Annotated in this window: 46 protein-coding genes, 4 tRNA genes, 3 pseudogenes and 1 riboswitch; of the genes and pseudogenes, 31 read left to right on the top strand and 22 right to left on the bottom strand. The window is 57.4% G+C overall.

Features of this window, described 5'->3' with window-relative positions; translation table 11 throughout:
- Positions 1 to 112: 112 nt before the first annotated feature.
- A complete protein-coding gene (locus K5D32_RS22370; protein WP_221576801.1) occupies positions 113 to 1021 on the bottom strand; it encodes a LysR family transcriptional regulator in 909 nt (302 codons plus the stop codon).
- Positions 1022 to 1199: 178 nt separating this feature from the next.
- Between K5D32_RS22370 and arfB the strand changes: the two genes are divergently transcribed.
- Complete coding sequence (gene arfB, locus K5D32_RS22365; protein WP_117164668.1) at positions 1200 to 1613, top strand: alternative ribosome rescue aminoacyl-tRNA hydrolase ArfB; 414 nt, start codon at positions 1200 to 1202, stop codon at positions 1611 to 1613.
- Here arfB and K5D32_RS22360 read toward each other — a convergent pair.
- The 4 genes from K5D32_RS22360 to phhA all read right to left on the bottom strand — a co-directional run bounded on the left by K5D32_RS22360 (position 1610) and on the right by phhA (position 4706).
- The gene (locus tag K5D32_RS22360; protein ID WP_221594441.1) at positions 1610 to 2821 is read right to left on the bottom strand and encodes an MFS transporter; all 1212 of its coding nucleotides are present in this window, start codon (positions 2819 to 2821) and stop codon (positions 1610 to 1612) included. The two genes, arfB and K5D32_RS22360, sit on opposite strands and share 4 nt — an antisense overlap.
- Before the next feature lie 140 nt (positions 2822 to 2961).
- Positions 2962 to 3141: a hypothetical protein gene (locus K5D32_RS22355; RefSeq protein ID WP_025259024.1), complete on the bottom strand. Its 180-nt coding sequence runs from the start codon at positions 3139 to 3141 to the stop codon at positions 2962 to 2964.
- A 396-nt stretch (positions 3142 to 3537) separates the two neighbouring features.
- The gene (locus K5D32_RS22350) at positions 3538 to 3894 is read right to left on the bottom strand and encodes a 4a-hydroxytetrahydrobiopterin dehydratase (protein WP_025259025.1); all 357 of its coding nucleotides are present in this window, start codon (positions 3892 to 3894) and stop codon (positions 3538 to 3540) included.
- 14 nt (positions 3895 to 3908) lie between these two features.
- The gene (gene phhA, locus K5D32_RS22345; protein WP_221601853.1) at positions 3909 to 4706 is read right to left on the bottom strand and encodes a phenylalanine 4-monooxygenase; all 798 of its coding nucleotides are present in this window, start codon (positions 4704 to 4706) and stop codon (positions 3909 to 3911) included.
- Positions 4707 to 4918: 212 nt separating this feature from the next.
- Here phhA and acs point away from each other — a divergent pair, with 212 nt between their 5' ends.
- The 14 genes and pseudogenes from acs (at position 4919) to astE (ending at position 20670) form a co-directional block, all read left to right on the top strand.
- Positions 4919 to 6874 (top strand): acetate--CoA ligase, encoded by a 1956-nt coding sequence (gene acs / locus K5D32_RS22340; protein WP_221576806.1) that lies wholly within the window; start codon positions 4919 to 4921, stop codon positions 6872 to 6874.
- A gap of 558 nt (positions 6875 to 7432) precedes the next feature.
- Entirely contained in the window at positions 7433 to 8209 is a 777-nt protein-coding gene (locus tag K5D32_RS22335; RefSeq protein WP_025259028.1) for an ABC transporter substrate-binding protein, read from the top strand.
- 84 nt (positions 8210 to 8293) lie between these two features.
- Entirely contained in the window at positions 8294 to 8983 is a 690-nt protein-coding gene (locus K5D32_RS22330; RefSeq protein WP_025259029.1) for an ABC transporter permease, read from the top strand.
- Complete coding sequence (locus K5D32_RS22325; protein ID WP_221576807.1) at positions 8980 to 9678, top strand: ABC transporter permease; 699 nt, start codon at positions 8980 to 8982, stop codon at positions 9676 to 9678. Before K5D32_RS22330 ends, K5D32_RS22325 begins: the two co-directional genes overlap by 4 nt.
- A gap of 1 nt (position 9679) precedes the next feature.
- Positions 9680 to 10792 carry a succinylglutamate desuccinylase/aspartoacylase family protein gene (locus K5D32_RS22320; protein WP_221601852.1) on the top strand — a complete coding sequence of 371 codons (1113 nt, stop codon included), beginning with the start codon at positions 9680 to 9682 and terminating at the stop codon, positions 10790 to 10792.
- A 22-nt stretch (positions 10793 to 10814) separates the two neighbouring features.
- Entirely contained in the window at positions 10815 to 11579 is a 765-nt protein-coding gene (locus K5D32_RS22315) for an ABC transporter ATP-binding protein (RefSeq protein ID WP_025259032.1), read from the top strand.
- A 132-nt stretch (positions 11580 to 11711) separates the two neighbouring features.
- Positions 11712 to 12701, top strand: a pseudogene (locus K5D32_RS22310) (GlxA family transcriptional regulator); the annotation flags it as partial.
- Positions 12702 to 12935: 234 nt separating this feature from the next.
- Positions 12936 to 14153, top strand: a complete 1218-nt coding sequence (locus K5D32_RS22305; RefSeq protein WP_221601851.1) for an aspartate aminotransferase family protein — start codon at positions 12936 to 12938, stop codon at positions 14151 to 14153.
- 135 nt (positions 14154 to 14288) lie between these two features.
- A complete protein-coding gene (gene aruF / locus K5D32_RS22300; protein ID WP_025259035.1) occupies positions 14289 to 15320 on the top strand; it encodes an arginine/ornithine succinyltransferase subunit alpha in 1032 nt (343 codons plus the stop codon).
- A gap of 70 nt (positions 15321 to 15390) precedes the next feature.
- On the top strand, positions 15391 to 16416 hold the full coding sequence (astA, locus tag K5D32_RS22295) for an arginine N-succinyltransferase (protein ID WP_221601849.1): 1026 nt from the start codon (positions 15391 to 15393) through the stop codon (positions 16414 to 16416).
- Positions 16413 to 17882: a succinylglutamate-semialdehyde dehydrogenase gene (gene astD, locus K5D32_RS22290; RefSeq protein WP_221601848.1), complete on the top strand. Its 1470-nt coding sequence runs from the start codon at positions 16413 to 16415 to the stop codon at positions 17880 to 17882. The genes astA and astD overlap by 4 nt, the downstream gene beginning before the upstream one ends.
- A 46-nt stretch (positions 17883 to 17928) precedes the next feature.
- Positions 17929 to 19275, top strand: a complete 1347-nt coding sequence (astB, locus tag K5D32_RS22285; RefSeq protein ID WP_221601847.1) for an N-succinylarginine dihydrolase — start codon at positions 17929 to 17931, stop codon at positions 19273 to 19275.
- A gap of 63 nt (positions 19276 to 19338) precedes the next feature.
- Entirely contained in the window at positions 19339 to 19629 is a 291-nt protein-coding gene (locus K5D32_RS22280) for a topoisomerase II (protein ID WP_221594448.1), read from the top strand.
- Between the two features lie 18 nt (positions 19630 to 19647).
- The gene (astE, locus tag K5D32_RS22275) at positions 19648 to 20670 is read left to right on the top strand and encodes a succinylglutamate desuccinylase (RefSeq protein WP_221601846.1); all 1023 of its coding nucleotides are present in this window, start codon (positions 19648 to 19650) and stop codon (positions 20668 to 20670) included.
- Positions 20671 to 20691: 21 nt separating this feature from the next.
- On the opposite strand, the gene K5D32_RS22270 is transcribed toward astE, so the two are convergent.
- Positions 20692 to 21204 (bottom strand): 6,7-dimethyl-8-ribityllumazine synthase, encoded by a 513-nt coding sequence (locus K5D32_RS22270; protein ID WP_221576815.1) that lies wholly within the window; start codon positions 21202 to 21204, stop codon positions 20692 to 20694.
- A 125-nt stretch (positions 21205 to 21329) separates the two neighbouring features.
- Positions 21330 to 21498: riboswitch (FMN riboswitch) on the bottom strand.
- A gap of 211 nt (positions 21499 to 21709) precedes the next feature.
- On the opposite strand from K5D32_RS22270, the gene ltaE reads away from it, so the two are divergent.
- From ltaE to K5D32_RS22235, 7 genes are all read left to right on the top strand, one after another.
- Positions 21710 to 22714 (top strand): low-specificity L-threonine aldolase, encoded by a 1005-nt coding sequence (gene ltaE, locus K5D32_RS22265; protein WP_221576816.1) that lies wholly within the window; start codon positions 21710 to 21712, stop codon positions 22712 to 22714.
- Positions 22715 to 22858: 144 nt separating this feature from the next.
- The gene (gene alaS, locus K5D32_RS22260; RefSeq protein ID WP_221576817.1) at positions 22859 to 25483 is read left to right on the top strand and encodes an alanine--tRNA ligase; all 2625 of its coding nucleotides are present in this window, start codon (positions 22859 to 22861) and stop codon (positions 25481 to 25483) included.
- Between the two features lie 93 nt (positions 25484 to 25576).
- Positions 25577 to 26809: an aspartate kinase gene (locus K5D32_RS22255; protein ID WP_025259044.1), complete on the top strand. Its 1233-nt coding sequence runs from the start codon at positions 25577 to 25579 to the stop codon at positions 26807 to 26809.
- A gap of 172 nt (positions 26810 to 26981) precedes the next feature.
- The gene (gene csrA / locus K5D32_RS22250; protein WP_002554426.1) at positions 26982 to 27170 is read left to right on the top strand and encodes a carbon storage regulator CsrA; all 189 of its coding nucleotides are present in this window, start codon (positions 26982 to 26984) and stop codon (positions 27168 to 27170) included.
- A 62-nt stretch (positions 27171 to 27232) separates the two neighbouring features.
- Positions 27233 to 27323: transfer RNA gene (locus tag K5D32_RS22245), tRNA-Ser, on the top strand.
- A 109-nt stretch (positions 27324 to 27432) separates the two neighbouring features.
- A tRNA-Arg gene (locus tag K5D32_RS22240) sits at positions 27433 to 27509 on the top strand.
- Positions 27510 to 27596: 87 nt separating this feature from the next.
- Positions 27597 to 27673: transfer RNA gene (locus tag K5D32_RS22235), tRNA-Arg, on the top strand.
- A 43-nt stretch (positions 27674 to 27716) separates the two neighbouring features.
- Here K5D32_RS22235 and bamE read toward each other — a convergent pair.
- On the bottom strand, positions 27717 to 28196 hold the full coding sequence (gene bamE / locus K5D32_RS22230) for an outer membrane protein assembly factor BamE (RefSeq protein ID WP_221576818.1): 480 nt from the start codon (positions 28194 to 28196) through the stop codon (positions 27717 to 27719).
- A 322-nt stretch (positions 28197 to 28518) separates the two neighbouring features.
- Here bamE and mgtE point away from each other — a divergent pair, with 322 nt between their 5' ends.
- Positions 28519 to 29961, top strand: a complete 1443-nt coding sequence (mgtE, locus tag K5D32_RS22225; protein WP_221576819.1) for a magnesium transporter — start codon at positions 28519 to 28521, stop codon at positions 29959 to 29961.
- Positions 29962 to 30022: 61 nt separating this feature from the next.
- Here the strand turns inward: mgtE and K5D32_RS22220 are convergent, their stop codons facing one another.
- The 4 genes from K5D32_RS22220 to K5D32_RS22205 all read right to left on the bottom strand — a co-directional run bounded on the left by K5D32_RS22220 (position 30023) and on the right by K5D32_RS22205 (position 32505).
- Positions 30023 to 31102, bottom strand: coding sequence for a polyamine ABC transporter substrate-binding protein (locus K5D32_RS22220; protein WP_221601845.1), 1080 nt, complete (start codon positions 31100 to 31102; stop codon positions 30023 to 30025).
- Positions 31103 to 31273: 171 nt separating this feature from the next.
- Positions 31274 to 31600, bottom strand: coding sequence for an Arc family DNA-binding protein (locus K5D32_RS22215; protein WP_025259048.1), 327 nt, complete (start codon positions 31598 to 31600; stop codon positions 31274 to 31276).
- A gap of 443 nt (positions 31601 to 32043) precedes the next feature.
- The gene (locus K5D32_RS22210; protein WP_025259049.1) at positions 32044 to 32229 is read right to left on the bottom strand and encodes a PA3371 family protein; all 186 of its coding nucleotides are present in this window, start codon (positions 32227 to 32229) and stop codon (positions 32044 to 32046) included.
- Positions 32230 to 32265: 36 nt separating this feature from the next.
- Positions 32266 to 32505: a hypothetical protein gene (locus tag K5D32_RS22205; protein WP_221576821.1), complete on the bottom strand. Its 240-nt coding sequence runs from the start codon at positions 32503 to 32505 to the stop codon at positions 32266 to 32268.
- A gap of 302 nt (positions 32506 to 32807) precedes the next feature.
- On the opposite strand from K5D32_RS22205, the gene K5D32_RS22200 reads away from it, so the two are divergent.
- Positions 32808 to 32884: transfer RNA gene (locus tag K5D32_RS22200), tRNA-Arg, on the top strand.
- Between the two features lie 102 nt (positions 32885 to 32986).
- Here the strand turns inward: K5D32_RS22200 and K5D32_RS22195 are convergent.
- Positions 32987 to 34072 carry an L-dopachrome tautomerase-related protein gene (locus tag K5D32_RS22195; protein WP_221601844.1) on the bottom strand — a complete coding sequence of 362 codons (1086 nt, stop codon included), beginning with the start codon at positions 34070 to 34072 and terminating at the stop codon, positions 32987 to 32989.
- A gap of 87 nt (positions 34073 to 34159) precedes the next feature.
- On the opposite strand from K5D32_RS22195, the gene K5D32_RS22190 reads away from it, so the two are divergent.
- Positions 34160 to 35068: a LysR family transcriptional regulator gene (locus K5D32_RS22190; protein WP_025259070.1), complete on the top strand. Its 909-nt coding sequence runs from the start codon at positions 34160 to 34162 to the stop codon at positions 35066 to 35068.
- Between the two features lie 184 nt (positions 35069 to 35252).
- Here K5D32_RS22190 and K5D32_RS22185 read toward each other — a convergent pair whose 3' ends face one another.
- The 4 genes from K5D32_RS22185 to K5D32_RS22170 form a co-directional block, all read right to left on the bottom strand.
- On the bottom strand, positions 35253 to 36422 hold the full coding sequence (locus K5D32_RS22185) for an L-dopachrome tautomerase-related protein (protein WP_221601843.1): 1170 nt from the start codon (positions 36420 to 36422) through the stop codon (positions 35253 to 35255).
- A 29-nt stretch (positions 36423 to 36451) separates the two neighbouring features.
- Complete coding sequence (locus K5D32_RS22180) at positions 36452 to 37459, bottom strand: zinc-binding alcohol dehydrogenase family protein (protein WP_221601842.1); 1008 nt, start codon at positions 37457 to 37459, stop codon at positions 36452 to 36454.
- A gap of 358 nt (positions 37460 to 37817) precedes the next feature.
- Positions 37818 to 38906 (bottom strand): dimethylsulfone monooxygenase SfnG, encoded by a 1089-nt coding sequence (gene sfnG / locus K5D32_RS22175; RefSeq protein ID WP_221601840.1) that lies wholly within the window; start codon positions 38904 to 38906, stop codon positions 37818 to 37820.
- A 171-nt stretch (positions 38907 to 39077) separates the two neighbouring features.
- Positions 39078 to 39980 carry a LysR family transcriptional regulator gene (locus tag K5D32_RS22170; RefSeq protein ID WP_095068681.1) on the bottom strand — a complete coding sequence of 301 codons (903 nt, stop codon included), beginning with the start codon at positions 39978 to 39980 and terminating at the stop codon, positions 39078 to 39080.
- Between the two features lie 113 nt (positions 39981 to 40093).
- Between K5D32_RS22170 and K5D32_RS22165 the strand changes: the two genes are divergently transcribed.
- Together K5D32_RS22165 and K5D32_RS22160 are read left to right on the top strand one after the other, a co-directional pair.
- Positions 40094 to 40522, top strand: a complete 429-nt coding sequence (locus K5D32_RS22165; RefSeq protein WP_221576830.1) for a VOC family protein — start codon at positions 40094 to 40096, stop codon at positions 40520 to 40522.
- Positions 40519 to 41106, top strand: a complete 588-nt coding sequence (locus K5D32_RS22160) for a glutathione S-transferase family protein (RefSeq protein WP_221594457.1) — start codon at positions 40519 to 40521, stop codon at positions 41104 to 41106. Before K5D32_RS22165 ends, K5D32_RS22160 begins: the two co-directional genes overlap by 4 nt.
- On the opposite strand, the gene K5D32_RS22155 is transcribed toward K5D32_RS22160, so the two are convergent.
- Positions 41088 to 42020 (bottom strand): LysR family transcriptional regulator, encoded by a 933-nt coding sequence (locus K5D32_RS22155; protein ID WP_221601838.1) that lies wholly within the window; start codon positions 42018 to 42020, stop codon positions 41088 to 41090. The genes K5D32_RS22160 and K5D32_RS22155 overlap by 19 nt on opposite strands.
- Before the next feature lie 128 nt (positions 42021 to 42148).
- Between K5D32_RS22155 and K5D32_RS22150 the strand changes: the two genes are divergently transcribed.
- Together K5D32_RS22150 and K5D32_RS22145 are read left to right on the top strand one after the other, a co-directional pair.
- A complete protein-coding gene (locus K5D32_RS22150; protein WP_221601836.1) occupies positions 42149 to 42412 on the top strand; it encodes a DUF2798 domain-containing protein in 264 nt (87 codons plus the stop codon).
- 178 nt (positions 42413 to 42590) lie between these two features.
- Entirely contained in the window at positions 42591 to 43121 is a 531-nt protein-coding gene (locus tag K5D32_RS22145; RefSeq protein WP_221601834.1) for a glyoxalase superfamily protein, read from the top strand.
- A 71-nt stretch (positions 43122 to 43192) separates the two neighbouring features.
- Here K5D32_RS22145 and K5D32_RS22140 read toward each other — a convergent pair whose 3' ends face one another.
- Both K5D32_RS22140 and K5D32_RS22135 read right to left on the bottom strand, forming a co-directional pair.
- Positions 43193 to 43870, bottom strand: coding sequence for a type 1 glutamine amidotransferase domain-containing protein (locus K5D32_RS22140; protein ID WP_221601833.1), 678 nt, complete (start codon positions 43868 to 43870; stop codon positions 43193 to 43195).
- An 87-nt stretch (positions 43871 to 43957) separates the two neighbouring features.
- On the bottom strand, positions 43958 to 45376 hold the full coding sequence (locus K5D32_RS22135) for a coniferyl aldehyde dehydrogenase (RefSeq protein WP_221601832.1): 1419 nt from the start codon (positions 45374 to 45376) through the stop codon (positions 43958 to 43960).
- 228 nt (positions 45377 to 45604) lie between these two features.
- Between K5D32_RS22135 and K5D32_RS22130 the strand changes: the two genes are divergently transcribed.
- Positions 45605 to 46513, top strand: coding sequence for a LysR family transcriptional regulator (locus tag K5D32_RS22130; RefSeq protein ID WP_221576837.1), 909 nt, complete (start codon positions 45605 to 45607; stop codon positions 46511 to 46513).
- 54 nt (positions 46514 to 46567) lie between these two features.
- Here the strand turns inward: K5D32_RS22130 and K5D32_RS26365 are convergent.
- A pseudogene (locus K5D32_RS26365) lies at positions 46568 to 47164 on the bottom strand (methyl-accepting chemotaxis protein); the annotation flags it as partial.
- Between the two features lie 306 nt (positions 47165 to 47470).
- Positions 47471 to 48199, bottom strand: a pseudogene (locus K5D32_RS26360) (MCP four helix bundle domain-containing protein); the annotation flags it as partial.
- Between the two features lie 188 nt (positions 48200 to 48387).
- Here K5D32_RS26360 and K5D32_RS22120 point away from each other — a divergent pair.
- Positions 48388 to 50097, top strand: a complete 1710-nt coding sequence (locus tag K5D32_RS22120) for a J domain-containing protein (protein ID WP_221601831.1) — start codon at positions 48388 to 48390, stop codon at positions 50095 to 50097.
- Positions 50098 to 50137: 40 nt separating this feature from the next.
- On the opposite strand, the gene K5D32_RS22115 is transcribed toward K5D32_RS22120, so the two are convergent.
- Positions 50138 to 50321, bottom strand: a 184-nt coding sequence (locus tag K5D32_RS22115; RefSeq protein ID WP_221601830.1) for a hypothetical protein, incomplete at its 5' end; no start/stop codon positions are given.

The raw sequence follows: 50321 nt of genomic DNA, 5'->3' as shown, positions 1-50321 counted from the left end.
GCTACAAGCTACAAGCTACAAGCTACAAGCTACAAGCTACAAGCTACAAGCTACAAGCTACAAGCTACAAGTCAAAAGCTTGAAGCTTGAAGCTTACAACTTGCAGCTGCTCTCATTCCTCATGCCTCAAGGCGGCGATCAGCAGGGACATTGCTCCTGAAGGCTGTCTGCGGCTCGGGTAGTACAGGTGAAACCCCGACCACAGCGGGCACCATTCTTCCAGGCACTGGATGAAATGCCCGGAGCGGATATAGGGGCTGGCCATGTCTTCGGCGATATAGGCCAAGCCCAGACCGGCAATCGCAGCGTCCAGGACTTCATACATGCTGTTGTAGACAAGCTGACCTTCGACACGCACGTTGAGTATGTTGCCATCGCGTTCGAGTTCCCAGGGCCACAGACCGCCATGGGTGGCGAGCCTGAGGTTGATGCAGTTCTGGGCAACCAGATCGTCGGGAGTCTTGGGGATCGGGTACCGCTCGAAGTAAGCCTTGGTGCCCACCACTGCAAAGCGGATATCGGGACTGATACGGACTGCAATCATGTCCTGATCAAGAAACTCGCCGAGCCGCACGCCTGCGTCGTAGCGTTGTGCCGCGATGTCCACTATCTGGTTTTCTGAGCAAAGCTCGACCTTGATGGCAGGATATCGGGGCAGAAATTTCTTCAGTTTTGCAGACAGCACGCTGCGGATGGCATGGTCGGAGGCCGTGATGCGGATCGTGCCGGTCGGTGTATCCTGCAGTTCCTGAAGCGCGGCCAGTTCCGCGTCGATCTCCTCGAACTGCGGGGCAATACTTCGCAGCAACCGCTCACCGGCCTCGGTGGGGATCACGGTGCGGGTATTGCGCGCCAGCAGGCGTACGCCAAGAGAGGTTTCCAGCCCTCGCACTGCATGGCTGACCGCCGATTGCGAAAGGCCCAGTTGTGCGGCACCACGTGTGAAACTGCGCTCGCGGGCCACGGCAATGAATGCCAGCAGGCCGCTGAAATAGTCGCGCAGTGCGAAATCCCTGATCATCGATGGCTCTCTTGTGTGCTTCCGGGCTCCTCCCGGCCCGGCAGCATACCCCGATTGCTCATGAGCCTGAAAAGCCTGCGCGATTGCATAAGGTCATGAGTCAGATTGATCAATGGAAAGGGTTAAGTGATTTTTTGAACGCGAGTAAGATGCTCTCTGCAATTGCCATGAGAACCCAATGCTAATCATCTCCAACAATGTTCACCTGCCGGACGCCGAAATCGAGTGGACAGCCATTCGTGCGCAAGGCGCGGGTGGGCAGAACGTCAACAAGGTATCGAGTGCGGTGCATTTGCGTTTCGACATCAACGCTTCGTCGCTGCCGCCGTTCTACAAGGAGCGCTTGCTGGCCCTGCGCGACAGTCGCATCACCGGTGACGGGGTGATCGTGATCAAGGCGCAGCAGTACCGCACCCAGGAACAGAACCGGGCTGATGCGTTGCTGCGTTTGAGCGAGTTGATCGTCAGCGCCACCAAGGTTGAAAAGAAGCGCCGCCCGACCAGGCCGACGCTGGGTTCCAAGACCCGGCGCCTGGATTCCAAGAGCAAGCGAGGCTCCATCAAGGCCGGGCGCGGCAAGGTGGATTTTTAAGAGGCGTTGAGGTTTTTCTGTTCGCGCAGCACTTGCGCCTGTTTATACAGATAGATGCTCAGAACCAGTCCACTCAGGGATGCCAGCGCAGCAAACAGGAAGATCGAGACAAAGCCGAATCCGGCTGCAATGGCGCCGGCCAGCGGGCCGGTAATCCCCAGTGACAGATCAACGAACAACGAATAGGCGCCGACTGCCGCGCCACGACTGGAGGCCGGGACCAGATTCACGGCTTCGACCCCCAGCGCCGGAAATACCAGTGAGAACCCGAAACCGCTCAAGGCGGCGCCCGCCAGCGCAAGGCTTGGGGTGGGCGCGATCCAGAGCAGCAACAGGCCCAGGCTTTCCACCGACAGGCAGGCAATGGCGACGCGAAAGCCGCCCAGGCGATTAATGAGATTGCCGAACAGCAGGCGCGCGATGATGAAGCAGGCTCCGAACAGACTCAGGCACAGGACCGCATCTGGCCAGTTATTGCTGGCGTAATACAGGGTGATGAAGGTCGCGATGGTGCCGAAACCGATAGCACCCAGCGCCAGACCCATTCCGTGAGGGAAAACCAGCTTCAGTACGTGGGTAAACGCCAGGCGTTCGCCCTGCACGATAGGCGCTGCCTGTTTTTTCAGGGTCAGCAACAGCCCGAACGAAGACAGGGCAATGATGCTGGCGCCCATGGTCCAAAGGCCCAGGGATTTGACCAGCCATACACCCAGCGGGGCGCCAATCGCCAAGGCGCCATAGCTGGCGATGCCGTTCCAGGAAATGACCTTGGCGGTGTTGTGTGCGCCAACCCGGCCGATGCCCCAGCCAATGGAGCCTGAACCCACAAGGCTTTCCGCGCTGCCCAGCAGAATACGGCCGACAAACAGGCTGATCAGGCTCGCAACAGGCCAGTTGGGCATGGCGATGGGTAGCAGCATGAAGACGCCGCTGAGTCCGCATCCTGCCAGCCCGTATTGCACGGCTTTCTTGCAGCCCAGGTTATCGATGATGCGCCCCGCCCAGGGCCTGCTGACCAGTGTCGCCAGATACTGCACGCTGATCACCAGCCCGGCGGTTATCGCGCCGAAGCCCAGATCGGTGTGGACATAGCCCGGCAGCACCGCGAGAGGGATGCCGATATTCAGATAACCAATGAAGGTGAACAGTACGATGGAGACGACCTGCAGCGTCACCATCAGGCGTGGTGTGTCTTGTATCTGGGACATGAGAGTAGCGGACCCTTCTGGCGGCGGGTTGGCGAAAGGCGCAGGTAAAACCCTTAGCAAGCTTTCGAAGTTGCCATGATAACGATCCAGCGCGGGATGCAGGGGATATAAAGAGAAATTTAAAGTGCAGGCGCAGGCGTTCAGCCTTTGCTGGAGCCTACAAGCTGGGTGGTGATCAAGGCCGCCAGTGCGTTTTCCTGGGTACCGAAACGTGCGAGCAGGGCGCTCTGTTTTTCCGGGCTGAGGCGTTCCCAGATATCGATCATCTTTTCGGCTGCGCCAATGAGGGCTTTGGCCTGGTGTTCGGTGAAGTCGGTCATGAATCCGCTTTCTTGTGTTGGTTTTTCAGGCGTATCGAAACCTGGTCAGACCGGTTTCCATACGCCTGAAAACAGTTGCCTTCAGTCTTTGCGTCGGGCTTTTTGGCTGGTTTGAGCCAGCGATGCTGCTTTCATTGCGGCAGTTTGACCAAGCTCCTGTTGAGCCAGGGGAGACTGCTTTGGTTCCTGTTGACTTGGGAAGGGGAAGTTTGGAATTTCATGCATCGTCGTCGCCTCACAAGGGTTTGCAGATTGAACCGTGCTTTAAAAAGCTTCTGCAGGATACAACACTGAAAATGACAAACCGGATATTTTTTTCACTCCGTTCGTCCATTGGTGAAACAAAAAACGATTTTCAGTGTCCTGCCCAAGGTACTTCAATGCTGGCAAAACCCCTTACTTGCGGCCTTCGGCGTCCTGCGCCACCTGATCAGTGCGGGCTGCCATGATGAAGTCGTTGCGATGCAGTCCCTTGATCGAATGGCTCCACCAGGTCACGGTCACCTTGCCCCATTCGGTCAGCAGTCCCGGGTGATGACCTTCGGCTTCGGCAATGGCGCCCACCGCATTGGTGAAGGCCAGGGCGAATCTGAAATTCTTGAAGAGATAGACCTTCTCCAGTTGCATCACGCTGTCGCGTACTTCTATGTTCCAGTCGGGGATCTGTTTGATCAGCTCGGCCAGTTCGGCTTCGCTGACCTGCGGAGCATCAGCGCGGCAGGCTTCGCAATGGGCTTGGTTGAGAGATGACATGCCAGGACTCCTGTTCAGGCCGCATGGTTTCTGGGCCGTGGTTCGAATTTGGGTGAATGCAGGCCCAACTGCGTGGCCTGATGAACCAGTCCCATGATGTCTTCATGGGCAAGTTCGAACAGGCGCTTGAGTTCGGGCAATACGAAATAAACGGGTTGCAGGATATCGATGCGATAAGGCGTACGCATCGCTTCCAGTGGATCGAAAGCCTGGTGTTCCGGCACCGTGGATAAACTGTAAACCGCCTCTTTGGGCGAAGAGAGAATGCCACCGCCATAGATCCTGCGACCCTGGGCGGTATCCACCAGACCGAACTCGATGGTCATCCAGTACAGTCGCGCCAGATAGACGCGCTGTTCCTTGCTCGCGCTCAGGCCAAGCTTGCCGTAGGTATGGGTGAATTCGGCAAACCAGGGATTGGTCAGCAGCGGGCAGTGGCCGAATATCTCGTGGAAGATGTCGGGTTCCTGCAGGTAGTCGAGTTCTTCCGGGGTGCGGATGAAGGTGGCCACCGGAAAGCGTTTGCTGGCCAGCAGCTCGAAGAAGGTCTGGAAGGGAATCAATGCCGGAACCCGCTCGACCTGCCAGCCGGTGGTGGCGCCCAGCACCTTGTTGATCTCGCTCAGTTGCGGAATGCGATCGTGGGGCAGGTTCAACTGTGCGATACCGTCCAGGTATTCCTGGCAGGCACGGTTTTCGATCACCTTCATCTGACGGGTGATCAGGGTGTTCCAGACCGCGTGTTCGGCAGGTGGATAATCGATGAAGCCTTTGTCGTCGGGTTCACGGGCCACGTATTGCGTCTGGCTCATGCTGACCTCCCAAGGGAGTTATTGTTTTTTTACAGGGTAGCCTGATTGCCTTGGGAGCGACACTGGGTTCTCGGCCTTTTCTTTGGCGTGTCCCCCTTGCGTATGGGAGTGTTGAAGAGTAAGGCGGTAAGACCATCGTCGAATGGCCCCACAGGATATGGCGGGATACAACAGAGTCATAAAACAACAACTATTCCACCGAGGTATCCAAGATGAGTGCAGCTTCTCTGTACCCCGTGCGCCCAGAAGTCGCAGCGAACACGCTGACCGACGAGGCGACCTACAAGGCCATGTACCAGCAGTCCGTGGTCAACCCGGATGGTTTCTGGCGCGAGCAGGCCGAGCGCCTCGATTGGATCAAACCCTTCACCCACGTCAAGCAGACCTCCTTCGACGATCACCGTGTCGATATCAAATGGTTTGCCGACGGCACACTGAACGTCGCTTACAACTGTCTGGATCGCCATCTCGAAGAGCGTGGCGACAGCATCGCAATCATCTGGGAAGGTGATGATCCTTCCGAACACCGCAACATCACCTACCGCGAACTGCATGAGGAAGTCTGCAAGTTCGCCAACGCCTTGCGCGGTCAGGATGTGCATCGTGGTGATGTCGTCACCATTTATATGCCCATGATCCCCGAAGCTGTGGTCGCCATGCTGGCCTGTGCCCGTATCGGTGCGATTCACTCGGTGGTGTTCGGCGGCTTCTCGCCAGAGGCGCTGGCCGGCCGGATCATCGACTGCCATTCCAAGGTCGTCATCACCGCCGACGAAGGTCTGCGTGGCGGCAAGAAAACCCCGCTCAAGGCCAACGTCGACCGGGCGCTGACCAACCCTGAAACCAGCAGTGTGCAGAAGGTCATCGTCTGCAAGCGCACCGGCGGCGAGATCGAGTGGAACCGCCACCGTGACATCTGGTACCACGCGCTGCTGGAAGTGGCATCGAGCACCTGCGCGCCGAAAGAAATGGGCGCCGAAGAGTCGCTGTTCATCCTTTATACCTCCGGCTCCACCGGCAAACCCAAGGGCGTGCTGCATACCACGGCCGGTTATCTGCTGTATGCCGCGCTGACCCACGAGCGCGTGTTCGATTACAAGCCGGGCGAAATCTACTGGTGTACGGCAGACGTGGGCTGGGTCACTGGCCACAGCTATATCGTCTATGGCCCGCTGGCCAATGGCGCGACCACTCTGCTGTTCGAGGGCGTGCCGAACTATCCGGACATCACTCGCCTGTCGAAGATCGTCGACAAGCACAAGGTCAATATCCTCTACACCGCGCCGACCGCGATTCGCGCCATGATGGCCGAAGGCACCAAGTCGATGGAGGGGGCAGACGGTTCCAGTCTGCGTCTGCTGGGTTCGGTGGGCGAGCCGATCAACCCCGAGGCCTGGGGCTGGTACTACGACACCGTGGGCAAGAAAAACTGCCCGATTGTCGATACCTGGTGGCAGACCGAAACCGGCGGCATCCTGATCAGCCCGTTGCCGGGTGCAACGGCGCTGAAACCCGGCTCGGCAACACGTCCGTTCTTCGGTGTGATCCCGGCGCTGGTGGACAACCTGGGCAACCTGATCGAAGGGGCGGCTGAAGGCAATCTGGTGATTCTGGATTCCTGGCCAGGCCAGTCACGTTCGCTGTATGGCGATCATGACCGCTTTGTCGATACCTACTTCAAGACCTTCCGTGGCATGTACTTCACAGGTGACGGTGCCCGTCGCGACGAAGACGGCTACTACTGGATCACCGGGCGTGTGGACGACGTGCTCAACGTTTCCGGCCACCGCATGGGCACCGCCGAAATCGAGAGCGCAATGGTTGCGCACCCGAAAGTCGCCGAAGCCGCTGTGGTGGGTGTGCCTCATGATCTGAAAGGGCAGGGCATCTACGTTTACGTCACCCTCAATGCGGGTGAAGTGCCGGACGAAGCGCTGCGTATCGAGTTGCGCAACTGGGTGCGCAAGGAGATCGGCCCGATTGCCTCGCCTGATTTCATCCAGTGGGCACCGGGGCTGCCGAAAACCCGTTCGGGCAAGATCATGCGTCGTATCCTGCGCAAGATCGCCACCGGTGAGTACGATGCGCTGGGCGATATCTCGACCCTGGCCGACCCTGGCGTGGTTCAGCATCTGGTCGATACTCACAAGACCATGAGCGCGGCATGATCCCTTGAGTCACCGCAACGCCCCGTCCGGTACGGGGCGTTTTCATGTCTGCTTTCTGAAAATGATCGGGGTACTCGGCTGAGACTGCTGCTCACTCATTTCGAAAAGGGATATATATCGATGTGTTACCTGTTCACCCAGGCTGTGCTTGGGCGTGCTTCTTTGTAGGACGAGTTGCTAGGTATTTGTAGGATTGCGGTGCATTTATTAGCGCTTTGTCAGTCGCATGCAATGCTGGACTTGCCGTATTAGAAGGCTTTGCCAATAATGGGCGCGCTTTTTGCTGCATCAACTGTTTTTCTTGATTTTTTAAGATCACGAAGTTTTTTTCAAGTCAATGGGGTGGGGTGGTTTTCTCGATGCATCTGTAACTAGTTGTCGCATTGAAGAAATATCGACTTCGTACCTGCCGCTAAAATGCCCCTCACTTAGTCAGGGGTCCTCTGACCGGAATTTCGGTATCAGTTGCCTGGCGTCGCTCTCTCCGGATTGTTCTTTTGCATCTTGGGCTACCGCTCACTTTGCCATTTGTCGTGTTTCATCGATGGAGTCCTGTAAATGAAAAAGCTCATGCTTCTTGGCGCGCTGGCGTTGTCTGTGCTTGCCCAGCCGGTTTTCGCCGATGAAAAACCGCTCAAGATCGGTATCGAAGCCGCTTACCCTCCGTTCGCCTCCAAGGCGCCGGATGGCAGCATCGTGGGTTTCGACTACGACATCGGTAATGCACTTTGTGAAGAAATGAAGGTCAAGTGCACCTGGGTCGAGCAGGAATTCGACGGTCTGATCCCGGCCCTCAAGGTACGCAAGATCGACGCGATTCTGTCTTCGATGTCCATCACGGATGATCGCAAGAAGTCCGTGGACTTCACTGGCAAGTACTACAATTCCCCGGCTCGTCTGGTGATGAAGGACGGCACGAAAGTCAGCGACAGCCTCGCTGAACTCAAGGGCAAGAAGGTCGGTGTGCAGCGTGGTTCGATTCACGAGCGCTTCGCTCGCGAAGTCCTGGCTCCTCTGGGTGCCGAGGTCACGCCTTACGGTTCCCAGAACGAAATCTATCTGGATATCACCGCAGGTCGCCTGGATGGCACCGTGGCTGACGCGACCCTGTTGCAGGACGGCTTCCTGAAAACCGACGCTGGCAAGGGCTATGCTTTCACCGGTCCGTCGTTTACCGACCCGAAATACTTCGGTGAAGGCATCGGTATCGCTGTTCGCAAGGGCGACAAGGCCAATCTGGACCGTATCAACGCCGCCATCGCCGCGATTCGTGCCAATGGCAAGTACAAGGCAATTCAGGACAAGTACTTCGATTTCGATATCTACGGCAAGTAACGTCAGGTTCCTGATCTGGATGGCGCAAACAGGGCAGCCTGGATTGCGCCATTTTTTATACCCACGCTTGAGGACCGCACAAACATGTTGAAAGGCTACGGGGCTGTAATCCTCGAAGGTGCCGGGCTGACCTTGCAGTTGGCTCTGTCATCGATGGCCCTGGCAATCATTCTCGGTCTGATTGGTGTGGCGTTGCGTCTGTCGCCGCTGCGCTGGCTGGCGTGGCTGGGCGATCTGTACTGCACGGTGATTCGCGGTATTCCCGATCTGGTGCTGATTCTCCTGATCTTCTACGGCGGGCAGGATCTGATCAACCGTGTCGCGCCCTTGCTGGGCTTCGATGACTACATCGACCTCAACCCGTTGCTGGCCGGTATCGGCACCCTGGGGTTCATTTTCGGTGCCTACCTGTCCGAAACCTTTCGCGGTGCCTTCATGGCGATTCCGAAGGGGCAGGCCGAGGCTGGCATGGCCTATGGCATGAGCCGCCTGAAGGTGTTTTTCCGGATACTGGTGCCGCAGATGATTCGCCTCGCGATCCCCGGTTTCACCAATAACTGGCTGGTACTCACCAAGGCGACCGCGCTGATTTCCGTGGTCGGTCTGCAAGACATGATGTTCAAGGCCAAGCAGGCGGCAGATGCCACCCGCGAGCCTTTCACCTTCTTCCTGGCGGTTGCTGCGATGTATCTGGTGATTACCAGTGTCTCGCTGCTCGCCTTGCGTTATCTGGAAAAACGCTACTCCGTAGGCGTAAAGGCGGCTGACCTATGATCTTCGACTACAACGTCGTCTGGGAAAGCCTGCCGCTGTACTTCGGCGGCCTGCTGGTGACTCTGAAACTGCTCGGTATTTCCCTGGCATTCGGTCTGCTGGCGGCATTGCCCCTGGGCCTGATGCGTGTCTCGAAACGTCGCTGGGTCAACTTCCCTGCCTGGTTGTACACCTACGTGATTCGCGGCACGCCGATGCTGGTGCAACTGTTCCTGATCTACTACGGGCTGGCCCAGTTTGAAGCGGTGCGCGAGAGCGTCTTGTGGCCGCTGTTGTCCAGTGCCAGCTTCTGCGCCTGCCTGGCCTTTGCCATCAATACCAGTGCCTACACGGCCGAGATCATTGCCGGCAGCCTCAAGGCAACACCGGCTGGCGAAATCGAAGCGGCCAGGGCCATGGGCATGTCGCCGCTCAAGATGTATCGCCGCATTCTGCTGCCTTCCGCGCTGCGCCGTGCGCTGCCGCAATACAGCAATGAAGTCATCATGATGCTGCAGACCACCAGTCTGGCGTCCATCGTGACCCTCATCGACATTACCGGCGCGGCCCGCACGGTCAATGCTCAGTACTACCTGCCTTTCGAGGCTTATATAACCGCAGGCGTTTTCTATTTGTGCCTGACATTCATTCTGGTGCGGTTGTTCAAGCTGGCGGAGCGTCGCTGGCTGGGCTACCTGGCTCCGCGGAAGGTCTGACATGCAAAGAATCGATCATGTATTGCCGTGGGGAAGCCTCGGCACCGAGCGTCAACTGAGTGTTTTTCGTTTCGGCAGCGGCGAGCGCAAGGCCTATATCCAGGCCAGCCTGCACGCTGACGAGTTGCCGGGCATGCGTACGGCCTGGGAGTTGAAAAAACGCCTGGGTCAGCTTGAAGAACAAGGCGCGCTCAAAGGGGTTATCGAGCTGGTGCCGGTGGCCAATCCCCTGGGCCTGGGGCAATTGCTGCAAGGCGCGCATCAAGGGCGTTTCGAGTTTGGCAGCGGCAAGAACTTCAACCGCGATTTCACCGAATTGAGCGAACCTGTCGCCGAGTTGCTGGAAGGGCAATTGGGCGACGACCCGCGAGCCAATATTCAACTGATTCGTCAGGCCATGGAGGCTGCGCTCGAGCGCTTGCCTGCTCCGCAAGGCGAGCTGCAGGCCATGCAGCGTGTGCTGCTCAGTCATGCCTGTGTCGCTGATGTGGTGCTTGACCTGCATTGCGATGCCGATGCAGCGCTGCACATGTATGCCTTGCCACAACATTGGCCGCAGTGGCGTTCGCTGTCTGCGCATCTGGATATCAAGGTCGCGCTGCTGGCCGAGGATTCCGGTGGCAGCTCCTTTGACGAGGCCTGTTCGCTGCCCTGGCTGCGCCTTTCGCGGATCTTCCCCGAAGCACAGATTCCCCTGGCCTGTCTGGCCACGACCATCGAACTGGGCGGTCAGGCCGATACCGGCAAGGCCGAGGCCGAGACGCATGCCGAAGGCATCCTGGCGTTTCTGGCCGAGCAGGGCTTTATCAGCGGCGACTGGCCGAAACCTGAGCGTGAAGCCTGCGAAGGCATGCCGTTCGAGGGCACCGAATTGCTCTATGCGCCTCATCCCGGCGTGGTGACGTTCCTGCGCGCTGCCGGTAGCTGGGTCGAGGTTGGCGAGCCGTTGTTTGAAGTCATCGATCCGTTGTCCGATCGGGTCAGCACCATCTGTGCGAATACTGCCGGTGTGTTATTCGCCATCGAGCGGCTTCGCTATGCTCAACCGGGTTTCTGGCTGGCCAAAGTGGCGGGGCGCACCGCGCTGCGTCACGGGCGTCTGCTCAGTGACTGACTGTCTTGCGAGAATCGAAAGCATGAACAAACTGGAAGTCCAGGACCTGCACAAGCGTTATGGCAGTCATGAAGTGATCAAGGGAGTTTCCCTGACAGCCAAGGCAGGCGATGTCATCAGTATCATCGGCTCCAGCGGCTCGGGTAAAAGCACATTTCTGCGTTGCATTAATCTGCTTGAACAGCCCCATGCCGGCAAGATCCTGCTCAACAACGAAGAACTCAAGCTGGTGCCGAACAAGGAAGGCGGCCTGAAGGCTGCCGACCCCAAGCAGTTGCAGCGCATGCGCTCGCGTCTGTCCATGGTGTTTCAGCATTTCAATCTTTGGTCGCACATGACGGCCTTGCAGAACATCATCGAAGCGCCGGTGCATGTCCTGGGCGTGCCGAAAAAAGAGGCGCTGGAAAAGGCCGAGTATTACCTGGCCAAGGTCGGCGTGGCTCATCGCAAGGAAGCCTATCCGGGTCATATGTCCGGTGGCGAGCAACAGCGTGTGGCGATAGCCCGCGCCCTGGCCATGGAGCCGGAAGTCATGTTGTTCGATGAGCCGACGTCCGCGCTGGACCCGGAACTGGTGGGCGATGTGCTCAAGGTCATGCAGGGCCTGGCCCAGGAAGGCCGGACCATGGTGGTGGTCACTCACGAAATGGGCTTTGCCCGTGAGGTGTCGAACCAGTTGGTCTTTCTGCACCAGGGTGTGGTACTGGAGCGTGGCGATCCCCGCGAGGTCCTGGCCAATCCTCAGTCCGAGCGGTTGCAGCAGTTCCTCTCAGGCAGCCTCAAGTAATCAGCGGCATCGCCTCGGCGATGTCTTTTACAACAGAACAGGGCATGCTGCGCACCACGCAACATGCTCTGGCTACTCCAGTGCTAGCCTGTTGAGGTTCGGCCCTTGAGGCGATACGTATCGGATGTCCCAATGACTGCCCATCGAATAGGTTTCCTTGTCTGGCCCGGCACCAAAGCCTTGACCCTGGCGTTGGCCGAGGAAGCCTTGCGCGTTGCCCAGAGCGTTCACCCTGACGTGGTCTATGAATTGTCATTCCTCCAGGCCGAGGTTGCCGATGAACCTGCTGTAGCAGGTGCATGGCAATTGCCGGGAGAGCCGTGGACCGGTCGCATCGACGGTTTTCAGAAGCTGTTCCTGCTGGCGGACGAGCCGCCTGCTCCCATGTCGGCGGCCCTGGCCAGTGCTCTCAAGCAAGTGGTGCGCGCCGGATGTGCGATTGGCGGGTTGTCCGCTGGCGTGTATCCGTTGGCCCAGCTTGGCTTGCTCGATGGTTATCGGGCTGCCGTCCACTGGCGCTGGCAGGATGATTTCAGCGAGCGCTTCCCGAAAGTCATTGCCACCAGCCACCTGTTCGACTGGGACCGTGACCGGTTGACTGCCTGTGGCGGCATGTCGGTGCTGGATCTGCTGCTGGCGGTTCTGTCCCGTGATCATGGCGCCGAGCTGGCCGGTGCGGTTTCCGAAGAGCTGGTGGTCGAGCGTATTCGCGAAGGTGGCGAGCGTCAGCGCATTCCGCTGCAGAATCGCCTGGGCTCCAGTCATCCGAAGCTGACCCAGGCAGTCCTGCTGATGGAAGCCAACATCGAAGAGCCGCTGACCACCGACGAAATCGCCCAGCACGTTTGCGTGTCCCGTCGCCAGTTGGAGCGGATCTTCAAGCAGTACCTCAATCGAGTGCCGAGCCAGTATTACCTGGAGCTGCGCCTCAACAAGGCGCGGCAGATGCTGATGCAGACCAGCAAGTCGATCATCCAGATCGGCCTGTCCTGCGGCTTCTCCTCCGGCCCGCATTTCTCCAGCGCCTACCGCAACTTCTTTGGCGCCACGCCTCGTGAAGACCGCAACCAGCGTCGCAGCAACAGTCCTTTCGAGTTGTCTTCCGTTCCAGCCGGTGGTGGAAGAGCTTTGTCGCGATTGATTTCTCTTCAACGAGGGGGGGGCGAATTCATTCGGAAAAGCAGATAAACTGCGCCTTTGTGACGCAATATGTCGCATTGCCGAAAACAGTGAAAAAAAACCGGTGTTGCGCTGTAACAAGATGTCGCCTGGCGACAAGGCCGAACAGAAATCAGTCCTTACAATCTTCCCATCGCTTGCCGGTTTCAGGCAGGCGTTCCTCTTCAGGAGACTCCGATGTCCGTTGAGCATGCTGCGGTGCAACGCGCCGATTTCGACCAGGTGATGGTCCCCAACTACGCACCTGCCGGGTTCATCCCCGTGCGTGGCGCGGGCTCCCGTGTATGGGATCAGGCGGGACGCGAACTGGTGGATTTCTCCGGCGGGATTGCCGTCAACGTGCTGGGCCATTGCCATCCGGCGCTGGTGGGTGCCTTGACTGCGCAGGCCAACAATCTGTGGCATGTCTCCAACGTCTTCACCAATGAGCCGACCTTGCGTCTGGCCAGAAAACTGGTGGACTCCACCTTCGCAGAGCGCGTGTTCTTCTGCAACTCCGGTGCCGAGGCCAACGAAGCCGCTTTCAAACTGGCGCGTCGCGTTGCCCACGACCTTCATGGTCCGGAAAAGTACGAAATCATCGCAGCCCTGAACAGCTTTCACGGCCGCACCCTGTTCACGGTGAGCGTTGGTGGTCAGCCCAAGTACTCCGATGGTTTCGGGCCGAAGATTACCGGTATCAGCCATGTGCCGTACAACGATCTGGAAGCGTTGAAAGCCGCCGTGACCGACAAGACCTGCGCCGTGGTTCTGGAGCCGATCCAGGGCGAGGGAGGTGTTCTGCCGGCTGAGCTTGAATACCTGCAAGGTGCCCGCAAACTGTGCGACGAGCACAGCGCACTGCTGATCTTCGATGAAGTGCAGAGCGGCATGGGCCGTAGCGGCCATCTGTTTGCCTATATGCATTACGGCGTGACCCCTGACATTCTTTCCAGCGCCAAGAGCATTGGTGGCGGTTTCCCTCTGGCGGCAATGCTGACCACCGAGAAACTGGCCAAGCACTTTGCCGTTGGCGTACACGGCACCACCTATGGCGGCAACCCGCTGGCCTGCGCGGTGGGCGAGGCGGTGATCGATGTCGTCAACACCCCTGAAGTCTTGAAGGGTGTTGAAAGCAAGCATCAGAAATTCAAGGCGCGTCTGGAGGCGATCGGCCAGCAATACGGTGTGTTCACCGAAGTGCGCGGTCTTGGTCTGCTGATCGGTTGCGTGCTGTCCGATGCCTGGAAAGGCAAGGCCAAGGACATCTTCAACGCCGCCGAATCCGAGAACCTGATGATTCTGCAGGCCGGCCCGGATGTGATTCGTTTCGCGCCAAGCCTTGTGATTGAAGATGCCGATATCGACGAAGGCCTGAACCGCTTCGAGCGCGCCATCGCCAAGCTGACAGCCTGATACATTGCTGGACCTTCCGGTGTTCGCCTCTTGGCGGGCACCGGACATTTTTCCTGTGCCGGGCGGCTTCCAGGCTGCGCGGTGCTTTTTTTAGTGCCGGTGTTTCCGGCCTGTGATCTGGTAAGGAGTGGCACCATGCTGGTGATGCGCCCCGCGCAAATGGCTGATCTGGCAGAAGTCCAGCGCCTCGCCGCCGACAGTCCGATTGGTGTGACGTCCTTGCCTGACGATGCTGGTCGCCTGGGCGACAAGATCGGCGCTTCGGAGGCATCGTTCGCCGCCGAGGTCAGTTTCAATGGCGAAGAAACCTACTTCTTCGTGCTTGAAGACAGCGAGAACGGTCGTCTGGTGGGCTGTTCGGGCATCGTCGCTTCCGCGGGTTACTCCGAGCCGTTCTACAGCTTTCGTAACGAAACCTTCGTGCATGCCTCACGTGAGCTGAAGATCCACAACAAGATCCACGTCCTGTCCCAGTGCCATGACCTGACAGGCAACAGCCTGCTGACCAGCTTCTACGTGATCCCCGAACTGGTGGGCACCGCCTGGTCGGAGCTCAATTCTCGCGGTCGCCTGCTGTTTGTCGCCAGCCACCCCGAGCGTTTCGCCGATTCGGTGGTGACCGAGATCGTGGGCTACAGCGATGAAAATGGCGACTCTCCGTTCTGGGATGCCATCGGACGCAACTTCTTCGACCTGAACTACGCCGAAGCAGAACGCTTGTGTGGCCTGAAAAGCCGGACCTTCCTGGCCGAGCTGATGCCGCATTATCCGATCTATGTCCCGCTCCTGACCGACGCCGCTCAGGAAGCCATGGGGCAAGTGCATCCGCGTGCCCAGATCACCTTCGACATCCTGATGCGCGAAGGCTTCGAGACCGATCATTACATCGACATTTTCGACGGTGGCCCGACGCTGCACGCTCGTGTTTCCGGGATTCGCTCGATTGCCCAGAGCCGTCTGGTGCCGGTCAAGATCGACACCAGCGCAACGGACGATGCCGGCAAGGGCGCACGCCTGTATCTGGTGACGAACGGGCTGCTGCAGGATTACCGCGCAACCCTGCTGGAACTGGACTGGGCACCCGGCCGGCCGGTGGTGCTGAGTCTGCAGGCCGCCGAGGCCTTGGGTGTCGGTGAAGGTGCCAGCGTGCGCCTTGTCGCCGTCTGATCCTGATCGTCCGAACATAGCGGATTAGCCAGTTTTCCGGGCTCCAGAGGAGTCCGGTCGAGGAGATAACATGATCGTTCGTCCCGTACGCAGCAGTGACCTGCCCGCGCTGATCGAGTTGGCGCGCAGCACCGGCGCAGGCCTGACGACATTGCCTGCCAATGAGCAGCGCCTGGCGCATCGTGTGGGTTGGGCGGAGAAGTCCTTTCGTGGCGAAGCCGATCGTGCGGATGCCGATTACCTGTTCGTGCTCGAAGACGATGACGGACGTGTGATCGGTATTTCTGCCATCGCGGGTGCCGTTGGCTTGCGTGAGCCCTGGTACAACTATCGCGTCGGGCTGACGGTCAGCGCCTCTCAGGAACTGAATATCTACCGCGAGATTCCGACCCTGTTCCTGGCCAACGACCTGACCGGCAACTCCGAGCTGTGCTCGCTGTTCCTTCACAGCGATTCGCGTACCGGTCTCAATGGTCGCCTGCTGTCCAAGGCGCGGATGTTGTTCATCGCCGAGTTTCCGAAGCTGTTCGGCAACAAGATCATTGCCGAGATGCGTGGCATGTCGGACGACAAGGGGCGTTCGCCATTCTGGGAAAGCCTGGGTCGCCACTTCTTCAAGATGGAATTCAGCCAGGCCGACTACCTGACCGGCGTGGGCAACAAGGCATTCATCGCCGAACTGATGCCCAAGTTTCCGCTGTACACCTGCTTTCTTTCGGAAGATGCGCGCAGCGTCATTGGCCGGGTTCACGCCGATACCGAGCCTGCTCTGACGATGCTCAAGAGTGAGGGTTTCAACTATCAGGGTTACGTCGACATCTTCGATGCCGGCCCTGCCATCGAGTGTGAAACCACGAAAATCCGCGCTGTGCGTGACAGCCAGACGCTGGTGCTGGCCATCGGTACGCCGGGTGATGATGCGCCGAAATTCCTGATCTACAACCGCAAACGTGAAGACGGCCGGATTACCATCGGGCAGGCTCGCATGGCGGCCGGCGCGCTGGTGGTTGATCCGCTGACGGCCCGACGTCTGCGCATGAGTCCTGGCGATAATGTGCGTGCTGTGCCTTTGTCGGCGGTGCGGGAGGGCGCTTGATGAGCACGCTGTATATCGCGGGTGTCTGGCAGGACGGGCAAGGTGACGCATTCGACTCCTTGAACCCGGTGACCCAGCAGGTTCTGTGGTCTGGCCGGGGCGCAAGTGCCTCTCAGGTCGAAACCGCCGTGCAGGCGGCGCGTCAGGCTTTTGCGGGCTGGGCATCACGTTCGCTGGAAGATCGCATCTCCGTGCTGGAAGCGTTCGCCGCCAGCCTCAAGAAGCATGCGGACGAACTGTCGCATTGCATCGGTGAGGAAACCGGCAAGCCGCTCTGGGAGTCGGCCACTGAAGTGACCAGCATGGTCAACAAGATTGCCATCTCGGTGCAGAGCTACCGTGAGCGAACCGGCGAAAAGAGCGGCCCGCTGGGCGATGCCACGGCTGTGTTGCGTCACAAGCCCCATGGCGTTGTCGCGGTCTTTGGTCCTTATAACTTCCCCGGTCATTTGCCTAATGGCCATATCGTGCCTGCGCTGCTGGCGGGTAATACGGTGCTGTTCAAGCCCAGCGAGCTGACACCCAAGGTTGCCGAATTGACGGTCAAGTGCTGGATCGAGGCCGGTTTGCCAGCAGGTGTACTGAACCTGCTGCAAGGCGGGCGCGAAACCGGTATCGCCCTGGCGGCCAATCCGGGCATCGACGGCCTGTTCTTTACCGGTTCCAGCCGTACCGGCAGTGCCTTGCATCAACAGTTCGCCGGGCGGCCGGACAAGATTCTGGCCCTGGAAATGGGTGGCAATAACCCGCTGGTGGTCGATGAGGTCCAGGATATCGACGCAGCGGTGTACACCGTGATTCAGTCAGCCTTCATTTCGGCTGGCCAGCGCTGTACCTGTGCCCGGCGCCTGCTTGTGCCGCAAGGTACCTGGGGTGATGCATTCCTTGCCCGGTTGGTGGCAGTAACGGCAACCATTGAGGTCGGCGCTTTCGACCGCCAGCCTGCGCCTTTCATGGGCTCGGTGATTTCTCTGCAGGCCGCTGCCGCTTTGCTGGCAGCCCAGCGTGATCTGCTGGGCAAGGGCGCCAATGCGTTGCTGGAAATGACCCGGCCGCAGGAACAGGCCGCCTTGCTTACGCCGGGCATTCTTGATGTGAGCGCTGTCAGCGAGCGTCCTGACGAGGAACTGTTCGGTCCGTTGTTGCAGGTGATTCGCTACGCCGGTTTCGATGCGGCCATCGCAGAGGCCAACGACACGCAATATGGTCTGGCGGCGGGTCTGTTGTCGGACTCCGAAGCGCGTTACAAACAGTTCTGGCTGCAAAGCCGCGCCGGGATCGTCAACTGGAACAAGCAACTGACCGGGGCGGCGAGCAGCGCACCTTTCGGTGGTGTCGGTGCTTCGGGTAATCATCGGGCCAGCGCCTATTACGCCGCCGATTACTGCGCTTACCCGGTTGCGTCCCTGGAGGCAGCAGCATTGACCTTACCTGCGACACTGACGCCGGGCATCAGGCTCGATTGATAGCAATGCGATGCACCTATAAAAACAGATCTACGGAGCCTTGCCGATGAAATCCTGTGAAGTCAATTTTGACGGTCTGGTTGGGCCTACTCACAACTACGGCGGTCTTTCGTACGGCAATGTGGCTTCCCAGCGCAACAGCCATCAGTGTTCTAACCCTCGCGAAGCGGCATTGCAGGGTCTGGCGAAGATGAAGGCGCTGATGGACATGGGGTTTACCCAGGGTGTACTGGCTCCTCAGGAGCGTCCTGATGTCGCCGGGTTGCGTCAACTGGGTTTCAGCGGCAGCGATGCTGAGGTGATCGAGCAGGCGGCAAGGCATGACATGCCGCTGCTGGTCGCCAGTTGCTCGGCGTCGAGCATGTGGGTCGCCAATGCCGCGACTGTCAGCCCGAGTGCCGATACGGCCGATAGCCGCGTGCATTTCACGGCGGCCAACCTGAACTGCAAATATCACCGCAGCATCGAGCATCCGACCACCAGTCGCGTGCTGAAAGCGATGTTCGCCAATGAGCAGCATTTTGCCCATCACGCCGCACTGCCAGCGGTTGCGCAGTTTGGCGACGAAGGGGCGGCCAACCACACGCGCTTCTGTCGGGACTACGGTCAGGCTGGCGTGGAGTTTTTCGTTTTCGGGCGCAGTGCTTTCGACACCCGCTACCCCGCACCGCAGAAGTACCCGGCCAGACAGACTCTTGAGGCTTCCAAGGCCGTGGCCCGGCTGCATGGCCTGAGCGACAGCGGCGTAGTCTACGGCCAGCAGAACCCGGCGGTGATCGATCAAGGCGTGTTTCATAACGACGTCATCGCGGTGGGCAATGGCGAAGTGCTGTTCTATCACGAGGATGCGTTTCTCAATACCGAGTCGATGCTGAGCGAGCTGCACGACAAGCTCAGCCGCACCGGCGGACTGTTCCAGGCGATCTGCGTGCCGCGCGACGAAGTGTCGGTCGAAGATGCCGTACGTTCTTACCTGTTCAACAGCCAGCTGTTGTCCCGCGCCGATGGTTCGATGCTGCTGATCGTGCCGCAGGAGTGCCAGGCCAATCTGCGGGTCTGGAATTACTTGCAGCGACTGCTGGCCGATGGCGGGCCGATCCGCGAAGTGAAGGTCTTCGACCTCAAGCAAAGCATGCAGAACGGCGGTGGTCCGGCGTGCCTGCGCTTGCGCGTGGCCCTCAATGAAACCGAGCTGGCAGCGGTCAATCCCGGCGTCGTCATGACCCCGTCGTTATACGAAATCCTGACTCAATGGGTCGACAGGCACTATCGTGATCGCATGAGCGAAAGCGATCTGGCTGACCCGCAATTGTTGACCGAATGCCGCACGGCATTGGATGAGCTCACGCAAATCCTTAAACTGGGCAGCGTTTACCCCTTTCAACTGGTTTGAAAGTTCTGACGCGCAGGCCTTTATGTCCTGCGCGTGATTTCCATCTTTATAGAGAATCCGAACATGAGCGACGCCCTGCAATTAATCCTCGAAGACACTGATGGCACCCAGCTGGAAACTTCCTGCACCCGCGTAGCCGTCCTCTGGCAGGGTAAAGAGTTGTGGATTCAGCAAGATGGCCGTGGCCAGTTGCTGATCGGTGTCGACGTCGAAGAAGGCGATGCCGAATACGCCAACCTGCTGCTGCGCCCTCTGGCCACCAACCTGGTCAGCCTGCAACTGGAAATGGAACCGGCTGATCCAAGTGACGCTGATGAAGACGGTCATGTGCATGGTCCTGACTGCAATCACTAAGTCTTAAGGAGCCAGCCTATGCTCGCCCTCGGCAAACTGCTTGAACTGACTCTGGCCGGGCGTGAGCCCGCAGAAAAGACTCAACTGACCGTCGGTGGCGTACGTATGCGCTGGCTGGGGGAGGGTGCGCTGGAAGTACGTGCGCCTCAGGACCGGGACAATGGCACCGATTTGCTGTTGTCTGCCGGTATCCATGGCAACGAAACGGCCCCCATCGAGCTGCTGGACGAATTGATCCGCAGCATTGCACGCGGCGACCTCAAGCCGCGTGCCCGTATTCTGTTCCTGTTCGGCAACCCCGAGGCCATGCGCCGCGGCACGCGTTATGTCGAGCAGGACGTCAACCGGCTGTTCAGTGGTCGTCACGAACAGGCAGGCGGCTCAGAGGCCATGCGCGCCTGTGAGCTGGAGCGTCTGGCGGCCAGCTTCTTCAGTGTGCCGGACCGCTATCGCCTGCATTACGACCTGCACACCGCCATTCGTGGCTCGACCATCGAGCAGTTTGCGCTGTATCCCTGGAAAGAAGGCCGCCAGCATTCTCGCCGGGAACTGGCGCGATTGCGCACTGCCGGCATGAGCGCGGTGCTGCTGCAGAACAAGCCTTCGATTGTATTCAGTGCCTATACCTACGACCGGCTTGGTGCCGAGTCTTTCACCCTGGAACTGGGCAAGGCCCGGCCATTCGGCCAGAACCAGCAGGTCAACCTTACCGCATTGCGCACGGTGCTGGAGCAGGTGATCGAAGGTGTCGAGCCTGAATCGAGTGATGATCTGGACGGTTTGCAGCTATTCAGCGTGGCTCGCGAAATCATCAAGCGCAGCGATGCATTCACCCTGAACCTGCCTGACGATGTGCAGAATTTTGCGCCGCTGGAGAAAGGCTATGTGCTTGCCCAGGACGCGGGTGGCGCTCGCTGGGTGGTGGAAGAAGAGGGGGCGCGGATCATCTTCCCCAATCCGAAAGTGGGGAATGGTTTGCGGGCCGGGATTTTGATTGTTCCGGCGTTCGTGAATGAATTCGCTCCTACCCGGGTAGTGTAGGAGCGAATTTATTCGCGAAAATCAGCTAGCGGCTTTCTGCAGCGTCTCTAGACGGCGCAGGGCGCGTACCTTGCTCAGCGTGTCGGCACAGGTCTTGGCCGCTTCCTCGCCCTTGTGGACGAAATGCTCGAAGAAGAATTTGTGATGCTCTTCGCCTGCATGGAAATGATGCGGGGTCAGGACCACCGAGAAAACCGGCACTTCGGTTTCCAGCTGGACCTGCATCAGGGCGCTGACCACCGATTGCGCCACGAACTCGTGACGGTAAATGCCGCCATCCACCACCAGGCCGGCAGCGATGATGCCCGCGTAGCGACCGGTATTGGCCAGCAGCTTTGCATGCAGAGGAATTTCAAAGGCACCTCCGACTTCGAAGAAATCGATATCGCTCTCGGTGTAGCCATGGTTGGCCATTTCGGCGACGAAGCCTTTGCGGCTCTGATCGACTATATCCTTGTGCCAGCAGGCCTGGATGAAAGCGATGCGTTCGTTAGCGTGGTTTTTGCTCTTACTGTCGATTGCAGTGGGTTGCACGTGTTCTGACTCCTGTTTATGAAAAAAACAGGGCATTGGATCGAAAGGGATTCAGGTTGCGTATGAAAACCTCATGAACTCATGTAGTCCATGCAAAGGTTTTGCAGACGTTCCTGATGGCGCTATCCCGTTCTCTCTTCATCCGGACTATGACCGTCGGCCCCGGAATCACACCGGGTCTGCTGACCTTGAAGCGCTTCAGTTCAAGCCTGAAACTCCCCAAGCGCTCGCGGGCTAGACGCATTGCGCGCCATTACCGCCGGTGGGGAATTACGCCCCGCCCTGAGAACGTTGCCGACATTGTTCATGTCGGGGCGGGATTTTTATCACAGTTTTTTCCATCCTGCATGGACACTTTCGTACGGTGTCCCTACCTTTTGCTTATAAGAGGATCGGAGTGCCCCAGGCCCTGGACCTTGATTATCATGGCAAACCTCAGTAATGCCTTGTTGCAACCTTGAGGTTGCCTGCATTATCGATCTTCGAGTTTTCAGGGAGCGTATTCGTGACTGTTATCGATCTGCGTAGTGACACGGTGACCCAGCCAACCGCGGGCATGCTTGAGGCCATGGCCCATGCGCCTGTCGGGGATGATGTTTATGGTGAGGACCCGACAGTCAATCTTCTTGAGGTCACACTGGCCAGGCGTCTGGGTTTTGCAGAGGCTCTGTTCGTCCCCTCGGGCACGATGAGCAATCTGCTGGCCTTGATGGCGCATTGCGAGCGCGGTGACGAGTACATCGTCGGTCAACAGGCTCACACCTATAAATACGAAGGTGGCGGGGCGGCTGTGCTGGGTTCGATCCAGCCTCAACCGCTGGAAGTCCAGGCCGATGGTTCACTGGATCTCGGCCAGGTGCTGGCCAGCATCAAGCCCGATGACTTTCATTTTGCCCGCACCCGTTTGCTGGCCCTGGAAAACACCATGCAGGGCAAGGTATTGCCCATGAGTTATCTGGCGGCAGCGCGCAAGTTCACCGAAGAGCACGGTTTGTCTCTGCATCTGGACGGTGCGCGTTTATACAACGCGGCGGTCAGGCTGGGCGTCGATGCCCGGGAAATCACTCGCCATTTCGATTCGGTATCGGTGTGCCTGTCCAAAGGGCTCGGCGCGCCAGTGGGTTCTGTGCTGTGCGGCTCCCCGGAGCTGATCGCCAAGGCCCGTCGCCTGCGCAAGATGGTCGGTGGCGGCATGCGTCAGGCCGGGATTCTGGCAGCGGCCGGGCTGTATGCGCTGGATCACCAGGTCGAGCGACTGGCCGACGACCACGCCAATGCGGCATTCCTGGCAGCGGGGCTTAGCGAGCTGGGGTATGAAGTCGAGCCTGTGCAGACCAACATGGTGTATGTGCAAATGGGCGCGCGTGCCGATTCGCTCAAGGCATTCTGTGCCGAACGCGACATCAAGCTCAGCGCCGCGCCACGTCTGCGCATGGTCACGCATCTGAATGTGTCCCGTGACCAGCTTGAGCGTGTCATCGCAGTATTCGCCGAGTTTTCACGCATATAAGATGCCGATAGTCCAGTTACTGGTTTCTATCGTACAAACACGCTGTACCGAGGACGCAACGCCTATATAATGCGGCCCTTTGCCGTCGCTACGTCATTTTGACGTTATGCACTGCCTCTGGCCGCAGTCTCCGTGGAAGAACCTATGAAAAGCGCAGAAATCCGTGAAGCCTTCCTTGGCTTCTTCGAAGAGCAAGGCCACACACGTGTCGCCTCCAGCTCCTTGATTCCGGGCAATGACCCAACCCTGCTGTTCACCAACGCAGGTATGAACCAGTTCAAGGATTGCTTCCTGGGCCAGGAAAAGCGTGCCTACACCCGCGCTGTCACCAGTCAGAAGTGCGTGCGTGCCGGTGGCAAGCACAACGACCTGGAGAACGTCGGCTACACCGCCCGTCACCACACATTCTTCGAAATGCTGGGCAACTTCAGCTTCGGTGACTATTTCAAGCGCGACGCGATCACTTACGCCTGGACCTTCCTCACTTCTGAAAAGTGGCTGAACCTGCCCAAGGAAAAACTCTGGGTCACGGTCTACGCCACCGATGACGAAGCCTACGATATCTGGACCAAAGACATTGGCGTTCCGGCCGAGCGCATGGTTCGTATCGGCGACAACAAAGGCGCGCCTTACGCGTCCGACAACTTCTGGACCATGGGCGATACCGGCCCGTGCGGTCCTTGCTCCGAGATTTTCTTCGACCATGGCCCTGAAATCTGGGGTGGCCCACCGGGCTCGCCTGAAGAAGACGGCGACCGTTACATCGAAATCTGGAACAACGTTTTCATGCAGTTCAACCGGACTGCCGATGGCGTACTGCATCCGCTGCCAGCGCCGTCGGTGGATACCGGCATGGGCCTGGAGCGTGTCAGTGCAGTCCTGCAGCACGTTCACTCCAACTACGAAATCGACCTGTTCCAGAGCCTGCTGGCCGCTTCTGCCAAGGCTATCGGTTGCAGCAACGACGGTCAGGCATCGCTCAAGGTTGTAGCGGATCACATTCGCTCCTGTGGCTTCCTGATTGCCGATGGCGTACTGCCGTCCAACGAAGGTCGTGGCTACGTCCTGCGCCGCATCATTCGTCGCGCCTGCCGTCACGGCAACAAGCTGGGCGCCAAAGGCAGCTTCTTCCATCAGATCGTGGCCGCTCTGGTTGCCGAGATGGGCACAGCATTCCCTGAACTGACTCAGCAGCAGGCGCACATCGAGCGTGTGCTCAAGGCTGAAGAAGAGCAGTTCGCCAAGACCCTGGAGCAGGGCCTGAAAATCCTCGAACAGGATCTGGCTGAACTCAAAGGTTCTGTGGTGCCGGGCGAAGTCGTGTTCAAGCTGTACGACACCTACGGTTTCCCGATGGACCTGACCGGCGATATCGCCCGTGAGCGTAACCTGACCCTCGACGAGGCAGGTTTCGAGCGCGAGATGGAAGCCCAGCGTGAGCGTGCCCGTTCGGCCAGTTCGTTCGGCATGGACTACAACAGTCTGGTCAAGGTCGATGTCGCTACCCGGTTCACCGGTTATACCGATACCAGCGGTGCTGCGCAGGTCGTAGCTCTGTACAAGGACGGTCAGTCGGTCGAGCAGTTGAGCGAAGGCGAAGAGGGCGTCGTGATCCTCGACAGCACTCCGTTCTACGCCGAGTCGGGCGGTCAGATCGGTGACAGCGGTTACCTGCAGGCTGGCGCCGTACGTTTCGACGTGCGCGATACCACCAAGACCGGCGGTGCATTCCTGCACCACGGCGTTGTGGCGTCTGGCAGCCTGAAAGTCGGTGAGAAGCTTGAAACCCAGGTAGCTGCCGAAGTGCGTCAGGCGACTTCCCTGAACCACTCGGCCACTCACCTGCTGCACGCGGCATTGCGTCAGGTGCTGGGCGAGCACGTTCAGCAGAAAGGCTCGCTGGTGGACAGTCAGCGTCTGCGTTTCGACTTCAGCCACTTCGAGGCCATCAAGCCCGAGCAACTGCGGGCTCTGGAAGACATCGTCAACGCCGAAGTGCGCAAGAACACTGCGGTCGTCACCGAAGAAACCGATATCGAAACCGCCAAGAAGAAGGGTGCCATGGCGCTGTTCGGCGAGAAGTACGGCGACAGTGTGCGCGTACTGAGCATGGGCGGTGAGTTCTCCGTTGAACTGTGTGGCGGTATTCACGCCAACCGTACCGGCGATATCGCACTGTTCAAGATCGTCAGCGAAGGCGGCGTGGCTGCAGGCGTGCGTCGTATCGAAGCCGTGACCGGTGCAGCCGCACTGGCCTGGCTGAACTCGGCTGAAGATCAACTCAAGGAAGCCGCGACCCTGGTCAAAGGGAATCGCGACAACCTGCTGGACAAACTGTCGGCTGTGCTGGAGCGCAACCGTCAATTGGAAAAACAACTGGAACAACTGCAGGCCAAGGCCGCCAGTGCTGCGGGCGACGATCTGTCTGCCGCTGCCCTGGATGTCAAAGGGGTCAAGGTTCTGGCCACTCGCCTGGATGGTCAGGATGGCAAGGCGCTGTTGGCGCTGGTCGACCAGTTGAAGAACAAGCTCGGCCGCGCAGTGATCCTGCTCGGCAGTGTTCATGAAGACAAGGTTGTCTTGGTTGCAGGCGTGACCAAGGACCTGACTGGCCAACTCAAAGCCGGTGATTTGATGAAGCAAGCGGCCGCTGCCGTCGGTGGTAAGGGTGGCGGGCGTCCTGACATGGCTCAAGGTGGTGGTGTGGATGCCGCGGCGCTGGATACAGCGCTGGCTCTGGCCGCTCCTTTTGTAGAGCAGGGTATTTGAGTCGAACCTCCAGGCCTGTCAGTGCATGGCAGGCCCGGCACTTGGATTTGAATGTTAATGGGTGCCCTTAACGGGTTCTGAGGCGGCTTTGAGATGGCTTTGATCGTACAGAAATTTGGAGGCACCTCGGTTGGCTCTGTAGAGCGCATCGAGCAGGTGGCCGACAAGGTTAAGAAGTTCCGCGAAGCGGGCGATGATCTGGTGGTCGTGCTGTCGGCCATGAGCGGCGAAACCAATCGCCTGATCGAGCTGGCCAGACAGATCAGCGATCAGCCGGTTCCCCGTGAGCTGGATGTGATCGTGTCCACCGGCGAGCAGGTAACCATTGCCTTGCTGGCAATGGCATTGATGAAGCGCGGCGTGCCGGCGGTGTCCTACACCGGCAATCAGGTGCGTATCCTGACCGACAGCGCACACAACAAGGCCCGTATCCTGCAGATCGACGATCAGAAGATCCGTTCCGACCTGAAGGCTGGCCGAGTCGTGGTGGTCGCCGGTTTCCAGGGTGTCGACGAGAACGGCAATATCACGACCCTGGGTCGTGGCGGTTCCGATACGACGGGCGTGGCGCTGGCAGCGGCCTTGAAGGCTGATGAATGCCAGATCTACACCGACGTGGATGGCGTGTACACCACCGATCCGCGTGTGGTTTCGCAAGCTCAGCGTCTGGACAAGATCACTTTTGAAGAGATGCTGGAAATGGCCAGCCTCGGTTCCAAGGTGCTGCAGATCCGTGCCGTAGAGTTCGCAGGCAAATACAACGTCCCGCTGCGCGTTCTGCACAGCTTCAAGGAGGGGCCGGGCACCCTCATTACCATTGATGAAGAGGAATCCATGGAACAGCCGATCATTTCCGGCATCGCCTTCAACCGCGATGAAGCCAAGCTGACTATCCGTGGTGTGCCAGACACGCCGGGTGTTGCCTTCAAGATTCTCGGCCCGATCAGTGCCGCCAATATCGAAGTCGACATGATCGTGCAGAATGTCGCCCACGATAACACCACCGATTTCACCTTCACGATCCATCGCAACGACTACCAGTCGGCGCTGCAGGTCCTGGAAACCACCGCCCGCGAAATCGGCGCTCGTGAAGTTTCCGGCGATACCAAGATTGCCAAGGTTTCCATCGTCGGCGTCGGCATGCGTTCCCACGCTGGTGTCGCCAGCCGCATGTTCGAAGCCCTGGCAAAGGAAGGCATCAACATCCAGATGATCTCCACGTCGGAAATCAAGGTCTCGGTGGTGATTGAAGAGAAGTACCTGGAACTGGCTGTGCGCGCATTGCACACGGCTTTCGAGCTGGATGCTCCTCGGCAGGGTGAGTGATCTGCCAGGAGGGCGCGGTCTGACCGCGCCTTTCGTTTTCCTGTGCTGCGCGCAAAGACTGTTCTTTTCTTCGCGCTAGTCAATACTCAGGCTTGGCCGTGGCTTTTTCGTCGCAGGCTGATGCCTACTGGTTTTGCAGACTGTTGTTCCTGAAATGCATAAGGAGAAAGGTATGCTGATTCTGACTCGTCGGTGCGCAGAAAGCCTGATCATTGGTGATGGTGAAATCACTGTGACTGTGCTCGGCGTCAAAGGTAATCAAGTGCGAATTGGTGTCAATGCGCCCAAGGAAGTCGCTGTGCATCGTGAAGAAATTTACCTGCGCATCAAGAAAGAGAAGGACGAAGAACCAAGCCATTAATTTTTATTGAATTTTTGGTTTGCAAACGGGGAAAAGGGTGGTTATTATACGCCCCGTGTTGCGGAGAGCTGGCCGAGTGGCCGAAGGCGCTCCCCTGCTAAGGGAGTACACCTCACAAGGGTGTCGGGGGTTCGAATCCCCCGTTCTCCGCCATTATTTCTGTAGTGCGTTGAATCCGGCTTCTTCTGTAAGTTGTTGAAATTACTAGAAAAAGTGCTTTACAAAATGATTTAACGACCTATAATGCGCGGCACCAACACATGCACTCGTAGCTCAGCTGGATAGAGTACTCGGCTACGAACCGAGCGGTCACAGGTTCGAATCCTGTCGAGTGCACCATTTAAGGTTAACTGGTCTGATGTAGTTAAATACAGACTTCCAGATAACCGGCTTCAACCAGAGGTGATCTGGTCTAAAAATACCAATGCACTCGTAGCTCAGCTGGATAGAGTACTCGGCTACGAACCGAGCGGTCACAGGTTCGAATCCTGTCGAGTGCACCATACACCAGAAAGCCCACATCGAAAGATGTGGGCTTTTTGCTTTCTAGCGTTTTCCTTTCACGCATCCGTTTTCATCGAAGGTCACATTGTTGCTGCGACCCTTTTTCAGGTTGTAGGTGTAGCGCAGCTCTCCGTTGCGGTTTGTGATCTTGTCCGGGCGGCCCAGCAGGCTTTCCACATCCCGTTTGGTCATGCCGGGCGGCGTGCGCTGGTTGATGATGGCTTGCCGACGCTGTGCCGGGCTCAGGCGATTGCCACAGCCATCTTCCTGCTGGCCGACCACCACTATTTCCTTGCTGGCCTGAGTGTTTCGCCTGTCTGCGCTCGGAAGAAGGGGCGTGATGCTTCCGGGAGGTGCATTGAAGGCTTCCTGCAACTGGCTGGTGTGGCCGACCGGACAACCCAGGGTGGTGAACGTGATCTTGCCGGTCGGGTCTTCGCAGCGCTGAACCGTATTGGCTTGTGTGTAAAACGGCAGGCAGAGCAGGTTGCTCCATAACAAAAGGCGGGGCGTGATACGCATTGCCGAGTCCTCCATGACGTGGTTCGTCATCCTAGGCAGGGGCTTGCTCCCCGGCGAGCGTGTTTTCTTCGCTGAATGTGACGTCGTAACTTCGTTGCCTCGCAAAATCTTCAGGTTTGTCTCGCAAGCGCCTGTTCTTGCCTGAATTTTCTCGCGTGCGATCCGCTCAAAGCGGTGTATCATTGCGCCCGTCAGCCCCGCCGGGGCTTGTGGAATACCTCCATGGACTTACCCAGTAGTTACTCAATAGCTCGTTTCACCAATCAAGAATCAACTGATTGATCCTCCCGGCGTGCTCCGCTGCTGGGAGTGGAGTTCGCCTATGACTGAAATAGACGTAAAAAAAACGCAGGAAAGCTTGCAGGATCGCCTTGCTCAAGTGGTTGATCTGCTGCAGCGCCAGCGTGTGGTCGAAGACCTGATCCATCGCCAGGAAGGTCAGAATCAGGATCGCGTAGAAAACCTCGTTCATCGCCAGAACCTGGTCGAGCTGCAACGCAAGCTCGATGACCTGCACTCTGCTGACGTCGCCTACATCCTCGAGGCATTGCCTCTTGAGGAGCGCCTGACCGTCTGGCAACTGGTCAAGGCTGAGCGTGACGGCGATATCCTCCTTGAAGTGTCCGACTCCGTCCGGGAAACCCTGATCGCCGACATGGACGATCACGAGTTGCTGGCGGCGGCCAGGGAGATGGACGCCGACGAACTCGCTGATCTGGCGCCTGAGCTGCCTCGCGATGTCGTTCATGAGCTGATGGAGGCGCTGGACGTCCAGCAGCGCGAGCGTGTCCGCTCCGCACTCTCCTACGACGAGGAGCAGGTCGGTGCGCTCATGGACTTCGAGATGGTGACCATCCGTGAGGATGTCAGCCTGGAAGTCGTATTGCGTTACCTGCGGCGCTTGAAGGAGCTGCCGAGCCACACCGACAAACTCTTCGTGGTTGATCATGACGGCGTGCTCAAGGGCGTGCTGCCGATCAAGCGTCTGTTGGTCAATGACCCCGACAAGCAGGTCGGTGAAGTCATGGCTGACGACCCTGTCAGCTTTCACCCGGAAGACGATGCCTACGACGCTGCCCAGGCATTCGAGCGTTATGACCTGATTTCCACGCCGGTGGTCGACAAGAGCGGCAAGCTGATCGGCCGTCTGACCATCGACGAAATGGTCGACCTGATCCGTGAGGAGAGCGAGAGCGAAGTCCTCAGCATGGCGGGTCTGCGTGAAGAAGAAGATATCTTCGCTTCCGTATGGCGCTCGCTGCGTAACCGCTGGGCCTGGCTGGCGGTCAACCTGATCACGGCGTTTCTGGCTTCCCGTGTGATCGGCCTGTTTGAAGGTTCGATCGAGAAGCTGGTGGCTCTGGCGGCATTGATGCCGATTGTGGCCGGCATCGGCGGCAACTCGGGGAACCAGACCATTACCATGATCGTGCGCGCCATGGCGCTGGACCAGGTCAGCACCGGCAATACCTCGCGCCTGTTACGCAAAGAGCTGGCGGTGGCGTTGCTCAATGGCCTGATATGGGGCGGGGTCATTGGTGTGGTGGCTTATGTGCTCTACGACAGTTGGTCGCTGGGCGTGGTCATGACGGCTGCCATGACGCTCAACTTGCTGCTGGCCGCTTTCATGGGTGTCCTGATTCCCATGACGCTCGCACGCCTTGGGCGCGATCCGGCCATGGGGGCGAGTGTCATGATCACTGCGATGACCGACAGTGGCGGGTTCTTCATTTTCCTGGGGCTGGCGACCATCTTTCTGCTTTGATAGCCGTCACCATAAAAAACCGCCTGTTCAGGCGGTTTTTTGTTTTCGGGACCTCAACTGATCATTGCCCGGCTTTGACTTCTTTCCATGTGCGCAGCCTGAGCGCTTCACTGTCGGCAGGTATCGCTTTTTGGGCGAACAGGGTGCCGAAGGTTTCTTCGTCGGGATAGATTCTGGGGTCGCTGTGCACAGCTACGTCCAGCAGTGCTTCTGACTTCTCGTTGCCGTTCGCATAGTGCAGATAGTTGGATATGCCGGCGATCACCTTGGGTGCCAACAGGTAGTTCATGAAGGTGTAGGCGGCTTTTTCATTGGGGGCATCGACAGGCATGGCGACCATATCGAACCACATCGGTGCGCCTTCCTTGGGGATCACATAGTTGATGTCGATGCCGCTGCCTGCTTCCTTCGCGTTGCGCTCCGCCAGCATGACATCTCCTGAATACCCGACCGCCACACAGATCTTGCCGCTGGTCAGGTCTGCTATGTAGTTGGTCGAATGGAAGTAGCTCACGTAAGGCTGTATCGCCATCAAGGCCGCTTTGGCCTTGGTGTAATCCCCGGCGACTTCGCTTTGTGGAGGCAGCTGCAGGTAGTTGAGTGCGATGGGCAGGACACTGGGCGCGCTGTCGATAAAGGCAACACCGCATTGAGCCAGCTTTTTCATGTTCTCGGGCTTGAAGACCAGGTCCCAGGAGTCGAGCGGCGCATCGTTGCCCAGAGCAGCCTTGACCTTGGCCACGTTGTAGCCAATGCCGGTGGTCCCCCACAGATAGGGAAAAGCATGCTCGTTGCCCGGATCGATGCCTCTGAGCACCTTGAGCAGGACCGGGTTGAGGTTTTTCCAGTTGGGTAGCTGGCTTTTGTCCAGCTTCTTCAGGTCGCCGCGCTGAATCTGGACACCCATGAAATGACTCGACGGCATCACGATGTCGTAACCGGAATGCCTGGCCCTGAGCTTTTCGTCCAGAGTCTCGTTGCCATCGTAGGTGTCATAAGTGGCTTCAATGCCGGTGTCTTTCTGAAAGTTTTTCAGTGTGTCCGGAGCAAAGTAATCCTCCCAGTTGAATACCTTGACGGTCTGGGCGGCCTGGCTCATCGAGGTGACCAGCATCAGGGGTACGAAGGCTTTGGCAAGCATTTCGTGGCTCCTTGGAGGATTTGATGATCGCGATGCACGAACAATCATCGCCTCGGGAGCAGTGATCATGAGATGCATACCTATAGGAAATAATCTTATAGGCATTTGGAGAGGGGACCACAATAAAAAAGCCAGCTTTCGCTGGCTTGAATGCTTTTTTTCTCTGATTTCTTACGACTCTTCTGAAGCAAGTTCCGTGTCGTGAGCGATCAGGGACACCAGTGCATTCTGCTGGCGGTGTGAGAGTTGACGAAAACGCTGCAGCAGCTCGCGTTCGTGCAGGGACAGCTCAGGACTATCAAGACGCAGGTTTGGCTCATCGCCAAGTGCACCTTCCTGAATCAGGCTCTGCTCGAGTCGAGCGATGATTTCCGAGTTCATGCTGCGGTGATGGTTTTTGGCTACCTCTTGCACACGATTACGCATGCCATCTGGTAGGCGAACGACGAACTTGTCAGCCGTACGGCTGGAATAAGTAGCCTGTTTCATAGGGCTCATATATTTAACCGGTTAGTTCAGGGGGAAGCGGTTCTCGCAAGTGGCCGCCAGATTGCCATTATGGGACAGTCGTTTTGGCCAAATGTTCCAACCGAGTTATCCAAAGGGTGAGGCATCATGCCCTATTACGTCGAATCCTTGGCGTCAATTCTGTGACAAATATTGACTCAGATAAAGGCGTTTAGCCAGCACCAATTATCAGAATTGCGAGAGGTTTTGCAAAGCTTGCCAATTCCTGCTCATCCAGGTGACACGACGAACGCCTGACTACTTTTTGCCATGATGGCTATCTGTCTTCAGCTTAGATGCTTATCCGCAACAAGATGAAGAATGCCGACGGGCGTGCTATGGCGGGGGAGGGGAGCAGTACTTCAAGAAGCCGATGACCCAGTCAGCAATGGCGTGCAGCCCTACCGACCAGTACAACCATCAGCGTGTATCAGTCAGCGCAGAACCGGATCGAACTTGAAGCGACGCCCAATGACCATGGCCGCTACAAAAAGACTGCCAAACATCCCGGCGGCGATTTTCGAGGCGATATTCAATACATACGCCTGCTCAGGGAGAAGAAGATCAACGGCAACAGCCATCAGTGCCAGGATCATGAATGACAATGCGGATTTTGACATGGCTACTCTCTCGTGAAGGTGGGCTATGTGACGATCTCAGAAGATCCAACGCTCTTCAGCACGATTTGGCAGCGGGGCTTCCTTGACCTCATGACCCAGCGTAGCTGCATTGAAGCGCCTGTCACCCATGACCGCCAGTTGCGGTGCCTGACGGATCACCTCATGGAGCTGAGCATGCTTGGTTATCTGGTCGTCCTGAATGCGCGCGTCCTGAAAATGAAATGCCACCAGAGCTACCAGAGCGGCTGCATTCAACACTGAGAGAGTCATGTTCATTTTCAGGTACCTTGCGTGGAGTGTCGTCACATGCACTGATAATGCAGCCTGCATGCCAATTTTATTTCAATAAAAAATCCTTATAAAACAATGGCTTGAGTTTGTTTTTAGGCGGCTGGATATTGCGTTTTGCAATGATGGCTTTTTGGGGTAGTGCAAAATGCACGACCATGCCTGCAAACGCTCTACGCCGGGATGTGGACTACGATTACCGGAGGTAATGACGACATGACAAAATCCCTCCATGCCGTTAACATGCACGCCGTCCTCGCTGGCACCAGTCGGTGTGCTGGCAACTCAGTGTCTCAGTAGCTCAATTGGATAGAGCATCCCCCTCCTAAGGGGAAGGTTGGCAGTTCGAACCTGCCCTGGGACACCATATGATCGCTGTGTGTTATCGAGTCATTTTCCTGAAGGTAACCACTCACTACTCCTTTTCATCTTCTTTGAGAGCAGTGAGTGAGCTAGCTGTGAGCAAACGTCATTCAGGTGCTATGCGATATACGCGCAATGGGCGCTCTACCTTGGACGATCCGTTGTTGAACAAACCCACCCGATCCACTTGAGCAGCAGGAAGATATAACCGGCCCTGGGCGTCAAAGGCAGGAGCATCTACCCAGTGAAGTCGGCTGTCTTTAGCGATTTGCTCAATTTCACCGCTCACAGTAATACGCTTCACACTGTCGTCAGCCAGATCGCTGAAGTAGAAGTTACCTTGCTTGTCCATAACAGTGCCGCCCACCGGTGGGAGGTCGCGCCAGAATTCGACTTTTTTCACAAGCTCGGCTTCTGAAATGCTTGGATCGTTCAGCCAGCGTGTCTCAATTTTGTGCCACGGCCCTTCCAGCGGAGCGAAATACAGCCATTTTCCATCCGGGGTTACTTCAAGAGGGTCTGAGTGTACCCGCAAGGCTTTCCCGTCAGGTGCTTTGACAACCTTGCCGCTTAAAACAATATCCCGATCATCGGGGGCTCGGACTGCAGGGCTGGTTTCCAAAACTCTGCGGGCTTTATTGGTTTCAAAGTCCACGACGATGATCCCCGGATTCCCGGCATCAGTAAGGTAGGCATGTTTGCCATTCAGCCTGATGTCGTCAATGTAACTGCCATTTTTAGCAACGCTGTTATCAAACGAGATAACCTTTACGACTTCCGCAGTTTGCAGGTCTACGACAACAACCTTCGCTCCTCCAGGTACTACATTTCCACCGAAGGAATTCACCCCCGCATCCACGATCCACAGCCGACCGTTGTCATCTACTCGCATGGCATTAACGCTGATAAAACGTTGATTGGCCGGGACATCAGGGTCGGTGCTGTTCCAGCGGTCATCAGGAAAAGCCTGAGGCTGACCTGCCTGGTCGATTTTCGACACGGAGGGGCCTTCAGATCCTGTCCATTTGGGGCCTGAAACGAAAATGCTGCCAGTGGCGTCGACTGCGACAGCATTCCAGACAGCGCTACTCGATTGAGCGACGACCTCAAAACCTGGCGGCGTCTGCGCATGAGCAATTGTCGCAACGGCGGCCATGATGGTGGATAACAAAAACTGCTTGGGAAGGTTCATTGTCCTGCTCCTGATTTAAGATTGGGCAATTATCAGTTTTCCCAGTACGCTGAAAAACCTCGCTCCCACGTAAAGAATTTCATCAAAATGAAGAAAGTAGTCCGTATTGATGACCTTCAGGTATTCGTAACAACAGCAGCGGAAGGCAGTTTTTCAGCGGCGGCTCGGCACCTGGACATCTCACCTGCGTTGGCAAGCGGAGCCGTGCAGCGACTTGAGGGCTGTTTAGGAGCCAGGCTTTTCGTCAGGTCAACGCGCAGGTTGAGATTGTCGGAGCATGGAGAACGGTATCTCTCGCACGCACGCCAGGCACTGGACGCGCTCGGAAATGGCGAGTTTGCGCTGGATGAGGGGCGTGACGAAATTGCCGGGACTATCCGATTGTCTATGCCATCGGATATCGGACGGAACGTGTTACTGCCCTGGCTTGATGAGTTCCAGTTGCTGCATCCCAAAGTGTCCCTGCATCTTCGGGTAAGTGATCAGGTCGCAGACCTGTTTGGTGAACATCTGGATGCCAGCATCCGTTATGGCCAACTGGCAGATTCAAGTCTGGTGTCCCTGGCGCTGGCACCATTGAACAGGCGAACAGTGTGTGCGTCTCCTGAGTATCTCGCACGACGTGGTGTACCCAAGTCCCCCGAAGATCTTAACGGGCATAATTGCCTGCGTTACGTAATGGGAGAGCAAACGTATGAGCGGTGGAGTTTTCATACGCGAGAGGGGGTCAAAGCCATCCAGGTAGCGGGAGATCGGATCAGCGACGATGCGGATATCGTTCGCCGATGGGCTGTTGCCGGCGTAGGGATAGTTTACAAGTCCAAAATTGACGTGATGGATGATCTTCGCTGTGGGCGTCTGGTAGAGATTTTCCCAGCGGATTACGGTCAGCCAGCGCCGCTTCAGCTAGTTTGCGCGCATAGGGCTTCTTTGACGCCTGCCGTACAAACCTTGCGATCCTTCCTGTGCGAGCGGTTTGAAAAGCTTGTCTTGTGATACGGAAAAAAACGGGGCACTTGGCCCCGTAGATTTCAATCTCTAACCAATGTCGATTGACACTCGAACCCGCGATCAACTGTTTCCAGCGCCGAAAGCCTTTTGTGCCTGATCATAAAATCAGGTTCGCTGATAAATGAATTCTGGCAGGAAGCCAGGCAGGCACCGGCATGTACGATACCCACTAATGCGTTTGTGCCGGCTTGGCATTGATCTTCACTCGCATCAGGCTGTAAGGCTTGACGCGTTTATCCTGCCCGTCATTGAACCCGGGAGAGCGATGCAGTTGGTTTGCAGTGAAGTACAGATACCCATCCGGTCCAATCGACAGGGTATCCGGCCAAAGCACTTGGGAATCCTGAACGATGGTCTGCCAATGGCCATCAGGAAGACGCTTGCGTATCGCGTTGTGTTCGTAATCACCAGCATACACCGCACCAACGGCGTCGGCTTCGAGGCCGTCAGACGCACCCTTTTCACCCAGATCAACGACGGCTTTTTCAAGTTCGGCATCAGTTACGCTCGGGTCACGTAGCAGCGCGGTTGGCACCGAATAGAGATGCCTGCTCGAGAGCGGGCAGAAGTACAGCGTCTGGCCGTCACTGGACAATGCGATACCGTCGGATGCGACCTTCAGCAGGCCGGCTTCGCCGTTTGCGTTCTTGGTGACGAGTGCAGGTTTGCCCTCGATCACAGGGATGAAGGTCGGGTCAACGGACGTGGAAGCTGCGCCGCTCAGACGGCGCTTGGCAGTACCGCTCGCCAGATCCAGGACGATGATTCCACCCGGGCCACTGACCGAGGAATCTGTTACGTATGCAGTGCCTTCCTTGCCCACCCGAAAATCAAACCGCACATCGTTCACGTAGGTCGTTGGCAGAATAACGTCATGGGGAAAGACTACAGTCTTCACGATTTTATTGGTGGCTAGATCGATCGCCACCAGCTTTGCCCCACCTGCGCGAGGTTCGGAGAACTTCGGTGCTGCGGTATCGAGCACCCAGACCTTACCCCGTCCGTCCGCAACGACACTTTGAACACTGATGAAGCCCGAAGCCGGATCCTGTGGATCTGCTGCGTTGGTTTTCAGGTCAGGATACGGAACAACCTGCCCCTGAACGACTTCAGCGACTGTATAGGGCACGTCATCTCCCCAGCGGGGAAAGTTAACAAAAATCCTGCCTTTTTCGGTGACCGTCACTCCTGTCGGCATCGCACCATTGAATGCGTGAACGCGTTCGATTTTGGAGAGTTTGTCGGTAACTGAGCCCGTAGAGCTCTGCGTAGCAGCGAATGCAGAGTTGGCCAGAAATACCGCTACCGCCACGCCAGCCGCTTTGAAAAGTAAGTTCATACACATATCCTTTAGTCAGTCAGCGGCGTTCAAAAGCCTTCCAGAACAATTTTGCCCTTGGCTTTTCCACTTTCCAAAAGCTCATGAGCGCGTTTGAGGTTAACGGCGTTGATCGTGCCGAAATGTTCCGCAACAGTCGTTTTGATCACGCCGCTATCGACCAGACGTGAAATATCTTCCAGCAGATGGTGCTGCTTGATCATGTCGTCGGTGTGGTACAGCGAGCGAGTGAACATGAGTTCCCAGTGCAACGACAGCGACTTGCGTTTCAGCGGCATCACATCCAGTTGCTGAGGATCATCAATCAATGCGAGCTTGCCTTGAGGGCGAAGTACCTCAACGATCTGCGGCAAATAGGTATCGGTGTGCGTCAGGCTGATGACGTAGTCAACGGCGTCCAGCTTGAAGGCCGCCAACTGAGGAGCAAATGGAGTCGAGTGATCAATGACATGATGGGCACCCAGTTCGCGTACCCAGTTTTGGGTTTCCGGGCGCGAGGCCGTACCAATTACGGTGAGGTTGGTAAGCTGGCTCGCCAGTTGAACCAGGATTGAGCCCACACCACCGCCAGCGCCGATAACCAGCAGGTTTTGGCCTTTTCCGCCGTCCTTTTCTACACCCAGCCGGTCGAACAGCAGTTCCCATGCGGTGATGGAGGTCAGCGGCAAGGCGGCAGCACTGGCATTATCCAGCGAACGCGGCTTGTGCCCGACAATGCGCTCATCTACCAGGTGGAATTCGCTGTAAGTGCCGGGGCGATCAATAGCGCCGGCGTAGAACACTTCATCACCTGGTTGAAACAGCGAAACCTCGTCGCCCACTTGGCGAACGATACCGACTGCGTCCCAGCCCAGCACCTGCGGCTGATCACTGGTGCTTCGAGCGCGTACTTTGGTATCGACCGGATTTACCGCAATAGCCCGAACTTCGATCAGAAGATCGCGGCCACCGGGTGTTGGTTTGGGCAAGTCCATGTCGAACAGTGATTGAGGGTCTTGAATTGGCAAACCTGGCGTTTTGAAAACAATGGCTTTCATTTGGTATTACCTTGTGGGAGCAGGGAGTAGATTCAGGTTATCCGCGTTGGCCTTTCTCAAAAACAAGCTAATCGGAGGAAGACTTTCCGCAAATCGCTGAAAGTGGCTGCCAGCCAAGGGGGGCGTTGCAATGGCATGTGGAGTTATGGGTGAAGTTGCGTGATGTACCTGAGTTGGTTCAGGTACAGCCTGATACAGTCAGAAAGCCTTGGTGGCGTCGGTTGGTTGCGTGAACAATTCATTTTCCGCGTGATGTGAATTTGGTCGTTCCGGTTGGGCGGGGCGATCAATATGAGGTCAGTGATTGGTCTGTGAGCGTTTACAGGCGGATCTCCCTGATCCGCCTACATGATCCCCATCAAACCCTCTCCAACACCTCAATTCCCTCCAACTCCCTCACCAATGGCAACACCCGCTCCCCAAAATATTCAACCTCTTCCTGGAAATGCAGGAACGCCGACAGCACCAGATCTACGCCTATCGCTTTCAGCGCTACGATACGTTCGGCAATCTGTTGGGGTGTACCAATAAGGTTGGTCTTGAAGCCATCGTTGTACTGCACCAGGTCGGCGAACGATGATTTGGCCCAGTTGCCTTCTCCCTCGGGGCTGGCCTTGCCTGCCTGTTTTGCTGCATCGCCGAAGGCATTTACGGCTTCCGGGTCGGCTTTGTCGATGATTTCCTGCAAGACCGCTCGCGCTTCTTGTTCGGTGTCGCGGGCGATGATGAAGGCGTTGACGCCGATCTTCACTGAATGCCCGTTGGCTGCGGCCTTTGCCCGGATATCGTCGACCTGCGCCTTGATGCCTTCCAGGGTATTGCCGTTGGTGAAGTACCAGTCCGATACACGGGCAGCCATGTCCCGTGCTGCACGGGAACTGCCGCCCTGAAAGATCTCGGGATGCGGGCGTTGAATGGGTTTGGGGCGCAAGGTGTAGTCATGAAAGCGATAGAAGTCGCCCTTGAAGGTGAAGCTGTCCGTAGTCCAGATTCCCTTGAGCGCCTGAATGAATTCTTCCGAACGGCGGTAACGTTCGTCATGTTCCAGCCACGGTTCACCGATGGCCTGAAACTCACCCTTGAACCAGCCACTGACAATATTAACGGCGACTCTGCCTGCCGTGAGCTGGTCGATGGTCGCCAACTGCTTTGCGGCCACTGATGGTGTCCAGGGGCCGGGGAGGATGGCCGCGATGACTTTGAGTTTTTCGGTGGAGGCCAGCAGGGCGTGACTGAATGCCACCGACTCGTGCTGATTATCCGCACCGTAACCGGCAGTAAAGCGAATCTGTGTCAGGGCGTATTCAAAGCCTGAGCGCTCGGCGATTTGTGCGAGCTTGCGGTTGTAGTCGATATCCCAACTGGTGCGTTGCTCGATCTTGCTGACGACGAGTCCGCCGCTGACGTTAGGAACCCAGTAGGCGAACTTGATAGGTAAGTGGCTCATGAGATATCTCCGAAAACGACGAAGTGGATGGCCGTTTCGACAGTGCAGCATGCATGCCACTGAGTATTTTCATGGATTACAGTGAGTTACGATTCACTGGAAATCAGGCCGCTGTCCTGGTCCACCTATAAATGCTGATGAGATGTTGCCGGGCAGACAGTCAGGCAGCTTTTACTCCTTGTCCGGATCAGGCGTCAGCCTCTCCAGTTGCGGGCACGCCCATTCAACAAAAGCCCTCACTCGCGGCGACAACTGCAAAGAGTGCGGGTAGACCAGTTGGATCGGTAAATCCATGGGCTCGAAATCCCGAAGAATCCTGATGAGGCGACCATCGGCCAGTTCATCTGCCACTTGGTAATGCATCAGCCGGGTAATGCCCACGCCCTGTACGCAGGCCTGGCTGGCAGCTCGAACCTGATTGCAGACCAGCCTGGGGGTGATTTCTTCAACCAGCTCTTTTTCCCGATGACGGAAGTACCAGTGTCTTCCCTGGAAGGCCGGCGTGATGCAGGCATGTTCCCGCAGCGATTGTGGGTTATCGATAGTGGGAGCTGAGCGCAGGTAGTCCGGGCTGGCGCAGGTGACGAGTCGGGTGCTGCCGACCTTGCGCGCCACCATGGCCGAGTCCGGGAGATGGCCAATGCGCAGGGCAAGATCGAGGCGTTCATCGAGCAAGGGGATGACCTGATCGTTCAGGCTCAGCTCGGCCGCCATTTCCTCATGATCCTTGAGAAATGCATTTACCAGCGGCGCCAGGTAGCGTTGCCCGAACTCGACCGGAGCAGTCAGGCGAAGCAGGCCGCGGGCAATGCCGTCGCGGGATTCCAGCCGCTGTTCCATGTCATCGAAGTCCGCCAGCATGCGGCGGCTCCAGGCCAGATATTCCTCGCCTTCATCGGTCAGTGCCATGCGCCGGGTGCTGCGGTTCAGCAAGCGAACCCCGAGGTAACGCTCCAGGGCTGCCAGCGAGCGCACCAGTGAGGCGACGGATTGGCCTGTCACATCCGCAGCCGAACTCAGGCTGCCGCTGTCGACGATCCGAACGAAGTTGGCCATTGCCTTGAGCCTGTCCATTGCCACCTTTCGATTTGTGCGATTACTGCATAGGTCTTGTCAGGTCCGCGGCATAGGTGAAACGCGCGGTCCGGTGGAAACTTCAGGGACTGTTTTCAGCCGGAGTTTCACTTATGAGCCAACGACCCAACCCCGCACGGATTCTCGCATACGATCACATCGGAATTCGTGTCAGCGACCAGAATCGCTCGTTGTCTTTTTACCAGGCTCTCGGATTTATCGAGACCGCACGTTTTCCGCTGTACGAAGCCAACGAAATGCTCAGCCCGGACGGCGTCCGTATCAACCTCATCTTCAACGGTACGCGTGTGCCTGATGCTCACAACGTCCTGCTGGATGCCCCGATAAAGTTGCCCGGCATGACGCACCCTGCCTTTATCGTTGATGACCTCGAGGTCTTTCAGACCTGGCTGGGCGAGCAGGGGATTGTGATCACCCAGGGGCCGCATCACATCGGGCCGAGAAGAGTCGCACTTTTTATCCGCGACCCCGATGGCAATGTTCTTGAATTCAATCAACTCGTCGATGGAGAAATGCAATGAAGCTTTACGATCTGGATGTGTCAGGCAACTGCTACAAAGTGCGGCTATTTGCTGCGCTGGCCAATATCGAGCTTGATGTGGTGGCGGTGGATTTTCTGGCGGGGGAGCACAAGAAGCCGCCTCTTTCAGACATGAATCCACTGGGGCAGCTACCGGTTCTGGAGGACGGTTCGTACATCATTCGCGACTCGCAGGCCATTCTGGTTTATCTCGCGGGTCAATACGGTGGCCTGGCGTGGTGGCCGGCTCATCCTCAGGGTCAGGCCGATATCGTTCAGTGGCTTTCGTTTGCCAGCAATGAGGTTCAGCACAGCCTTTGCGCGGCGCGGCTGGTGCAAAAGTTCGGGGTCGTACTGGACAAGGCGCAGGCGCTGGAGAAGTCGACCGTGACCCTCTCGTTGCTCGATGCACACCTGGAGCGCAATGACTGGCTGGCAATCGACCGGCCTTCGATTGCCGATTGCGCGGTGTATCCCTATGTCGTACTCGCCCCCGAAGGCGGCGTGGATCTTGCGCCCTATGCAAACATTGCGCGCTGGATGGAGCGGATAGAAGCCTTGCCGGGTTATCTGCCCAAGCCTTGAGCGGGTGGGCTTTGCAGTGCCTTTTCGAGAAACTCGATAAACGCCCGTACCTTCGCATTCAATGCTGACCGCTCGGCAACGCATGCATAAATATCCATCGGCTCTGACTCTGCGCAGGCGGTGTTGCGATTGTCTGGCTCGAACAGCGGCAGCAAGCGGCCGCTGTCGAGGTGTGGCTGGGCGATAAAGCTGGCGAGGCGGGCGATGCCGCCGCCATTCACTGCGATTTGCGCGAGCATGTCGATATCGTCACAGACGAAGCCGGGATTGACCCTGGCTTCGACACGTTTGCCGTTGACCATGAAATTCCAGGGCAGAAAACGTCCGTCGGTTGGGTAGCGAAAGACCAGGCAGGCATGCTGTTTCAGGTCGTCGATGGATGTGGGCACGCCTGCGCGGTCGAGATAGTCGGGCGATGCGCAGAATACGAACGGCCTTGAAGCGATGCGGCGGGCAACCAGTCCGTCGCTCAGTTGTGCCTCGATGCGGATACTGACATCGATGCCTTCCAGTCGATGATCGACGCGCCGGTCGGTGCTGATCAGTTCGATATCGATACGCGGGTGTGCGGCTTTGAATGCTGGGATCAGCGGCGCGAGTACATGGCGACCAAAGGCTGCTGTGGTGGCGATGCACAGCGGCCCCTGAGGTTCGGTGGCGACGGTTGCGGCATGTGAAGCAAGATCGATATCACGGGGGATGTGGCGGACTTTCTCGAAATAACGCTGGCCGCTCTCGGTCAGCGCCATCCTGCGGGTGGTGCGCGAAAGCAGGCGCACGCCCAAGTGTGTTTCGAGTCGCGTGATGCTCTGGCTGACGGCGGCTGCACTCATGCCCAAGGCACGGGCTGCCGCTGCGATGCTGCCGGTTTCTACCACGCGGATGAAGCTGTTGATCAAGCCCAGAATGTCCATCGGATACTTGTCATTCCATTCGTTGGTTTTACTTAATGATGATTCAAGCGCGGCACCTCTACTGGTGCGTACAACCGCTTGTTAGCTTAACCGCTCTTCCACTACTCAAGGTTGGCGAGGGTTAATCGATGACTGCCAGAACCAATAGCAATACTGCCCGATTCCGTTTCCCAAGCCGGGCGACGCCTTATGTGTTTGCTTTCTATATGGCGACCATCATGGCGTTTCTCATGTGTCTCGTGATCACTTTTGCCGAATTCGGCATTAACGAACATTACATGGAAAATGTGATGAGTGCGTATCGCGTGGCAATGCCTTCGGCATTCTTCTGCGTGATCATCGTGCGTCCGATGGTCGCCCGGTTGGTGGCCTGGACTGTTCACGGGCATTGAGTAAACGCTCGCGATCAGAGGTCAGCTTGGTTATCCTCGGCGCAGGCCGATGCTGCCCGCCGCTCGCTCCCCAAGGGAAGGTGAAAGCATTGCTTCATGATTGCGAACCCTTTCGTCTCTTTCGACGGTCGAGTTTTGGCAACGCGAGCACCAGAATGCCTCGACCTCAGGAGGAACGATGTTTTCAATCGAGCAAGTCAAGCAGATGGCCAGGAAGCTGCGCACTTCGTTGGCGGCGGCTAATCAAGAGTTGTCTCATTCGGCTGCACTTGAGTTGGTCGCGCAGCAACTGGGTTACAAGGACTGGAACACTGCATCGGCGTCACTTGAGCAGAGCAGCCCTCAACCTGCCATCACCTTCGACAAGCCGATTCCGATATTGCGGATGTTCGACGAAGCCAAGGCCCGCGAGTTCTATCTGGATTTCCTGGGTTTCAGCGTCGAATTCGAGCACCGCTTCGAAGCAGACCTGCCGCTCTATCTGGGTATAAGCCGGGGTGGGCTACAGCTTCACCTTTCCGAGCATCATGGCGACGCGAGTCCCGGCGCGACAATTTTTGTTCCCATGCACAATATCGAGCTGCTTCGCGATGAATTGCTCGCCAAGCGTTACGGATACGGTCGTCCGGATATTGTTGAGCAGGGCTGGGGAAAGGTCCTGGAAATACATGATCCGTTCGGTAACCGGCTTCGGTTCTGTCAGAGCTGAGTGTTTCTGAGTCCATAAAAAAACGGGGAGCCACGCCTTATCAGCCTGACTCCCCGTTTTTCTGCAAAGGCTTACGCCAGTTGTTTCAGCAACGCCTTGGCGACGGCTTCGGAGCTGGCCGGGTTCTGGCCGGTCACCAGTTTGCCGTCTTCGACTACGTAGGGCTGCCAGTCAGGACCTTTTTCATAAAGGCCGCCCAGGGCGATGAACTCGTCTTCTATAAGGAAGGGCACCACATCGGTCAGTTCTACCGCTTCTTCCTCGCCATTGGTAAAGCCGGTAACGCGACGGCCTTTGATCAACGGCTCGCCATTGGCAGCCTTGACGTGACGCAATACGCCTGGTGCATGGCAGACGAAACCGATTGGTTTGTTGGCGCGTTCAAAGCTTTCGATCAGTTCGATGGAACGCTTCGACTCTGCCAGGTCCCAGAGCGGGCCGTGGCCACCTGGGTAGAAAACCGTGTCGAAATCCTGTTGGCTGACGCTGTCCAGTTTGACGGTGGTCGCCAGTACTTGCTGCGCGGCCGGGTCAGCCTTGAAGCGATGGGTCAGTTCGGTCTGGAAGTCCGGCAGATCGCTTTTCGGGTCCAGAGGCGGCTGGCCGCCAGCAGGCGAAGCCACCACCACTTCGGCACCGGCATCGATGAAGGTGTAGTAAGGCGCTGCGAATTCTTCGAGCCAGAAACCGGTTTTCTTGCCGGTGTTGCCCAGTTGATCGTGAGAGGTCAGTACCATCAGGATTTTCATTGCAGTTTCCTCGTAATGTCCATGAGTCAGGTGAGACGCAGGCTGTCAGGTTGATGGCCTGCGCATTGTCTTCATTGCAAGTGACGGTCAGCCTCTCAGGAAGGCTTCCAGTGGTGCCGATTTGTCGCCATAAGGTGCGCGCATTCGCAGGTTCGCAGCGCCGTCTTCACTCTGGATGACGACAGGTTTTGCATGGGTAAAGCGTCTGAAACCGTGGACGCCATGATAGGCGCCGATACCCGATGCTCCTACGCCACCGAACGGCAGGGTGTCGATGGACACATGGCTCATCACATCGTTGACCACCAGCGCGCCTGAAGTGGTTTGGAGTGCAAAGGCGTGCTGTCGTTCGCTGTCATTGCCGAAGTAATAGGCCGCCAGCGGGCGCGGGTTGGCATTGATGTAGGCCACCGGCTCAGCGCGGTCGGTGTAGGTCTTGACCGGCAGTAGCGGGCCGAAAATTTCTTCCTGCATGACCTGCATGTCATCGTTCACATCCAGCAGCAGGTGAGGCGCGATCTTGCGTGTCTTGGCATCGAAGCCCGGTTCACCTTCCGGCGCCAGATTGACGATGGTTGCACCTTTGCTGCGCGCATCATCGATCAGGCCCACGAGGCGTTCATAGTGACGCTGGCTGATGATGGACGTGTATTCCTGATTGCTCTGGATGCTCGGGAAACTGTTGGTAACGAAGCTTTTGCCAGCGGCGGTCAGTGCCTCGACCTGCGACTTCGGAATCATCATGTAGTCCGGTGACAGGCAGATCTGGCCAGCATTGAACGTCTTGATCGTCAGGGTGCGTTCTATTGCCGTGCGGATATCGAAGTCCTCATCCACCACAACAGGCGACTTGCCGCCCAGTTCAAGGGTAACCGGGACGAGATTTTCAGCCGCAGCCCGCATCACATGACGTCCCACCGTGGTGCTGCCGGTAAAGACCAGATGATCGAAAGGCAGTCCGCTGAACGATGCGCCCAGCTCGGCATCACCCAATACCACTGCCAGTTCCAGCGGGTCGAAGTAGCCTGCAATCAGTTCGGCCAGCAGCTCGGAGGTTCTGGGCGTCAGCTCGGATGGTTTGAGCATGGCGGTATTGCCGGCTGCAAACACACCGGCCAATGGGCCGAATGCCAGATTGATCGGGAAATTCCAGGGGCTGATCACGCCGACTACACCCAGCGGTTGCTGCTGAATCCAGGCCTGCATGCCAGGCCCGGGAGCAGCAACCTGTTCAGGTTTCATCCACTCGGCCACATGCTCGGCAGAGTGCTGGAGCATTTTTACTGTCATGACAGTGTCAGCCATCAGAGACTGGTAAAGGCTGCGATTACCGAAGTCGGCATTGATGGCTTTGCCAATGGCTTCATGGTTGTCGCTGAGCAGTTTGGCGCCACGTATCAAGCGGTCCTGACGCAGCTTTGCATCAGCAGGACCTGCCGCTGTATGGGCGCGCTTCATGTTCAGCAACAGGGCTTTCAATTCTTTGGTGTCTGGCTGGAAAGGCATGGTTTCTGCTCCTTGGCTACGGACGTGGTGTGGATGACGCTGAGCTGAACATGCAGATCGACCAACATGGGTCCATTTGATCTGGTATAAAAAATTGTTCGGTACAGGTCAGTCATTTCGTCGTTCATGAGCGCTTTTCTAAAGCGATGTGGCTATCTTATGGGCACCCAGGTCTGATGTATAACAACGGCTTTTGTGCACGGTCATAAAATAATTTATGGGATATGTATGTCTCTTGTTCGTTTGAGGACTTTTATCGAGGTGTACCGGCAGCGCTCGATCAGTGGCGCAGCGCGGACCTTGAGCCTGACTCAGCCTGCGGTGTCGCAGCATATTTCCGGGCTTGAGGCGGCGATCGGCAGAAGTCTGTTCGAGCGTCAGTCGCGGGGTGTCGAGCCCACGTCCGCAGCGGACGAACTGGCAGCAGATATCGGCGACAAGCTGGATGCAGCCGAAGCTGCATTGTCATCGGCCAGGGCGCGTTCGGTAGAGTTGGCAGGTGCGTTGCAGATCATCGGGCATGCCGATGTTCTGGCTGAAGTGGTTGCCAGGCAATTGCTGCCGCTGCTTGAAGTCGGCATCCGCATCAGGATGCAGAGCGGCAATCAGGAGTCGATCACTCATATGCTGATCGAAGGCCACTGCGATCTGGGGATTTCCGCCGCGCCGCCCAATAATAAACGTCTGCGCAGCGAGTTGATGTTTGTCGATGACGTGCTGGCGGTGGCTGCGCCTTCGGTGGTTCAGCGTCTTGCAAGTGCGCCGGACTTCAAGCAGGCATTACTGGAGGAGCCGGTGCTTGCCTACAACCTGGACCTGCCGCTCATCGATGGCTGGCTGGAAATGAACCGGATAGAGGCGCCCAATTTGATGCCCGCAATGGTCGGGCAGGATTTGCGCACTTTATGCAGTCTGCTCAAGGAAGGATTTGGCTGGAGCGCATTGCCCGCTTATTTATGCAGGCCTTACATCGCTCGCGGTGAGTTGCAGGAAATACCGGCCCCGATTGGGCCGGCCAGCCGCGAGTATTATCTGTTGTGGATCCCCAGCGCCTTGCGCCAGCCGCGTGTAGCCCATGCTCGACAATCCCTGTTGTGGCGGTTGCGGGCTGATCGACAAAAAGCCGAGGAAGAGTGAGCTGGCCGCTTGCAAGCATCTGCCCGGCGGCCAGAGTTTCACGAGCTGGTGAAATTACATCCGGAACTGCAACACCAACTGATTGAGGCCGACAGCCAGTTGCGACAGCTCTGCGCTGGCCGCTGAAGTCTGGTTGGCGCCTGTGGCGTTTTGAGTCGAGAGGTCGCGGATGCTGGTCAGGTTGCGATCCACTTCACGAGCCACTTGCGCCTGTTGCTCGGTGGCCGAAGCGATGCTCGTGTTGCGCTCGTTGATCTGCACGATGGCTGCCGTGATTTCCGCCAGCGCATGACCTGCCGCCTGGGCAACTTCGAGGCTGGCGCGAGCCTGCTCGCTGCTGTGTCCCATGGCGCTTACGGCCTTGCTGGCGCCGCCCTGAATGGACGAAATCATTTTTTCGATCTCGGCAGTCGACTGCTGGGTGCGATGAGCCAGTGCCCGGACTTCATCGGCAACCACCGCAAACCCACGACCGGCTTCACCCGCCCGTGCTGCTTCGATGGCGGCGTTCAGCGCCAGCAGGTTGGTCTGGTCGGCGATGCCGCGAATCACATCCAGAACCCCGCTGATGCTTTGCACTTCGACGGCCAGGCCATCGATTTCAACGGCGGTGGTGCCAACCGATTCGTGCAGTTCGTTGATCGCACTGACGGTTTCGTTCACGCGCTTGCGGCCATTTTCTGCCGACTTGCTGGAGTCCTGTGCGGCAGTCGAGGCCAGTACCGCGTTGTGCGCGACCTCTTCGACCGCTGCACTCATCTGATTGATTGCAGTGGCGGCCTGGTTGATTTCATCGTTCTGACGCTGAACACCGCGCAGGGAGTCCTCCGTCACGGCCGACAACTCTTCGGAAGTGGAGGCCAGTTGGTTGGAGGAATTACCCAGCTCACTCAGCGTACGACGCAGGTTCTGCTGCATGATCGAGAGCGCGGCCAGCAGGCGGCCCGGTTCGTCCTGGCCGTCAACGGCAATGGGTTTGCTGAGGTCATTGACCGAAATCTGCTCGGCCACCGCCAGTGCCTTGGCAATCGGAGCGGTCAGGCTGCGGGTAAAGATACCGGCCAATCCCAGCGTGGCTGCAAGCGCGACCAGAATGGCAATGATCGTGACATTGCGGGCCTGGGCGTAAGTGTTGTCGGCGTCAACATCGGACTCCGCGACCTTGAGGTCGGACAGGCGTGAAATCTCGGCGATGTCCTTGGCCAGCAGGTCGGCGGCCAGAGTCATTTCACCGTTCGACTGGGTCAGTGCGGTGATGACGTTCTCGCGTTTTTGCGAGACGGCCTCCAGATACCGTGAGTGTATGGCCAGATAGCTGTTCAGGTTGCGGGACATGCTGTCGTATGTCTTCTTGCCTGCATCGGTGACCAGAAGGGATTGCAGCTTGCGGACATCGGTCTCAAGGCTGCTGCGGGCCTGGGTGACACGTTGCTGCGCAGCGTTGGTTGCACTGGCATCCTGCGCCAGGCGCAAGCCGCTGTTGCCAAGGCGGATGGTCAAAAGATCATTCTTGATCTGGTCGACTGCCTGAACGGTGGGTAATACGTTGTCTTGCAGTGTTTCCCGGGACTCTTTCAAGTTGGAGGCTTGCATCAGTGAGAACAGCCCGAGCGCTGTAATCAGCAAGGCAAAAAAGCCAAAGCAGAGCAATGACCGTGGTGCGATGTTGAGGTTTCTGAAAGTCATGGGAAATGCCGTCGATAGGGAGTTGACAGTCTGAAACTATCGACCTGAAGCGGTTCAGCTTTAGAAAATCGACGAAATTCATCTATATGAGGTCGCAGAAATCATTAATCGTCTGCGGTTATGATGGCGTCTTGAACGGTTTGCAGGAAGTAATCAGGCAATGGGCACACATGCAGTGAGTGGCAATGATGAGTGATTGCTGGGCGGTTCTGGCGCTGCCTGACGATGCCGATGAGCGCAGTATCAAGCGCCAGTATGCGCGACTGCTCAAAAGCAATCGTCCTGATGAGGATGTCGAGGGCTTTCAGCGTCTTCGGGAAGCTTATGAACGGGCTCTGCATATTGCTCGCTATCGGGAGGAGAGCGATGACGATGAGGTTGCAGAGCCGGCCGGGCAAGTGGTGCCGGCTCCGCACGATACATCGCCGCCATGGCTGGCGCTTGCTGATCAGGCTGACGTCGACAATCTGCATGAACTGCGCCTTCAGTCCCGGACGCTGGGTTGCGCACAAGGTTTCGAGTCGGGATTGCTGCTGCGGTGTCTTGCCGATCCCGAGCGTGAGATCGAACTGGCCCAGGCCGCGACTCAGCAGTTGAACTGGCTGACGCCCTGGCAAGAAGTGCCTATGGATGGTGAGCAGGCTGCAAGGTTGACTCAGATCCTGCTCGACGCCCGTCAGGCCCAATTGCAGGTTCAACTGCAGGCTGGCGAGGAGGGCGGTTTTATCGATGCGTTGCAGGCGCTGCGACAACAATCCTGGCTGGCTTCTCTGGAGCGCAGTGAGCATTTACAGAGCTGGGTCATGATTCTGTTGCACAACACGGCAGGCTGGAGCTCGGCCTTGTTTGAACAGGTGTGTGCCCTGTTTGGTTGGGATGCGAAGAAAGACCTGCATCCAGAGCCTGCCTTTATCTGGCAGCGTTTGCTTGATCGCTTTGAAAAGGATGATTTTGTCCGGCACCTGCAGCGTCTGCTCAGTAAAAAGCCATTCAGCGCCGAGGGGCGCGCCGTGCATTTGTTGCTGGGGGCGTATAGCCCTGTCGAACGCAGACGAATTGCCAGGGCTGAAGATGACAATGTGCGCGTTATCTGCAAGCGGCTGGTCGAGCAAATGACGCTGCGCTATCCCGGTGTTCTCGAGGCTTTTCCCGATGCCGATCTTGAATGCTGGAAGCGGGTGCATGAGCCTTTCTCCTCAGAGGCCAGGCGCTGGCTGGGGCTTGCGGCATTGCCTGTTGTTTTGCTGTTCGGCCTTTCGCTGTATTTCCAGCGGGATCAGGATCTGTGGTTTCTGATTCTGTATCCCTTGCTGATGGTTCCTGGCCTTATGTTGTACATGTATGTATGGCGCCCGCTCTGTGAGGTTGTTGCCACACTGGATGAATGGCTGAGTATTCGTCTTCTGCCTGACGTCATCAGCGGGCCGACCGCGAACGCCAAAGTGGTGCAGCACGCACTGCCGCTGACTGTCATGGGTGGGGTGATGGCGTGGAAAGGTGGCGGGCTTGGGTTGGCGCTTCACTGTTTCGTGACGCTGATATGGATAGCGTTCGCTCCTTATCGCTATCCCGGACCCTATGCCGCCCTGAAGCGGTTCTTCCGTGCCAGGAAAATGATGTTGGGAGGCGTGTTTCTTGGCGCTTTCTTCTGCATGCTGAGTGCTGGCTTCTTCGTCATGTCACAACCTGGAGGTACCAGAGAGCGATCCGCGGCATCTCTGGGCAGTTATCAGTCCGACTGCAACCCGGATAACCTGCGCCGGACAATGTCCGCAGCCTGTCAGACAGCTCTCGATTCCAGTGAGTGTGCTCAGAGCGAGTGGGCGCAGAGAGTTCATATGTGTCGTTCTACTGCGGATATGGTGAAGAAGGCGATGGAAGCGGTTCATCAGAAATGATCCCGATCTGGGTTGTCTCCGTATGCGTGGCGGCTTTCTTCTATATGAGCACCGGAAGCGGGTTTTCAGAATGATGTAAAAAAGTTGAGATAAGGGGTTTGACACCTTTCTCAAGTGCTGTATAGTTCGCCTCCCGCTGACGAGCAACTTGAAGTTGATCGAAGCGCAAGTGGTTGAAGTTGCAAAGGAAACTTTGAAACTTGTTGAAATAACCGCTTGACAGA

Origin of the sequence: Pseudomonas cichorii, assembly GCF_019719005.1 — a bacterium.
GTDB lineage: Bacteria > Pseudomonadota > Gammaproteobacteria > Pseudomonadales > Pseudomonadaceae > Aquipseudomonas > Aquipseudomonas cichorii_E.
Note: the sequence above shows the minus strand (reverse complement) of the source record. Positions and strands in the feature narration are given on the sequence as shown.

Coding starts and splice junctions, on each gene's coding strand:
- K5D32_RS22185 (WP_221601843.1), bottom strand. CDS start 36,422: ATGAACTTACTTTTCAAAGCGGCTGGCGTGGCGGTAGCGGTATTTCTG.
- K5D32_RS22180 (WP_221601842.1), bottom strand. CDS start 37,459: ATGAAAGCCATTGTTTTCAAAACGCCAGGTTTGCCAATTCAAGACCCT.
- acs (WP_221576806.1), top strand. CDS start 4,919: ATGAGTGCAGCTTCTCTGTACCCCGTGCGCCCAGAAGTCGCAGCGAAC.
- sfnG (WP_221601840.1), bottom strand. CDS start 38,906: ATGAGCCACTTACCTATCAAGTTCGCCTACTGGGTTCCTAACGTCAGC.
- K5D32_RS22320 (WP_221601852.1), top strand. CDS start 9,680: ATGCAAAGAATCGATCATGTATTGCCGTGGGGAAGCCTCGGCACCGAG.
- K5D32_RS22280 (WP_221594448.1), top strand. CDS start 19,339: ATGAGCGACGCCCTGCAATTAATCCTCGAAGACACTGATGGCACCCAG.
- K5D32_RS22155 (WP_221601838.1), bottom strand. CDS start 42,020: ATGGACATTCTGGGCTTGATCAACAGCTTCATCCGCGTGGTAGAAACC.
- K5D32_RS22145 (WP_221601834.1), top strand. CDS start 42,591: ATGTTTTCAATCGAGCAAGTCAAGCAGATGGCCAGGAAGCTGCGCACT.
- K5D32_RS22330 (WP_025259029.1), top strand. CDS start 8,294: ATGTTGAAAGGCTACGGGGCTGTAATCCTCGAAGGTGCCGGGCTGACC.
- K5D32_RS22205 (WP_221576821.1), bottom strand. CDS start 32,505: ATGAACATGACTCTCTCAGTGTTGAATGCAGCCGCTCTGGTAGCTCTG.
- K5D32_RS22135 (WP_221601832.1), bottom strand. CDS start 45,376: ATGCCTTTCCAGCCAGACACCAAAGAATTGAAAGCCCTGTTGCTGAAC.
- K5D32_RS22120 (WP_221601831.1), top strand. CDS start 48,388: ATGAGTGATTGCTGGGCGGTTCTGGCGCTGCCTGACGATGCCGATGAG.
- K5D32_RS22325 (WP_221576807.1), top strand. CDS start 8,980: ATGATCTTCGACTACAACGTCGTCTGGGAAAGCCTGCCGCTGTACTTC.
- alaS (WP_221576817.1), top strand. CDS start 22,859: ATGAAAAGCGCAGAAATCCGTGAAGCCTTCCTTGGCTTCTTCGAAGAG.
- K5D32_RS22255 (WP_025259044.1), top strand. CDS start 25,577: ATGGCTTTGATCGTACAGAAATTTGGAGGCACCTCGGTTGGCTCTGTA.
- K5D32_RS22165 (WP_221576830.1), top strand. CDS start 40,094: ATGAGCCAACGACCCAACCCCGCACGGATTCTCGCATACGATCACATC.
- astA (WP_221601849.1), top strand. CDS start 15,391: ATGATCGTTCGTCCCGTACGCAGCAGTGACCTGCCCGCGCTGATCGAG.
- K5D32_RS22350 (WP_025259025.1), bottom strand. CDS start 3,894: ATGTCATCTCTCAACCAAGCCCATTGCGAAGCCTGCCGCGCTGATGCT.
- bamE (WP_221576818.1), bottom strand. CDS start 28,196: ATGCGTATCACGCCCCGCCTTTTGTTATGGAGCAACCTGCTCTGCCTG.
- aruF (WP_025259035.1), top strand. CDS start 14,289: ATGCTGGTGATGCGCCCCGCGCAAATGGCTGATCTGGCAGAAGTCCAG.
- mgtE (WP_221576819.1), top strand. CDS start 28,519: ATGACTGAAATAGACGTAAAAAAAACGCAGGAAAGCTTGCAGGATCGC.
- K5D32_RS22190 (WP_025259070.1), top strand. CDS start 34,160: ATGAAGAAAGTAGTCCGTATTGATGACCTTCAGGTATTCGTAACAACA.
- K5D32_RS22150 (WP_221601836.1), top strand. CDS start 42,149: ATGACTGCCAGAACCAATAGCAATACTGCCCGATTCCGTTTCCCAAGC.
- K5D32_RS22130 (WP_221576837.1), top strand. CDS start 45,605: ATGTCTCTTGTTCGTTTGAGGACTTTTATCGAGGTGTACCGGCAGCGC.
- phhA (WP_221601853.1), bottom strand. CDS start 4,706: ATGAGCCAGACGCAATACGTGGCCCGTGAACCCGACGACAAAGGCTTC.
- arfB (WP_117164668.1), top strand. CDS start 1,200: ATGCTAATCATCTCCAACAATGTTCACCTGCCGGACGCCGAAATCGAG.
- K5D32_RS22215 (WP_025259048.1), bottom strand. CDS start 31,600: ATGAGCCCTATGAAACAGGCTACTTATTCCAGCCGTACGGCTGACAAG.
- K5D32_RS22360 (WP_221594441.1), bottom strand. CDS start 2,821: ATGTCCCAGATACAAGACACACCACGCCTGATGGTGACGCTGCAGGTC.
- K5D32_RS22160 (WP_221594457.1), top strand. CDS start 40,519: ATGAAGCTTTACGATCTGGATGTGTCAGGCAACTGCTACAAAGTGCGG.
- K5D32_RS22210 (WP_025259049.1), bottom strand. CDS start 32,229: ATGTCAAAATCCGCATTGTCATTCATGATCCTGGCACTGATGGCTGTT.
- K5D32_RS22315 (WP_025259032.1), top strand. CDS start 10,815: ATGAACAAACTGGAAGTCCAGGACCTGCACAAGCGTTATGGCAGTCAT.
- K5D32_RS22220 (WP_221601845.1), bottom strand. CDS start 31,102: ATGCTTGCCAAAGCCTTCGTACCCCTGATGCTGGTCACCTCGATGAGC.
- astB (WP_221601847.1), top strand. CDS start 17,929: ATGAAATCCTGTGAAGTCAATTTTGACGGTCTGGTTGGGCCTACTCAC.
- K5D32_RS22355 (WP_025259024.1), bottom strand. CDS start 3,141: ATGACCGACTTCACCGAACACCAGGCCAAAGCCCTCATTGGCGCAGCC.
- K5D32_RS22140 (WP_221601833.1), bottom strand. CDS start 43,870: ATGAAAATCCTGATGGTACTGACCTCTCACGATCAACTGGGCAACACC.
- K5D32_RS22335 (WP_025259028.1), top strand. CDS start 7,433: ATGAAAAAGCTCATGCTTCTTGGCGCGCTGGCGTTGTCTGTGCTTGCC.
- K5D32_RS22305 (WP_221601851.1), top strand. CDS start 12,936: ATGTCCGTTGAGCATGCTGCGGTGCAACGCGCCGATTTCGACCAGGTG.
- K5D32_RS22195 (WP_221601844.1), bottom strand. CDS start 34,072: ATGAACCTTCCCAAGCAGTTTTTGTTATCCACCATCATGGCCGCCGTT.
- K5D32_RS22370 (WP_221576801.1), bottom strand. CDS start 1,021: ATGATCAGGGATTTCGCACTGCGCGACTATTTCAGCGGCCTGCTGGCA.
- K5D32_RS22170 (WP_095068681.1), bottom strand. CDS start 39,980: ATGGACAGGCTCAAGGCAATGGCCAACTTCGTTCGGATCGTCGACAGC.
- astE (WP_221601846.1), top strand. CDS start 19,648: ATGCTCGCCCTCGGCAAACTGCTTGAACTGACTCTGGCCGGGCGTGAG.
- csrA (WP_002554426.1), top strand. CDS start 26,982: ATGCTGATTCTGACTCGTCGGTGCGCAGAAAGCCTGATCATTGGTGAT.